Here is a 50,404-nt window from a genome sequence, read left to right as displayed (position 1 = left end):
TCCCGCAGGGCGCCATCATCGTTCCGCCTGGAACGGTAACGTGCGCTCTTGCGATCGGCATCGCCAACACTTGCCCCGCCAGCTCCGCTTCCAGGCATACAGCAAGTGCTGACTGGCGCCGAGCCGCTGTGAGACCTCCGCTACCGGATACCCGCGCTCGGTGATCTGGGCCACCGCATCACGCTTGAACTCATCGCTGAAATTAGGCTTCCCCATCGTCGTCTCCTGTCCTCAAAATTAGGATCGAAGGCGTCCAGAAATCTAGGGGCTATTCATCCCGATGAAACACGCAATCAGCGATAAGAAAATCACACAAATCACGCTTCCGCCAAAGTAGTGTTGGGCTGTGTTGACAGAAGGGACTTCCTGTCGCCTCTACGGCAAACGCCTGCGCAATCATCATCAACGCGCAACAGTGTCCATCGACTAGGACCGGATGCAAAGGACGAAGACAGGTGTGATTCGGCTGCCCCGCCGGTTTAGATATCTCGCCGGGGCCGAATTGTGGGAGCGCTTTGCCCTTCACGGCGTCAAGTCGCTCCTGACGCTTTATCTTGTGCAGCATGTGCTGGCGCAAAACAGCACCGGCGTCTGGGGCCTGGCGGCGTTCCGCTCCTGGCTTGAGGCCGTTTGGGGGCCTTTGAGCCCGAGTGCCTTCGCTTCCCAGACTTACGGCCTCTATGCCGCGCTGACCTATTTCGTGCTGCCATTCGGCGGTGCGATTGGAGACCGGTGTCAGGGGCGCCGCGCGGCGGTAGTTCTTGGGGCCTGTCTCGTTGGCATCGGGGCGGCCTGTCTGGCCAGTGCATGGCTGCTCTTGCCTGCGCTCGCGATCCTTATTCTGGGGACGGGACTGCTCAAGGCGAATCTTGCCGCGCAGGTCGGCGAGCTTTTTCCGGTGCATGACAAGCGCCGCAGCGGCGCCTTTGCGATCTACCTCGCCTTTCTGAACCTCGGCGTGATGCTGGGGCCGCTGGTCTGCGGCTGGCTGGCCCAGTCGCGGGGCTGGGCTTATGCCTTTGGTGCAGCAGGTCTCGCCATGATGCTGGGTCTCATGACGTATCTGCGTGTGCCCGGCATGGCCAGGGCGGAGACACGGAGCGAACGGCCGGAGGCAGCCTCGCCTGCCGCCTTGCCCGGCAGACCATCGCTCGCGATTGTGGCGGCGGTCATTGCGGTTGTTGTCTTGTGCTTCTGTGCTTACGAGCAGGTGACCAATCTGTTCCTGATATGGATTGCCGCCAACGTGCGCCTGGATCTTGGCGGTTTCCATATCCCTCCGGCATGGTTCGCCTCGGCCGACGGTGTGTTCACGATCGCAATGGTGCTGGCGACGACGCGGCTTCGCCTATTCGCGAGGCTGCGCGACGGGGACCGGCTGGCGTTGGGATGTCTGGCGTTGATATGCGGCTACGGAGGCCTTGCCGCTGCGACGCGGCTTGGGCTCACGTCGATCGCGGTGCCTTTGGGCGTGCTGGCCCTGCTGGACCTCGGCATCGCGCTGGTCTGGCCTGCGGGCCTTGCGATCGTGACCGCGGCTGCGCCCAAGGGGTTGGCCGGGGTCATGGCCGGTCTCTTCTACCTTCACGGCTTTTTCGCCAACCTCGTCGTCGGCACGGTGGGGGTATTCTACGACCGCATGGCGGTCCCGGCATTCTGGGGGCTGCACGCAGCAATCGCCGGGCTCGGCCTTGCGCTGGCCCTGCTGGTGCGCGCGCCCGTCAATCGGACCGGGCAGGCAGGATAGCAGCCATCATCCCGGGAAGGGCCAACGTGCGCGCTGCCGTCTTTCTGCCGGTCTTTCTGATGATATTTTGATCACTTGTGGCGGATAATCGAAAATTACCGCCGAAATACCATCAAAACACCTCCATTTTGTCTCAAAACCTTCACAGGCCGTGGGTAGTGGCAGCGCCAACGGACCTGCGAGCCCCATCCTGCTCAGGGCAATCATGAAAGCCATAGCGCCGGAGTCGGGTTCGGGCGTCGATCACCCATGCAACTCACTGATATTATTGTCTTTACAATTCAAAGAGGTGGCAATGAAAACCCTAGGTCGCAAATTCGTCTATCTTTGTTTCAGTGCAAGCCTTCTGGCCGTCGCGGCTGGCAGTGAGGCTCAGGCGGCGAGCACGCCTTCCCAATCCGCTCAGAATACGCAGAACGGCGAGGCGGACAGCCGTGAAGGCGATTCACTCACGTCCGACATCATCGTCAATGGCCACATCGAACGCACGGCGCTGGAGGATGAGCGCAACGCCACCGGAACGGTCGATATCCTTTCCACCGGCGATATCGCGATCAGCTCCAACACCGGCATTGCCGACATCGCACGTTCGCTGCCGGGTATTTCCTCCAGCTACGATCAAGGCGCGAACCAGACAGCAGTGGGCGAAGCGCAGTTCGTAACGATCCGTGGTTTCGACACCAGCTTCAACGCCTACACGCTCGATGGCCTGCGCCTGCCGCAGGTAGCGGGCAGCTCGCGCGCGATTTCCCTCAATCTGTTCTCGCCCTTTGCGATCGGCAATATTTCCGCCGACAAGACGCCCGGTGCGGATCAGGATTCGGACTCGATTGCCGGTACCATCAACCTGCACACGCCCACGGCCTTTGACTTTTCCGGCAATTTCGCGCGTGTTCGCGCTCTGGGACAGCTTGCGAAGCTGGCATCGGACAACCATCAGCCCAGCCTCGGCGGTGCCATAGGCATCGATGCCGCGCGCAAGTTCGGTTCCAACGATCAGTTCGGTCTCTACGTTGCCACGTACTACGAAAAGCGTTCGAACGCCGCTGAATCGGTGGCGGCGCAGAGCGGCTATGTCACGACGCGTCAGGATGCCGGCCGCCCCCGCGACAACTACGATGCGCTCTCGGCCCGGGGGCTGCAGTGGAACTTCTTCAACGACAAGATCGAGCGCTACGGCGCAACGGGCTCGTTCGATTACCATGGCGATGCGGCGCAACTTTATCTGCGGATGAACTACGCCCGGTACAAGAACACCAACACCATGAACCAGACCAGCCTGCGCAGCGAGCTGACCGATAATGCGGACGGTTCGAGCCAGCCCAACCCGAACGAGGCCAGCGGCGGTTCCGGCAATTACAATGCGGATGGCGTTTTCGTGGGTACGGGCGTGAACCCGGCTAGCTACTTCCGCACCGAAGACACTGACCAGAAGCTGTTCTCCGCGCAGCTGGGCGGGGAATTCGAGCTGGGCGGCGGTTTCTCGGCCGCGCTCGAAGGCGCCTATGCCTATGGCGCCTACAACCAGCCCAACCGCATCGAGGCGGCCTGGCGCGGCGTCGGCTATGGCGCATCGGGCATTACCGTAGACCAGAGTGACCCACGCGCGCCGGTCGCCGTGATGGATGCCGGGGCCACGGCCTATGTCTCCTCGCTCGATCTGCCCACGCAATACTATGTGCAGCAGGGCTGGACCTACAATTCGGAAGACAAGAAGACCGTCAAGGGCCACCTCCGGTGGGAAGGCGACGGTGCGCTGCGGTTCATCGAAGCCGGTGGGCTTTACGAGGATTCCAACCGCGACGGGCGCCGCGTCACACCGGACGACACGCGCTATAAATTCTCAAGGCCGTTCGATCAGAAGGACGTGCTCGGCCTGTCTGCAGCAGCGTTCCCCGGCTACACGCTGACGGATTTCATCGGGGCCTATCCCGTGCGTCCGATCCGGGTTCTGTCCCGTTCGGCTGTCGAGGATGAAGTGGCGCAGTACGTCACGTCGCCGGGCGGTACGGCAAGCGGGGTTTCCCAAACCACGTTCGACAGAGGCGTGACGAAAAGCAGCGAATCGCGCACGGCCGTCTATGCCAATGCCAAGCTTCAGTTCGGCGATCTGGAAGCGGTACCGGGCATTCGCTACGAGCGTAACCACTTCGACGCGAGCTACTTTGAAGGCTCCAGCGTCTCGAAGGATGCCCCCGGTGCGTTCGTATCGTCTTCGCGCAGCTACGACCATGTGGACCCCAGCCTGTTGCTGGCCTACCGGCCCAACGACAGGCTTGTGGTCCGCGCCTCCGTGCGGTCAAGCTATTCACGTCCGGGCTTCAGTGATCTGGCCGGGCCGACCAACTATTCATTTAACGGACCGAACGATGAACTCAGCGATGTCGTTCGTCCCAATCCGAATTTGAAGCCGACTTCGGCATGGAATTTCGATCTGGGCTTCGAGTACTATGGCGATGTTGGCCAGTATGTTCAGGTTGCGCTGTACTACAAGGACCTGAAGAACATCATCGTGCCGACCGCTTCGCAGAATCTCAATGAGACGGCGAACGACAGTGTCACCATCTACACGCCGGAAAACGGTCTGGGCGGCAGTGCCAAGGGCGTCGAAATCTCCGGGCGCTACACCTATCACGGCGATGACGGTTCGTTCCTGAACGGTTTCGGCGTTGGCGGCAGCATCACGCTGCAGGATACGAGTGCCAAATACGCCCTGTCGAACGCGGACATCCGCAAGACCAGCCTGCCGCAGGCGCCGAACATCATCTACAATGCGAACCTGTTCTATACGGGGGGCAAGTTCCGCGCGAATGTGAACTATCACTACACGGGCCGCATTCTGGCGACGGTGCAGAGCAACGATCCCGATATCTTCATCCAGCCGGTGGGATCGCTCGATCTCGGTGCGGCTTATGAGCTGACGGACAACCTCGAAATCGGTTTCTCCGCCCGCAATGTGCTCAACGAGCATGCCTACTGGACCACTGTCGGCAAGTCCAAGCAGTACATTTCGAACGACAGAAACGGCGGCTATCTGAAAACCGGCAGCGTCTACCAAGTGAGCGCAACGGTAAAATTCTGATATCGCTTCGAATTGCGGCGCTGAACGGCACAAGGCTGGTTCAGCGCCGCACCATTTTGCCATACCGGGCCGCGATGCGCGGGGCTTTCTCCTCCAGGCACGGAAAGGCTTTGAACAGTTCAGCCAGCGCCACCCGGCATGAGGGTTTCACAAAGATCATGAAAAACTACAGAGCCCTGACGGCATTTCTGGCCTGTGCGATGGCCGCCCTCGGCGGTCCGGCCCTTGCGGACGATCTGCCCGCCGGAGACCGTTCCGGTTTGGCTCCCGGAGACGGGTACCGGGTCGAACGCGTTGTCATCGTCTATCGCCACGGCTTGCGGGCGCCGCTGGATACCGAAATCGGCGCCATGGACTATTCCCGGGACCGCTGGCCGTCATGGGCCACGGCCAATGCCCAGCTGACGCCGCACGGCCGCGAGGCCTTGAGGTTGATGGGCCGGTATGACAAGGCGCTGTTCAGCGGGCTTGGCCTGCTCCAGCCCACCGGCTGCCCCGGGCCGGACAGCCTCGGCATCTATACCGACAGCGACAGCCGCAGCATCGGCAGTGGCGACGAGTTGCGCGAAGGCCTGGCCCCGGGCTGTCAGATTCCGGTGCGGCATAAGGAACCCGGAAAGCCGGACCTGACGTTCACGGCGGGAGCCCCTGGCTCGGCCCCCTTCGATGCCAAGGCCGCGCTGGCCTCGATCGAGAGCTACACAAAGGGCGGGCCGGGCGAGCTTGTCGCGCAAACCCGGCGGCAGACCCGCGTGCTGGAAAAGATCCTCGGCTGCCGTTCCTCCGATGGTTCGCAGGACGCCTGCGACATCGCCGCCGTACCGTCGCGGCTGCGTGCGGACGATCCGGGCATTGGGCTGACAGGCCCGATCATGATCACGTCGGGCACGGCGGAAGTCCTCCTGCTGCAATATGCCGAAGGGATGCCGATGTCTCAGGTCGGCTGGGGGCGGGCCAGTCTTGCCGAACTGACCGAAGTATCGCGGCTCCACGCCTTGCTGTTCGACGTGTTCGACCGTTCCCCTTACATGGCACGGCGCACGGCGGCGGAAATGGCGCCGCGCATCCGCTCGCTGCTCACCAGTGCCGAGGGGCCAAAAGTGATGCTGTTTGTGGGGCATGACAACAATATCGCCGCGCTTACCGCGCTGATGGGCGCCTCTTTCCAGATGCCCACCTATGGCCGCGACGACCCGCCCATTGGCGGCGGTCTGGGCTTCATGCTGCTGACGGATACCAAGACCGGCAAGCAGTTCGTCCGGGTGTTCTATCAGGCGCAGACGCTCGACCAGATGCGTCATCTCACGCGGCTTTCCCCGGCATCGCCGCCCGCCACCCAGATCCTCTCGCCCGAATGCGCGAAGGGCCCGGCACAGCTGTGTGCGCTTGGCGATCTGGCGGGGCTGCTCACATGGCCCGGCCAGGCGCCCGTTCCCGCACCGGTGCAGAGCGCCGAAGCGGGGGAGGCGGCCCGTCCATGACCGTCGATCGCCGCACGTTCCTGGCCAGCGCCTCCGCCGGAGCCGGGCTGGCCGCACTGCCCGCCGCCGCGGCGAGCCCGGCACCTGCAGGCTCCATCCGCGATGTCGAGCATGTGGTGATCCTCATGCAGGAAAACCGCGCGTTCGATCACTACTTCGGCGCCCTGCGCGGCGTGCGCGGCTATGCCGATCCGCGCCCGCTCATGCTGCCCGACGGGCGGCCGGTCTGGGCGCAGCGGCAATTGCCCAAGGACGGCGGCGATACCATCCTGCCCTTTCATCTCGACACGGCAGCCACCGCCGCCGGTTGCCTGCAGGGGCTCGATCACAGCTGGAAGGGCAGCCAGGACCGCTGGAAGCATTGGGACGTCTGGATGCCCGAAAAGGGCCCGTTCAGCATGGGCCACATGACGCGCGCGGACGTGCCCTATTACTACGCGCTCGCCGATCAGTTCACGATCTGCGATGCCTATCACTGCTCGATCTTCGGGCCGACCGGCCCCAACCGGCTCTACCATTTCACCGGGACCAATGGGCTCTCGGTTGGCAGCGAGGGGCCTTACAACGTCTCCAACGACGGCACCGACGACAATCCGGGCGCCGACATGGCCAAGGACGATCCGCACTTTGCCGGGCTGGGCTGGACGCCTTACGCCGCCCGGCTGGAAGAGGCGGGCGTGTCCTGGCGGGTCTATCAGGAATACGACAACTACAGCAACAATACGCTCGGCTACTTCGCGGCGTTCCGCAATCTGGACCGGACCTCCTCGCGCTATCGCCGCGGGCGGGCCTGGGTGCCGGGATCTACGGAAGAGAATGCACACGGCACGCGGGCCGAACATCTGATCGCGGCTTTCGCAGAGGATGTCGCGGCGGACCGGCTGCCGCAGGTCTCGTGGATCGTCCCGCCCTTCAACATGTGCGAGCACCCCGATGCACCGCCTGCCTACGGGCAAGAACTGTGCGGACGGCTGGTCGCCGCGCTGGCGGCCAATCCGGAAGTCTGGGCGAAAACCGTCTTCATCCTCAACTACGATGAGAACGACGGCTTCTTCGATCACATGCCGCCGCCGATTCCCGCCACCCGGCCCGCGCTCGGCGCAAGCACCGCCGATACGCGCGGCGAGGTTTACAAGGGCGAGCCAGTGGGGCTGGGGCCGCGCGTGCCGATGCTGATCGTCTCGCCCTGGACGCGCGGCGGCCATGTCAATTCGCAGGTGTTCGATCACACTTCGGTCCTGCGCTTCCTCGAAACCCGCTTCGGCGTGCGCGAGCCCAATATCTCGCCCTGGCGCCGCGCCGTCTGCGGCGATCTGACCAGTGCGTTCGGCTTCGACGTCACCCCGGCCGCGCGGCGCGATACCGGCTGGCTGGCGCGGATGCCCGATGTCGGCGGCTATCTGGCCGCCAGCGATGCGGCGTGCCAGCTTGCCATGCCCGGCCTTCCCCAGGCGCCGGTGATGGCGAAGCAGGAGCCCGGCTGGCGTCCGGCCCGGGCCCTGCCCTATGATCTCGACGTCGAACCGCACTGGGACGAAGCAGGGCTGACGCTGCGCTTTGTCAACCGGGGGACGGTGGCAGCGGTGTTCCAGGCCTATGGCGCGGCGGATGATGGCAGTGCGCGCTATTACACGGTTGGTGCCGGGCAGACGCTGGAAGACCGCTGGCCTGCAGACGGGCGCTCGCTCGTGGTGTTCGGCCCCAACGGCTTCCATCGTGCGTATCACCGGCTGGACGGCGCCTGCCGGATCGAGGCCATGGCGGTCTTCGTGCCGCAGGAACCCGCCGTACGCCTGCTGCTGCGCAATCGTGGCGATGCATCCGTGGCGTTGACGATCGCCCCTGCGCGCGGGGCGGCGGGAGCCCCGCGAACGCTTCACCTTGCCGCCAAGGATGCGGCCGCATCGTCCCATCCGCTCACGGAAGGGCACCGCTGGTATGACCTGCGCCTGACCGCGCAGGAGCACCCCGGTTTCGAGCAGCGCCTTGCCGGACACTTCGAAAACGGCGAGCCCAGCCGCAGCGAACCGATGGATGAGACCGCCGTTTTCGAGGCAGGCACTGCCTAATGGGCAGCGCGCCGGTTGACGGACCCGAGGGGCAGCGGCAATCCTCCCCTGTCCGGGAGTGGAAGGGAGAGTACGTCATTCAAAAGCGCATGGACCGGCAGCGCGAGATCATGGCGCGGTTGGAGAGCGGCGGCGGCGTCCGCTCGGTTGCCGGGCTCGCAAACGATCTCGGCGTCTCGGACGAGACGATCCGGCGCGAACTGCGCATCCTTGAAAAACAGGGCTCAGTCGTGCGCGAGCACGGCGGCGCCCGGCTGGCAGCACATGTCTTCGAAGGCCCGCTGATGCAGCGGATGGAAGAGAACGCCGCAGCCAAGCAACGGATCGCCGCGGCTGCTGCAAAGTTCGTGCATGATGGCATGATCCTGTTCATCGATGCGGGCACGACATCGTGCATTATCGCCAAGCAACTCACCGCTCGCCGCTCGCTGACCGTGATCACCAACTCGTTGCAGGTGGCCACCGATCTGGGCGGTATCAACGGCAACTGCTTGTTCCTGGCGGGAGGGCAGATGGACTATGACTACCACGCCTTTTCGGACCATACGGCGCAGGAATACGTCGCCGGTTTTACGCCGCATCTTTCGATCCTGTCGGTAGGCGCGATCGAGGCGAAGCGGGGCCTTATGGACTTCCACCCCGGCGAAGCCGCCATGAGCCGCATCGCCTACGCCACCTCGGAACGCGTGCTGCTGGGCGCGGACGCCTCCAAGTTCGGGCGCTACGGCCTGATCCACACCGCCCCGCTCAGTTCTGTCGATATTCTGGTGACCGACGCGCCGCTGGACGATGAATACGCCGGGGCGTTCCAGCACGCCGAGGTCGTGACGGCCTGATCCCGGTTCTGCTGATGTCCAGACCGGGTGAGGCAGTGATCTCATGCTGCCTGGAAGAGCGGATTTGCGACATGAGCCTGGTCCGGCAGGCCATCTGCCGGGTACATGTTTGCAGGTTGCACTTGGTCGAAGGGACCAATTGCGGCCATTGCCTTGGAAACAAGCTTACCAGCCAGCAATGGCGCATCAGGTAACTCGAACTGCAGAAATAGGCATATGAGTACTGATCAACGAGGCTCGATATGAGGCGCATATGCCTAGAGAACAAATCGCCTCCGCGATGGAAAAGAAGCAGATCCGCCACCCACTTCCGGCCGTAACCGCCCGTGCCGGAATATCATCAGCGCCGATCGTGCCACCCGCCCAGGCCGGTCCGCAGGGCCAGGCCGCTGCCCGCATGCTCCGGCACGCCGCAACCGCAGGTTTTCTGCGCATTTAGCTCTTCATGCGAAAGAAACCATGATGCCGGGCAGCGTGATTTGACGAAATACTATCGGGCCCAAAATCACCAAGTATCCGCAAAAGGCACACCAAGTTGCCGGACGCGAATTCGGCGCGTGCATCAAATGGGTGTTGTCAAGAACCCCTGCAATTATCCTTAATGGGCCAGATCTGCTGTTTAAGCAGGTGTTCCCTATCCCGGCGCTGCGAATCTTGCCGCAACAGGGATAATAATCGTGAAAACAAAAACACTTCTTTTGCTTGCCACGGCCTGCCTTCTGCCTTCGCCGGTCCTGGCGGCAGACGGAGAGGCTTCTGCCGAAACCACGCCGCCCAAGGAATCTCGCGTCAATCTTATGACCACGGGCGTCGCCCGTGCCCGCGACCGCCTGGACAGTGCGACTTCCACCAGCACGCTGAGTGAGAAGGAAATCGAAAAGTTCGGCGCCCGCTCGGTCGCCGAAATCTTCCGCAACATTCCGGGCATGCGCTCGGGCAGCACAGGCGGAGAAGGTAACTCCAATATCTCGATCCGCGGCCTGCCGATCGCTCTGGGCGGTGCGAAATTCCTGCAGATTCAGGAAAACGGCCTGCCGACCCTCGAATTCGGCGACATGGGCTTTGCAACCGCCGACCAGTTTCTGCGCGCCGACCTCAATCTCGCCGGGGTTCAGGCGATCCGCGGCGGTTCGGCCTCCACGTTCGCATCGAACTCGTCAGGCGGCATCGTCAATCTCATCGACAAGACCGGGAACGTGGAAGGCGGCTCGGTTCAGATCAGCACTGGCCTCGACTATGACAGCAAGCGCGTCGACGTCGAATACGGCGGACCGATCAACGACACGCTGCGCTTCCACATCGGCGGCTTCTACCGCAAGGGCGAAGGCCCGCGCGACACCGGGTTCGACGGCTACAAGGGCGGCCAGCTCAAGTTCAACATGACGAAGGACTTTGCAGGCGGCGGATACTTCCGCGTCTATGCCAAGCTGCTGGACGACCAGACCGTGCCGACGCCCTATTCGCCGGTTCTCGTCTCGGGTTCGGGAAACAACCCGCACTATTCCAACATACCGGGCTTCAATGTTTCCAAGGACTCGCTGTTCTCGCGTTACATTCCGAACACCCTGGCTCTGGACGGTGACAACAATCCTGTCAGCAACGCCTTCAGCAAAGCCACGCATTCCAAGGTCAAATCCATCGGCTTTGAAACCAAGTTCGACGTCGAAGGCTGGACGATCAACAACAAGTTCCGTTACGCCGACATTTCCGGCCACGTCACGCAGCCGAATACGTTCTCGAACGCGAACGCGCGGCTGCCTTTTCAATCCATCAATTCGGCCGCGGCGGTCATGGGCATGCTGAATGCGACGAGCCTGAGCTATGCGACAGGCCCGAACGCGGGACAGGTGATCGCCGACCCCTCCGCGCTCAACGGCAATGGCCTGCTGGCAGTACTCAGCAATCAGGACGTCGCGCTGAACAGCCTGAACAACATGACCAACGACTTGCGCGCGAGCAAGGTGTGGGATCTGGGTTCGGGCAAGCTGACTTTCACGGCCGGTTTCTACAAGTCGAGCCAGGACATCGACACCGCCTGGGCTTGGTCGACCATGCTCACCGATGTGCTCGGCGGAGGCAACGCGCACCTGATCGATGCCTTCGCAGGCTCCACTCCGATTACCGAAAACGGAGTTCTGGCCTATAACGCGATGTTCATCGGCGGCCGCCGCCACGACCGTTACGACATGACGTACGACGTGAACGCGCCTTACGGCTCGCTCAACTACATGTTCGGCAAGTTCGCGCTCGGCGCGTCCGCCCGCTATGACATGGGCCGCGCCCGCGGCACCATCTACGGCACCAGCCTGACAGACCTCCTGCCTGGCGTTCCTACGCGCACGGTGTACGACCTCAATGGTGACGGCACGATCTCCGCGCCGGAAAACAACGTGGGCTTTGTGGACTACAGCAAGCCCTCGCCGGTGCACTACAACTACCACTACCTGTCGTACTCGATCAGCGCGAACTTCCGCATGGCGGAAGACTTCTCGCTGTTCGGCCGCTACTCCAAGGGCGCCCGGGCCAATGCGGACCGCATCCTGTTCTCGAACTACATCAATCCGCTCACCGGAAAGATGGCGGTTCCTTCGGCGGCCTATGACCCGGTCAAGCAGGCCGAAGGCGGTATCAAGTACCGTACCGGCAACCTGGAAGCCTACGTCACAGCCTTCTGGGCGAAGACTGCCGAGCACAACGTCGGTCTCGACCGCTCCTACCGCGCGTATGGCCTTGAATTCGAGGGCAGCTACCGCCGGGGCATCTTCCTGATCAATGGCGGCGCGACGTGGACCAAGGCCGAAATCACCGCGGATAACATCGACGCTTCCACCGTCGGCAATACGCCGAAGCAGCAGGCGGATCTGATCTTCCAGCTGACGCCGCAGATCGAGACCCAGCGCTTCACCGTCGGGGCAAACTTCTACGGGACGACCAGCGCCTACACGGGTGACAGCAACCAGCTGAAAGTGCCCGGCTACGTCGTTACCAATGCCTTTGTGCAGTACCGCCCCACCGATCGCGTCACGATCATGCTTAACGCCAACAACCTGTTTGACGTTCTGGGTCTTGTCGATGTCGACGGGGAATTCCTCCCGTCGAGTGGTGTTGTGACGGCGCGGACGATCAACCCGCGGACCATCTCCACTTCGCTGCGCTTCAACTTCTGAAGCCAGCCCGGCTGCCGCGCATACGGCGCGGCGGCCGGGTGACGTGGAAAACGAATACCCGATTGGATTGAAAACATGCTCAGCTCGTTGAACATCCCGAAGAAGCTGGCGGTCGCGTTCATCGCGATCAACCTCTCGGCGGCGGTCATGATGTTGGTCTTCGCCATCAACATCGCCATGATCGGCCGGTCGACCGAGCGGACCAATTTCCACCAGGACATCCATTCCAAGGCGCTGGCCCTGGAAACGCAGATCCTGCGCCAGAACAGCCAGGTACGCGGATACCTCGTGACCGGCGATGACGGCTATCTCAAGTCGTACTACGACGGCCGCGACAAATACGATGCGACCTCGGCCGAGCTGGAATCCCTGCTGACCAATCCGGACATGCGCGCCAAGCTGCTTGAATCCCGCCGCGAGACGCTCAAGTGGCGTGCGGACTGGGGCGACAAGTCGGTCGAAATGGTCCAGCAGGGCAACCGCCAGGCAGCCGCCGATCGCGTGCGTGACGCAGGCAAGAAGGCGCTTGTCAGTGCCGCCGTGCTGCCCTTGCGCGACCTTCGCGACTACGAGGAAGAACGGCTGGAAGAAGAATCGGCCGGGCAGTCCAGCGCCATCACCACCACATGGATCGCGCTGGCCGTAGGCGGCCTTGCCCTTATCGGCATCGCCATCGCCCTGCAGCGCATGCTGAGCCGCGACATCGCCGCTCCGATCGGCGATCTGACCGAGACGATGGCTGCCCTCGCCGCCGGACGCAACGACATCTCGGTGCCGGGCACCGCCCGCGTCGACGAACTGGGCAACATGGCACGCGCCGTGCTGGTCTTCCGTGACGAGGCCATCGCCAAGATCGCCGCCGACAAGGACCGCGAGGCGGCCATGGCGGAGATCGGGGAGAAGCTCCACGACCTCTCCCAGTCCGACCTGCGCGCCAGGCTCGACAACCTGCCCGACGCATTCTCGTCGGTCGCGCGGGACTTCAACAACGCGCTGGAGCAGCTCTGCACGGTCATGGGATCGGTCCGCGGCAGCATCGACTCGATCTCCACCGGTTCCTCCGAGATCCGCCAGGCGACCACCGATCTGTCCAACCGTTCGGAGGAACAGGCCGCCCGCCTGCAGTCTTCCGCCGCGGCGATGGACGAAATCACCCGCAAGGTCGGCGAGAGCGCCGGGATCGCCGCTCAGGCCAACAAGGCCATGAGCGAAGCGCGCGGGGAAGCCGAACAGGGCGGCGCAGTGGTGCAGCGCGCGATTGCCGCCATGCAGGGCATCGATCAGGCCACCAAGGAAATCGCCGAGATCATCACCGTGATCGACGGCATTGCCTTCCAGACCAACCTGCTGGCCCTCAACGCTGGCGTCGAAGCCGCGCGTGCAGGCGATGCGGGCAAGGGTTTCGCGGTCGTCGCTTCGGAAGTGCGCGCGCTGGCCCAGCGTGCGGCGGATGCCGCGTCCGACGTCAAGTCGCGCATTCTCTCGGCAACGGATCACGTCACATCGGGCGTCGATCTCGTCAACGACACCGGCGGCTCGCTCAACCGTATCATCGAGCGGGTTTCCAGCGTGAGCGAATCGATCGAGGCCATGGCCGAAACCGCCGAACAGCAATCGACCGGCCTGCTCAAGGTCAACGAGGCCATCAGCGCGATGGATTCAATGACCCAGCAGAACGCCGCAATGGTCGAGGAAACCACCGCTGCCACCGAAATGCTGGCCCGCGAGGCGCAGCAGCTGTTCGAGGCATTCTCCGCCTTCAAGGTCGATGACAGCCTGTCCCGCCACACGGCTCCGGCCAAAGCGCCAGCCGTCGCCGCACCGGTCCGCCCGGCGGCCAGGCCAGTGCAGGCGGCCGCCCCGTCCGCCCCGCGCGTGGCAGGCAACCTCGCAATTCAGGCCGATGAGGACGACTGGTCGGAATTCTGATCCGCCACACTCTCGTCCAGCCCATGGAAAAGGCCGCGCAGACACCCTCTGCGCGGCCTTTTTCTGTCTGGCTTGGCCCTGTGTGTTCAAAGCCTGTTGACGATACGCTTAGGTCTGTCCGCCAGTGGCCGGAAGACCGTTCCATTCGATGGACGCGCCATAGGGATGGCATTGCGCCAATATGACACGCTGGCCATCGCCGGGCCCGCCCGACCAATGAGTCATGCACAGCATGACCGCGCTGCGACCGCGATTCCATTCCAGTCCCATCCGCGCCAGCGGGCGCTCCGGCGTGGCCCGGCGGCCCGCAGCCCAGATCGTTTCACGCGTGGCGGCGAGTTCATCCTCGGGCAGATACTGCAGTACCATCGAGTGCTGCACGACGCGCACCGTGCCCGCCGCCTGCGGCTGCGCAAGGCGCTCCGCAAGCCATGACACGGCATTGGCCCGATCGACCGGCGGAGCGGAATCGCGTGCCAGCAGCATGGCCCGGTGCAGGCATTCGGAACGCACCTCGTCACCCGGCCAGACATAGGACATAAGACGTTCGCGGGTATGCGGATCGTCAAGGCGCATCGGGCGCAGATCAGCGCCGCGTGCCGCCGCAATCCGCACATCGGCCTGCGGCGGCGGCGGGCCCTGCCACTGCGGCGCAAGCTGCAACGGGGACTCCGGCTGACCGAACATCCGCCCGCCCAGATTATGGGCATAGCGGTCAACAAAGAGGTTCAATCCCGCACTGGCCCCGATCTCCAGCAATTCGAAAGGCAGGCCATAGCGGCTGGCCAGTACGGCCAGCGCCGCCATGAACGCGCTCGACCGGCGCACTTCGTTGGTCTGCGTGGGATGCCCCATCCAGACCAGCAGCATGTGCTCGCCCCGTTCAAGCGCCTCACCGATCGCGCGGTCGAAATCCCGGTGCTGGCCCGCATAGAGCCCGGACAAGTCCGGAAAGGTCCCGCGCCGCGCAAGGGCGTGCAGACCGGCATTGAGCCGCAGGGACATAGCGCTGGCCGCCGGATCGCCGGGCCAATCCGCAATCGTGGCTTCCAGCGCCGGAGCGCGGGAAAGCTGGCGCCGTGCCGCCGTCAGCACATCGCCGACGAACGGAGATCCCAGCGAGCGGGCTATCGCGGATTGGCGGAGCAGATAATCGCGTTTGTCGGGCAGCGTGCCGTCCACCGCTACCGGCGGAGGAACCGGGCCGCGTGCCGCTTCTTCAGGAACCGGACTGGTTGCCGGAGAGGCCGTGGACACGCTGGGAACCCTCACAAATACTTGGAGTACCGGAACTTTCCGGAAGACAGCAGCAGGGTAAGGATATCTGGTTGATGCTATCGCGACCGCAAACTACGAAAATTCCCTTATTCCAGTAGGCCGGAGCCGGGATTTTCGCGCTATCCTGGCTTGCGCGGGCAAGATCGCCCTGGCGGTGCCATCGGCAAAGCGGCGGCGAGCCTGAGCCTCACTATAATTGCTGTCCCGTTTACCGTCTTACTTCCTGCTGAAGCTGGTTTTTCAATGAGACACCAGGATCGGTCCCAGCCGTCCGGCAGCCAGACTGAACCAGGACGAGCCGAACAAGTGTGGTTAAATATTTCAGGATGACATGAAATGGCCTTGCACGATCCCGACGAAACCCCCGCTGTGTTCCATCCCGCAGAACGCCGTCACCAGCGCAAGCAGGTGGAAATGATGGCCCGGTTCCGCCGCGATCTCGCCAGCAGCACGGTCATGCTCAAGGACCTCACCCCTTTCGGCGCGCGGATCGAAGGGATCGGCCACCTGCAAGCGGATGAAGCCGTCAGCCTGGCACTGCCGGGGTGCCGCCCCGCCATGGCGTTCGTCGCCTGGGCAAACGACCACTGCGCCGGTCTGGAATTTGCCGAACCGCTGGAAACCGGCGTTTTTGCAGAGCTTGTCGCCCACTACGGTCTCGGCCGCGATTCGGCTGCGGCGGCCTGAGCGCCCTCTGCCCGGGACTACGCCACGGCCGGTTCCAGCATGCGAATGGTTCCGGCATCGGCGTCGATTTCGGCCATGACTCCCACCGGCATGCTCACTTGCGCGGCGATATGGCCAATCAGCGCGCCCTGGAAAGCCGGCACGCCCAACGCTGAGAACCGGCGGTCCAGCACTTCGTAGACTGTGAAGTTGGAATAGCCGCCGTCCGGGTTATGGCAGCGGGTGCACTGGCCGAAGACCACGCCCGCCACCTTGTCCAGAATCCCGGCCAGCGCGAGTTGGGTGAGCATCCGGTCGATCCGGTATTCGGATTCGTTGGTATCTTCCAGAAACAGGATCGCGCCGGCAAAGTCCGGCAAGTAGGGCGTGCCCGCCAGCGCTGACAATACGGTGAGATTGCCGCCAAGCAGCCGCCCGCGCGCCTTGCCGCCCCGGAATGTGCGCAAGGCCGCGCCCCTCCCCGACAGGCTGGGCCCATCGGAAGAAGGCACCGCGTAGACCGGCATCTCCGCGTCGAAAGCCAGCTTGCGAAATGCCTCCCACGCCGCAGGCGGCCAGGATGCCGAAGCGTTGGGTCCATGGATGCTATGCACCCCGGTGCGCGCGGCAAAGGCCAGATGCAGCGCGGTGTTGTCGCTGAATCCGGCGAAAAGCTTGGGCCTGCGCGCGATCGCCGCGAAATCGAGATGAGGCAACAGGCGCGCCGCGCCCCAGCCGCCGCGCACGGCCATGATCGCACGCACCTCATCATCCGCGAACATCGCCATCAGGTCTCCCGCCCGCGCCTTGTCCGAACCGGCCAGATAGCCTTCGCGTTCCAGCATGTGCGGCGCGGGCTTGGGAATCAGGCCCATGGCCCGCACGGTTCGTTCGATTTCCGCAAGGCCGAAGCGGTCCGCAATGAATCCAGCAGGCGCGACCAGCCCCAGCACATCCCCTTCACGCAAGCGCGGCGGGCGGACAGGACGAACCGGCGCCGCGCCCGCCTGCGGTGCTCCCAGCGGCAAACCGGCGAGTGGAAATGCTGCGGCACCCAGTGCCGCGACGGCATGGCGTCGGGTAAACATCGGGAACAAACCTAGAGGGTGTTGAATTCGGTGCAAGCGGGTGCACGGTTATCTGTACTCGACGACACTCGCGGAAACCGCCATGGAAGGCCAATGACAGAAAAAGAAGAAAAGACCCTCTCAGAGCGCCGTTTTTACAAAGCCGAACAGGAAGTTGGCTTCGCCGATCAGCAAGGCGGCACACTGCAGACGGAGCATCCGGCCTATCAGCTTGCTTTCCGCGACACCGATTTTCTGCTGCGCGACGAACTGCGCCCGGTGCGGTTCCAGCTCGAATTGCTGAAAACCGAAATGCTGCTGGAAGAAGCGCAGATCGGATCGACGCTGGTGTTCTACGGCTCCGCGCGCATCCCCTCGCCCGAAAAGTGCGAAAGCGTGCTCGCCGCCGCGAAAACCGACGAAGAAAAAGCCGTTGCCGAACGGCTGGCCGCGAAAGCGAAATACTATGACGAAGCGCGCAGGCTTTCGCACCTCGCCAGCCAGTGCGCGGTGGTGGAAAAGGGTATGCGCCAGTTCGTGGTGTGCTCAGGCGGCGGGCCGGGCATCATGGAAGCAGCCAACCGCGGCGCGTCGGAAGTCGGCGCGGAATCGCTGGGCCTCAACATCGTGCTGCCGCATGAGCAGGCGCCCAACCCCTATGTGACCCCGCGCCTTTCCTTCCAGTTCCACTATTTCGCACTGCGCAAGATGCACTTCCTGCTGCGCGCACGCGGCGTGGCGGTGTTCCCGGGCGGCTTCGGCACGCTCGACGAGTTTCTGGAAATGCTCACCCTGATCCAGACCGGCAAGATGCGGCGCATCCCGATCCTGCTCTATGGCCGGGAGTTCTGGAACCGTATCGTCAATTTCGAGGCGCTGGCCGAGGAAGGCGTGATCAACCGCCGCGATCTGGAGCTGTTCCACTGGTGCGAAACGGCCGAGGACGGCTGGTCCGTGATCCGCGAGTTCTACGATCTCGATTGCGGCTGATGCGTCAGCATCTCCGGGACTTGGTATGAGCCTTCAGCGCGGCAGCGCCCAGGGCGGGAAGCGCCGCGCGAGCCCCGCCTTGTAGAGGCAGACCCGGTTGCCCGCCGGGTCCGTCAGCCAGGCCTCGCGCCAGAGCCAGCGCTGGTCGCGGGCCGGTTCCACCACGATGCCCCGCTCCGCCAGCCGGGCGATTGCTCCTTCCAGATCGAGGCACTCGAAATAGATGCCCGCTCCGGAGTCTCCCGCCAAGTGTCCTGCTGCCACGTCATCGTGTCCGGTGCTTAGCGACAAGGTGGCACCGCCCGGGGCTTCGAAACGGACATAGTCCGATTGCGGGCTGCCCACGATCAGAGTGAGGCCCAGTGCCGAATAGAACGCGACCGACGCGCCCATATCGCGGGCGGGCAGCGTGATCTGGTTGAGGCGCGGCTCCCCGGTAAGGTCGAGCCGGACCGCCTGATGCCCCATCGGCCCATGCCCGGCGCCGAATCCCGGCGCCTCGCGCAAGGCGAGCTGGACGAATGTGCGCGCCGCCTCCACCGCGGATTCGAGCGCCATGCCCTGCCCCAGGAACGTAGCGATGGCGCTCGACAACGTGCAGCCGGTGCCGTGGCTGTGGCGCGTTTCGAAGCGGGGGACGGTCCAGACGACGGGTTCGCGACCCGGCACGGTCAGCCGGTCCGCCACTTCGTCCCCTTCGGCATCTCCCCCCTTGGCTAGGCAGGCGGCCTTGCGCCGCGCCATCGCCGCTTCGCCGCCCAGCGCCGCGAGTTCGGGCACATTGGGCGTGGTCAGCGTGGCGAGCGCCATCAGCCGTTCGAATGCGGCCACGGTCTCCGCGTCCGCCAGCACGGATCCGCTGGTGGAGACCATTACCGGATCGAAAACCACCGGCACGCCGAGCCCTTCCAGCCGGTCCGCCACCGCGTGGGCAATCGCGGCCGAACCCAGCATGCCGATCTTCACCGCATCCACGCCGATATCGCAGGTGCAGGCATCGATCTGCGCTGCCACCATGCCCGGCGAGAGCGCCTCCACACCGGTGACGCCCAGCGTGTTCTGCACCGTAATCGCGCTGATCGCGGTCATGGCATAGCCGCCGAGCATGGTGATCGTCTTGATATCGGCCTGAATGCCGGCGCCGCCCGAACTGTCGGAACCGGCGATGGAAAGGATGCGGGGAGGCGTATTGGCAGTGGACATGCTGCTCCCCTACCCGTTCGTGTCGAGCGAAGTCGAGACACGTTGGTTGCCGGGATCGTACGTTGGCATCATAGCGCCTTCGTTGCCCTCACCCTTTGCTGGCCGTTCGGAATACACGGCCCTTTGGGCAGGCGGGCGCTCCGCTATCTTTCCCGACGTCGTGCTATCAAAGCGGGATCCCCCCGTGCGCAGGAATGACGAAAAATGGAAGAGCGGCTCAAATTCAGGGCCTATCCCTTGTAGTGCCGCACTTTCGAGGGCGGGTGCGCATCGTGGTGCTTCTTCGCGCGCGTCGGCCGGTCGGTGAGTTCGCCGCCGCAGTTGGGGCACAGATCGTCCAGATCCTCCGCACATTCGGCGCAGAACGTGCATTCGAAGCTGCAGATGAAGGCGCCGGGCGCCTCGGCGGGCAAGTCTGTGCCGCAGCGTTCACAATCGGGGCGCATTTCCAGCATGTTTTTCTCCGCTCATCCTGAGCCTGACGAAGGATCAGGCGGTAGCCTCTTCGACGGCCTGACAGATCGAGGCCACAGCAGCCTCCACTTCCCCGGCATCGTCACCCTCGGCCATGACGCGGATGACCGGCTCGGTGCCGGAGGGGCGGATCACCAGCCGCCCCCTGCCGTCGAGCGAAGCCTCGGCGTCGGCAATGGCGGCTTTCACACTCTGCACTTCCAACGGCTTGCCGCCCGCAAAGCGCACGTTGCGCAGCAGTTGCGGCACCGGATCGAACAGATGCAGCAACTCGCTCGCCCGCTTGCCGGACTGGACCAGCGCGGCCAGCACCTGCAGCGCCGCCACGGTGCCGTCCCCGGTGGTGGCATGATCGAGCAGGATCATGTGGCCCGACTGCTCGCCGCCAAGATTGAAGCCGCCCTGCCGCATGCGTTCGAGCACATGGCGGTCCCCCACCTTGGTGCGTTCGAGCGTCAGCCCCTGCCCTTGCAGGAACCGCTCCAGCCCGAGGTTCGACATGACCGTCGCCACCACGCCGCCGCCGCGCAACTGCCCCCGCGCGGCGAGCTGGGTGCCGATCAGTGCCATGATCTGGTCACCATCGACGACCTGGCCCTTCTCGTCGATCACGATCAGCCGGTCGGCATCGCCGTCCAGCGCGATGCCGATGTCGGCGCCGGAAGAAACCACCGTCTCCTGCAGCAGCTCCACATGAGTGGAGCCGCAGCGGTCGTTGATGTTCTTGCCGTTGGGGCTGACGCCGATGGCAATGGTTTCCGCGCCCAGTTCCCAGAAGGCGGACGGCGCCACCTGATAGGCCGCGCCATTGGCGCAATCGACCGCGATCTTGAGCCCATCCAGCCGCACGGTGGACGGCAGCGAGCCCTTTACCGCGTGAATATAGCGCCCGCGCGCGTCCTCGATGCGGCGGGCCCGGCCGATATCGGCGGACGCGGCGAGCGGCAGATCCTGCGCCAGCATCGCCTCGATCGCCAGCTCGTCCTCGTCCGACAATTTGAAACCGTCGGGGCCGAACAGCTTGATGCCGTTGTCCTCATAGGGGTTGTGGCTGGCCGAGATCATCACGCCGACATCGGCACGCAGCTCGCGCGTGAGCAGCGCCACGGCGGGCGTGGGCATCGGCCCGAGCAGGATCACGTCCATGCCGACGCTGGTGAACCCCGCGACCATCGCGTTTTCCAGCATATAGCCCGAAAGCCGCGTGTCCTTGCCGATCACCACGCGGTGGCGGTGGGTGCCGCGCAGGAAGCGGGTGCCGGCCGCCTGGCCCACTTTCATGGCGGTGGCGGCGGTCATCGCCCCCTGGTTTGTGCGGCCGCGAATGCCGTCCGTGCCGAAGAACTGCTTGCTCATGGCTATGCTCTATACCCTCCCACCTTTCTGGAAAATTGCTATGTCGCGGCGGGCTGGTAATGTCACGCGTTTCGGGCCGCGCAGGCACCACAACAAGGGATCGCATGACACAGACCAGCAGCGCCGGGCGCATGCCCGAAATTCGCGTACCGGGCATGCTGACACTGGGCGGGCTGATCGCCGGACTGGTGGCCGGTGTCCTGCTGAAAGGCTCGCCGGTTCTGCCGCCCCTGCTCGACATCGCCGGGCCGCTGGGCACGTTCTGGCTCAAGGCGCTGAAGATGACGATCCTGCCGCTGGTGGCTGGGCTGATGTTCACCGGCATCGTCGAAACCGCTGCCGCCGCCAATGCCGGGGCCATGGCCAAGCGCACGCTGGGGCTGATCGTCGGCGTGCTGGCCGCAAGCGCGATCCTGGGCGGCGTGCTGATGCCGGCGTTCCTGGCGCTGTTTCCGCCCCCGGCCATCGCCATGCCCCATGCCGCCGCTGCGCCGGATGCGCCACTGCCCGGCTTTGGAGACTTTCTCGGTTCGCTGGTGCCTTCCAACGTTTTCACGGCCGCTGCCGACGATGCGATGCTGCCGGTGATCGTGTTCATCGCCCTGTTCGCCACGGCCACCACCCGGCTGGCGGAAGAACCGCGCCGCCATCTGGCGCTGCTGTTCGAAGGGCTGACTGGCGCGATGATCGTGGTGATCGGCTGGGTGCTGAAAGTGGCGCCGCTGGGCGTTTTCGCGCTCGGCCTGTCGCTGGCGGCGAGCAGCGGCCTCGCAGCAATCGGAGCGCTGGTGCACTATATCCTGCTGGTCGCCTCGCTGGGCGCGGTGTTCCTGCTGGGTGCGTATCCGCTGGCCGTGCTGGCAGGCCGAAAGCGGCTGGGCGCTTTCACCCGTGCAGTGCTGCCCGCGCAAGTTGTGGCCATCTCCACCCAAAGCTCGCTCGCCAGCCTGCCCGCAATGCTGGCCTCCTGCCGCAGGCTGGAAGTGCGCAACACCACCAGCGAATTCGTGCTGCCACTCGCCGTCACGCTGTTCCGCTCGACCGGCCCGGCGATGAACATGGGCGTTGCCATCTACGCCGCGCATCTGGCGGGGCACACGCTGACGCCGATGGCCATCGCGGCGGGCGTGCTGGTGGCTTTCGTAACGACTTTCGGCACCGTCTCGCTGCCCGGCACGCTCAGCTTCATCGCCTCTACCGGCCCGATCGCGGCGGCCATGGGCGTGCCGCTCTGGCCGCTGGGGATTCTGGTGGCGGTGGAAATGCTGCCCGACATCATGCGCACCGTCGGCAATGTGACGATGGACGTGGCGGTGTCGAGCGCCGTGGATGCTGGGGTGGACAACGAAGAGTAGACTGCGCGCTCAGCCCTGCTCGGCAGTCTCCGGCCGGAGATAGGCGAACATGTGCGGCACGTAGTCCGCCTTGCCCAGCTCGATCCCCCGGCTGCTCGCCCGCGCCGCGCCCTTCCGCCGCCAGTTCGTCCAGCCGTTCGGGAACCAGCTCGCCGCGCAGCCGGAACGTGGCCTCCTGCGCCTGCAAGCAAATGAAGCGGATCTGGCTGGAAAGCGGATACATGTCCGGCGCCAGCCGCTCCGACAGTAGGGCCTCGGCTTCCGCCCCGGCAAGCTGCTTCTGCGCTTTATCGAGCCAGCCCGAGAGCGCTCGCAACATCTGCCCATAGGTGGGAGCAAGCAGTTGCGTCGGGGTCATGATTCATCGCCTCCGTCAAGCACCAGAAGCCTACGCCTCCAGCTCGATGTCCCAATAGAGCCAGTCGCGCCAGGTTTCGTGCAGGTAGTTCGGCGGAAAAGCCTTGCCGCGTTCCTGCAATTGCCAGCTCGTCGGGCGGATCGGCGGCACCAGCGGGGGCATGTGCGCCTGCTTGGGCGTGCGGCCGCCCTTCTTGAGATTGCACGGCGCGCAGGCGGTGAGGATGTTTTCCCAGCTCGTCTTGCCGCCCAGACGGCGCGGGACGACGTGATCGAACGTCAGGTTATGCGGGCTGCCGCAATACTGGCAGGAAAACCGGTCCCGCAGGAACAAGTTGAAGCGGGTGAAGGCTGGGAATTCGCTGGGCTTCACATATTGCCGCAGCGCGATCACCGACGGGATCTGCATCGTCCAGTTCGGCGAATGGACCGCACGGTCATAGCTGGAAACGATATCCACCCGTTCCAGCACCACCGCCTTGATCACGGTCTGCCAGGGCCAGAGGCTGAGCGGATAATAGGAAAGCGGCGTGTAATCCGCGTTCAACACCAGAGCAGGACAGTCTGAAAGACTTCGGGAGGGATCATCCTCCGCGCTGCGGAACCGGGCCGCGCGCTCTATCAGCTCCGACTTGAGCATGGCCTCCTGTCGCAGGCCGCCATTGCGGTTTGATGGCAATGCATAAGAGTATATCCAGCATTTGCGCGAGACTCCGTCAAGCTGGCAATATGGCAACACGCTGACAATCCACAGACCTGATTCGCCGCAGGGCCTCAGCTTGTGCATCTTGCAGCGCGGCTCCGGCGCGGTAAGCAGAACGGGTCATGACCGTGACCCGCTTCGCTCCCAGCCCCAACGGCCCACTGCATCTGGGCCATGCCTATGCCGCCGTAGTGGCCCACGATCTGGCGCGCGAAGGGGACGGCACGTTCCGCCTGCGGATCGAGGATATCGACGGCGCGCGCAGCCGCCCCGAATTCGTCGAGGAATTCCTGCGCGATCTTGAATGGCTGGGGCTGGGATGGGATGGCGAAGTGGCGTTCCAGTCGCACCGGCTGGCCAGCTATGCGCAGGCGGGCGAGCGGCTCAAGGCCATGGGCCTGCTCTACCCCTGCCGCTGCACCCGCGCCGAAATCGCCGCCGCCGCGACTGCCATGGGGCCGGACGGGCCGGTCTACCCCGGCACTTGCCGCCACCGGGAGGTGGACCCTGAAGGCGCCGCCTGGCGGCTTGACGTCACCCGCGCCATGGAAATCGCCGGACCGCTCGAATGGATGGACGAGCGGGCCGGGCCACAGGCCGCCACGCCGCAGGTCTTCGGCGACGTTGTGCTGCTACGCAAGGATCTGCCCGCCAGCTATCACCTGGCCGCCACGCTGGACGATGCGGCGGACGGGATCACGCTGGTCACGCGCGGGATGGACCTGTTTCCGGCCAGCCATGTCCACCGCCTGCTGCAGGCGCTGCTCGAACTGCCGGTGCCGGTCTGGCATCACCATGGCCTGCTGGTGGAAGCGGACGGCCGGAAGCTGGCCAAGCGGCGCGGTTCACCTTCGCTGGGAGACCGGCGGCGGGCTGGCGAGGATGGCCGTGCCATCGCCGATGCGCTGCGCGCAGGCCGCTTCCCGGCTGGCATTTCGCTGTCACAAGCCCTAGATACGGGGACATGAACTATATTCTTGTCCCCATCATTGTCGTGCTGATGATCATGGTCGTGGTCAGTCTGGTTCGCGGCATCGCCGCTTTCCTCAGCAGCACCAAGGAAGACCTCAACCGCGATCCGAACGCGGTGGGGCCAACGCCGAACCAGGTGTTGCAGAACAAGATGATGTTCAACCGCATCAAGTATCAGGCCGCCGCCGTGCTCGTCTGCGCCATCTTGCTGGCGATGACGCACTAGCAGATGACGCTTTGACGTCTCCGTTCGTGCCGGGCGAAGTCGAGACACCAGTGCGCGACGTGTCTCGACTTCGCTCGACACGAACGGGAACGGCTCCAACAATCACCGAGGTCTGAATCCATGGTCCGGCTGAACAAGATCTACACCCGCACCGGCGACGACGGGACCACCGGCCTTGTCGACGGATCGCGCCAGCCCAAGCACGCCGCACGCATGGAAGCCATCGGCGCGGTGGACGAGGCGAACAGCGCTATCGGGCTGGCCGTCTGCGCCCTTTCCGGCTCGCCCCACGCCGCCACGCTGACGCGCATCCAGAACGACCTGTTCGATCTCGGCGCCGATCTCGCCACACCGGGCGAGGATTTCACGCCGGGCGAAATGACGCTGCGGATGGTGAGCGCGCAGGCCGAATGGCTCGAAAGTGCGATCGATGCGATCAACGCAGACCTCCAGCCGCTCAGAAGCTTCATCCTGCCCGGCGGCAGCGAAGCCGCCGCACGCGTCCACATCGCCCGCGCCGCCACCCGCAGCGCCGAACGCAAGGCCGCCGCGCTGGCCGCCTCGGAACCGGTGAACCCGGCTGCGCTCGCCTATATCAACCGGCTGAGCGACTATCTCTTCGTCCTCGCCCGGGCGGTTAATGCCAATGGGGCCGACGACGTGCTTTGGGTGCCCGGACAGAACCGCTAGAGTCCCGCGCCGGACGCGAGGCCCGCAGGCCTTGCGCGAATCCGGACAGCAGCGAGAGGGAGTTTAGCGTGCAGACAGTCGGCATCATCGGCGCGGGCATCATGGGATCGGGCATTGCCCAGACCGTGGCGGGCAAAGGCATGGACGTGGTCCTGACCGACGTGAGCCTAGAAGTCGCCGAAAAGGGCAAGGCCGGGATCGCCAAGAGCCTCTCGCGCCTCGTCGCCAAGGAAAAGATGACTGAGGCCGATGCCGATGCGCTGCTCGCGCGCATCACCCCGGTGGGCGACTATTCCGGCCTTTCCGGCTGCGACCTCATTATCGAGGCCGCGACCGAGCGCGAGGATATCAAGGCCAAGATCTTCGAAGCGGCGGGCCAAGTGCTGAAAGACGGCGCGATCATGGCCTCCAACACCAGCTCGATCCCGATCACCCGCATGGCCGCGCAGTCGCCCGATCCGGCGCGTTTCTGCGGAATGCACTTCTTCAATCCGGTGCCGGTCATGGGCCTCGTCGAAGTGATTCCCGGCCTTGCCACCTCGCAGGACACCACGGACCGGATGAAGGCCTTCGGCGAGAAGCTGGGCAAGACGGTGGTGCTCGCGGGCGATGCGCCGGGCTTCGTGGTCAACCGCATCCTGTGCCCGCTGCTCAACGAGGCGATCTTCGTGCTGGGCGAAGGCCTCGCCTCGGTGGAGGATATCGACGCGGGCATGCAGCTCGGCGCCAATCACCCGATGGGGCCGCTGACGCTGGCCGACTTCGTGGGTCTCGATACGCTCTACGAGATCATGAAAGTGTTCCAGGCCACCACCGGCGATCCCAAGTACCGCCCCGCGCCGCTGCTGCAGAAATACGTCGAGGCCGGATGGTACGGCCGCAAGACCGGCAAGGGCTTCTACGACTATTCGGGCGAAACGCCGGTGCCGAGCCGGTAACAGGCGAATACCAGATTAAATATCTGTAAGATTAAACCAAGCGTTATCCAGACACTCTCTATTGCTCCTCCTTGTCAAACAGGGAGGAGCATCGTGCCATTACCTGCGGATAATCGCGGCAAAATCGGTCAGGGCGGCTACTGGCGCCGGTTCGCGGTCTACATGATCGGCGTGCCTGTGCTGCTGGTTCTGGGCTTGGTTGGTATTGCCACCCGGGAATACGCGATGGGTATCGCGCTGATGCTGGCCATTTTGCCGCTCAGCATCTGGTTCCGCTTCGTAATGATGGGGCGCTGCCGGGATATCGGCTGGCCCGTATGGCTGCCATGGACCGCGCAAGGTCTACAGATCCTCATGCTTATCATGGTTTTATCAAGCGGAGCCCTGACCAAAGGGCCTGCTGCCCTGCACACCCTATCCTCAGGCTCGCTGCTGATCGGCCTTCTCGATTTCGCGCTTACCATCGCACTCGGCTGCGTCGGCAGCAAAGAAGCCTTCGACTATGACGAAATCTTCGGCGGCGACTCGCTGCAGCGCGCGGCAAAGGCACGATCCGCCATAAACTATCGCACGGGCAATGTGCCGAGAGAGTTCGAAGCCGGCGCACAACGCGAAGACCGTGAAAATGCCGCTATCGCCAGAGCGCTGGACACCTATCGCAGCGGCCAGACCGCAGCAGCATCGCAGGAAACGTCCGCCCCGCCCCCGGCCGGCCGCCGTGCCACCGGATTCGGACGGAAGGGTCTCTGAGGCTGTTTGACCCGGAAAGTCAGCCCTGCGGCTTCTTGGCCCAGGGATTGACGTGCTTCTCCGGCTTTGACGGCGAGCCCTTGATCGCACTGACCACCGCTGCGGCGGCATCGGCCTGTCCCTTGCCGCCATCCGCCGCCTTGTCCTGCTGCGCCGAAGGCACCGAGCAGTAGGCGGTCAGCAGGACACCCGCGCTCCACCACACCGCTTTCCAGCGGCTGCCGAACACGGTGTTCATGCGGGGGCCGAGCGTGCTGATCATGACGATCGGCACGATGCCATGGCCGGGGTTAAGATTCGGTACCGGCCTCGCGCTTGAGATCGTAGAGGATCTCCAGCGCATCGCGCGGGGCCAGCGCATCGACATCCATCTCGCGCAGCTTGTCGCGCAGGGTATCGCACTGTTCCTCGCGCGCGTCTTCGGCGGCGGCGAACAGCGGCAGGTCGCCCAGCCCCGCCGCCAGACCGCCGGTTTCGGCACGGCCCTTTTCCAGCTTTTCCAGCACCGATTTCGCCCGGCTGATCACTTTGGGCGGAACGCCCGCCAGCCGCGCGACGGCGAGGCCGTAGCTGCGATCGGCCGGACCTTCGGCCAGTTCGTGCAGCAGGACGAGATCGCCTTTCCACTCGCGCGCGCGGACATGGTGGAGCGACAGCGCCTCGCAGGTCTCCGCCAGCCGGGCCAGTTCGTGATAGTGCGTGGCGAAAAGGCAGCGGCAGCGGTTGCTCTCGTGCACGGCCTCGGCCACGGCCCAGGCCAGCGCAAGGCCGTCATAGGTGGACGTGCCGCGCCCCACTTCGTCGAGGATGACGAAGCTGCTTTCGGTGGCCTGTGCGAGAATCGCGGCGGTTTCCACCATCTCGACCATGAAAGTCGAGCGGCCGCGCGCGAGATTGTCCGATGCGCCCACGCGGCTGAACAGGCGGTCCACCATGCCGATCCGCGCGGCCTTGGCGGGCACGAAGCCGCCCGCCTGCGCGAGCAGCACGATCAGCGCGTTCTGGCGCAGGAACGTCGATTTACCGCCCATGTTCGGGCCGCCGATCAGCCAGAGCCGGTCATGCGTGCCCAGCCGGCAATCGTTGGCGACGAAGCGCTCGCTCTGCGCCATGAGCGCGGCCTCGACCACGGGATGCCGCCCGCCCTCGATATCCAGCGAGAGCCCTTCGACCACATGCGGGCGCGTCCAGCCGCCTTCGGCCGCGCGCTCAGCCTGCCCTGCGGCCACGTCGATGCGGGCAAGAGCCGCCGCCGTGCGGGCGATCTCGCGCCGGGCCGCCACGGCCTCGGCGACCAGACTCTCGAAATGCGCTTCCTCGGCAGCCAGCGCATGGGCACCCGCTTCGGTGATGCGGCTGGCTTCCTCGTGCAGCGCCAGCGCATTGAAGCGCATCGCGCCTGCCATCGTCTGGCGGTGCGAGAAGCCGCTGTCCGGCTCCATCAGCTTGTCGGCATGGCGCGAGGGGACTTCGATGAAGTAGCCCAGCACATTGTTATGCTTGATCTTGAGCGCGGCGACGCCCGTTTCCTCGCGGTATTTCGTCTCCAGCGCAGCGATGGCGCGGCGGGCATTGCCGGACATGACGCGCAGTTCGTCCAGCGCGGAGTCATACCCTTCGGCGATGTAGCCGCCCTGCCCACGCTCGGTCGGCGGCGCGGGCACCAGCGCTCGTTCGAAATGATCGACGAGCGCGCCGTGCCCGCTCAGCCCCGGCAGCAGCGTTTCGAACAACACCGGCAGATCGTCGCGCCGGGCGAGCCTGTCCGCCACTACCCGCGCGCCCGAAAGGCCGTCGCGCAACTGCCCGAGATCGCGCGGGCTGCCGCGGCCCGCAACGATACGGCCCAGCGCACGGCCGACATCGGGCAGCGCGCGCAAGGCCGCGCGCAGATCCTCGCGCAGCAGGGCATCGTCGTGGAGCCATTCGACCAGCTCCAGCCGCTCGGCGATCGCAGTGCGGTCGGTCAGCGGGGCGGACAAGTCCTCGGCCAGCTGGCGCGCGCCCGCGCCGGTCACGCAGCGGTCGATCGCATCGATCAGGCTGCCCCGGCGCCCGCCCTGCGCGGATTCGAGGATTTCGAGACTGGCGCGCGTCGCCTCGTCCATCGCCAGCGTCGCCTCGCCCGCGCGGGCCTGCGGCGGCAGCAGCAGCGGCAGGCTGCCGCGTCCGACATGATCGAGATAGGCGATCAGCCCGCCCGCCGCCGCCAGCATCGGCCGGGTGAAGCTGCCGAACCCGTCGAGCGTGGCAACGCCGTGGATCAGCTTCAGCCGCTCCTCGCCCCCTTCGGACGAGAATTCATGGCCCGAACGCGCAATCGCATTCTCTGGCGCCAGTTCCCAGCCATCGGGCACCACCAGCTCGCTCGCCCCCAGCCGCGCCAGCGTGGCGCCGAGGCGGTCCGGCGCGCATTCCTCCAGCTCCATCTGGCCGGTGGAGATATCGCAGGCGGCAATTCCCACCAGACCGCGCATGGCGCAGGCCGCTGCCAGCACATTGGCCCGGCGCGGCTCCAGCAGGGCTTCCTCGGTCAGCGTGCCCGCGGTGACGAAGCGCACGATATCGCGCGCCACCAGCGCCTTGGAAGCCCGGCCTTCCTTTCTGGCGCGCTCCTTGGCTTCGGCGGGCGTTTCGGTCTGTTCGGCAATGGCGACGCGGCACCCGCCCTTGATCAGGCGCGCGAGATAGCTTTCCGCCGAATGCACCGGCACGCCGCACATCGGGATCGGCGCCCCGTTGTGCTCGCCGCGCGTGGTGAGCGCGATATCGAGGATCGCGGCGGCCTTCTTCGCATCGTCGAAAAACAGCTCGAAGAAGTCGCCCATGCGGTAGAACAAAAGGCAATCGCCCGCCTCCTCGCGCAGGGCGAGGTACTGGGCCATCATCGGGGTTGCGCTCTGCTTGCTGGAAACACCGCTCATGCCCGGCAGCGTTAGCGCCGGTGATCGGTTCTTGTGAAGCACGCGATCTGTCCTTTCCCCTATCGTGTCGCGCGAACATCCGTTAGGGGCTCCGGCGAATGCAGGAGATTTAGCTTGTCCGAGAAAAGCAAGGTCCAGTTCACCGAGCGCGAAGCGCTGTTCTATCACGAGACGATCCGCCCCGGTAAGATCGAGATCGTCGCCAGCAAGCCGATGGCGACCCAGCGCGATCTTTCGCTGGCCTATTCGCCCGGCGTCGCCGTTCCGGTGCAGGCCATCGCCGACAATCCGGCCACCGCTTACGACTACACCGCCAAGGGCAACCTCGTCGCCGTGATCTCCAACGGCACCGCGATCCTGGGCATGGGCAATCTCGGTGCCCTCGCCTCCAAGCCGGTGATGGAAGGCAAGGCGGTGCTGTTCAAGCGCTTCGCCGATGTCGATTCCATCGATATCGAGCTGGCCACCGAGGATACCGACGCGATCATCGAAGCGGTCGCGCTGATGGAGCCGAGCTTCGGCGGCATCAATCTGGAGGACATCAAGGCCCCCGCGTGCTTCATCATCGAGCAGGCGCTGCGCGAGCGGATGAACATCCCGGTGATGCACGACGACCAGCACGGCACCGCGATCATCGCCGCCGCCGGTCTGATCAATGCCTGCCACCTGACCGGGCGCAAGCTGGAAGAGATCAAGGTCGTGGTGAACGGCGCGGGCGCCTCGGCGCTGGCCTGCACCTCGCTGATCAAGTCGCTGGGCGTGCGGCACGAGAACGTGCTGGTCTGCGACACGCGCGGGGTGATCTATCCCGGCCGCGAGAATGTCGACCAGTTCAAGTCCGCCCATGCCGTCATGACCGACAAGCGCACGCTGACCGAAGCGCTGCAGGGCGCCGACGTGTGCCTCGGCCTTTCGGCCAAGGGCGCCGTCACGCAGGAGATGGTCCAGGGCATGGCGCCCGAGCCGATCATCTTCGCGATGGCCAACCCGGACCCCGAAATCACTCCGCCCGAAGTCAAGGAAGTGCGCCCGGACGCGATCGTCGCCACCGGCCGTTCGGACTATCCGAACCAGGTCAACAACGTGCTGGGCTTCCCCTTCATCTTCCGCGGCGCGCTGGACGTGCATGCGACCGCGATCAACGAAGAAATGAAGATCGCTGCCGCCCACGCCATCGCCGAGCTGGCCCGCCAGCAGGTGCCCGAGGAAGTCGCCGCGGCTTACGGCGAAACCCAGCAGTTCGGCCGCGAATACATCATCCCGGCGCCGTTCGACCCGCGCCTGATGGAAGTGGTGCCGTCCGCCGTCGCCAAGGCGGCCATGGATTCGGGCGTCGCGCAAAAACCGATCGAGGATTTCGAGGCCTACCGCCACGAGCTGAAGGCCCGCCTCAACCCGACCACGTCGGTGCTCAGCAAGGTCTATGCCCAGGTCAAGGCGAACCCGAAGCGGGTGATCTTCGCCGAAGCGGACAATGAAGTGGTGCTGCGCGCCGCCATCCAGTACCGCGATTTCGGCTATGGCGAGCCGGTTCTGGTCGGCCGCACGCAGAACATCCTCGACCTGATGGGCGAGCTGGGCGTGGCCGATCCGGAAAGCTACCAGATCGAAAACGCGATGGTCTCCGAACATGTCGCACCGATGGTGGAGATGCTCTACGAGCGCCTCAAGCGCCGCGGCTTCCTGCAGCGCGACGTGCTGCGCATGTGCAATACGGACCGCAACGTCTTCGCCTCGGGCCTGCTCAAGCTGGGCGTGGGCGATGCCATGATCACCGGCATGACCCGCCCCTTCGCGCATTCGATGAAGGACGTGCGCCGCGTGCTCGATCCGGCCGAGGGCAAGCTGCCTTTCGGCATCCATATGCTGGTCGGCAAGAACCACACGGTGTTCATGGCCGATACCACCATCAACGAGCGCCCGAACGCCGAGGAACTGGCGGTGATCGCCACCGAGACCGCCGCCGTCGCCCGCAAGCTGGGCCACGAACCGCGCGTCGCGTTCCTCAGCTATTCGACCTTCGGCAACCCTTCGGGCAAGTGGCTCGACACCATCCGCGATGCCGTCCACATCCTCGACGCCCAGAATCCCGGCTTCGAGTACGATGGCGACATGGCGCCCGATGCCGCGCTCAACCCGAAGATCATGGCGCTCTACCCGTTCTGCCGCCTTTCGGCGCCGGCCAACGTGCTGATCATGCCCGGGCTGCAATCGGCCAATATCTCGGCCAAGCTGCTGCGCGAGATCGGCGGGGCGACCAACATCGGCCCGATGCTGCTGGGCATGGAAAAGCCGGTGCAGATCGTGCCGATGACCTCGATCGCGCCCGACGTGCTGACCAGCGCGGTGCTGGCGGCCGCGGGCATCATGGACTGAACCCGAAGCCTTCTTTCCCTTCCTCATTGCGAGCCGCGGGCGAAGCGATCCAGGGCGGTTTGACCGGCCCTGGATTGCTTCGCCGGCTTCGCCTCCTCGCCATGACGAAGAAGGGCTATGAACTTTGAGGTGGAATCGCCCGGCTGCCGTTCAGGACGCTGCGGGTTCGCCCGCCTCCTGCGGCGGCAAAACCGGGGCATGCGCCGCAACGGCCGGTTCCTCCGGCAGGTTCCCGGACAACGCGGCCTTGAGCTTCGCATGATCGAGCTGGCCTTCCCAGCGCGACACCACGACCGAGGCCACGGCATTGCCGATGAAATTGGTCAGCGCGCGGCATTCGCTCATGAAGCGGTCCACGCCCAGAATCAGCGTCATCCCCGCCACCGGCACCGACGGCACGATGGATAGCGTCGCGGCCAGCGTCACGAACCCGGCCCCCGTCACTCCCGCCGCGCCCTTGGACGAGAGCATGGCCACGCCCAGCAGCAGAAATTGCTCACCGATCGAGAGGTGCACGTTGCAAGCCTGCGCGATGAACAGCGCGGCCAGCGTCATGTAGATATTGGTCCCGTCGAGATTGAACGAATAGCCGGTGGGGATCACCAGCCCGGCCACCGGCCGCGAACATCCGGCACGCTCCATCTTCTCGATCAGCAGCGGCAGCGCACTTTCCGAAGACGATGTGCCCAGTACCAGCAGCAACTCGGCCTTGAGGTAGGCGATCAGCCGGAAAATCGAAAATCCGGCCCACAGCGACACCATGCCGAGCACGACCACTACGAACAGGATCGAGGTGAAATAGAACGTGCCCACCAGGAACACGAGATTCGCCAGCGATTCGACGCCGTGCTTGCCAATCGTATAGGCCATGGCCCCGAACGCGCCGAGCGGCGCTGCCTTCATGACGATGGCGACGATGCGGAAGACCACCAGCGAAAGATCCTCCAGCGCACCGATGATCCGCTCTCCGCGCGGCCCCACCAGCGGCAGTGCCACGCCGAACAGGATCGCCACCAGCAGCGTCTGCAGGATATTGCCGTCGGTCAGCGACGACAGCAGGCTTTCGGGAATCACGCCCAGCAGGAAGCCGACGATGGTATTCTCATGCGCCCTGGCCGCATAACCTGCCACTTTCGAGGCATCGAGCGAGGCCGGATCGATATTGAGCCCGGCGCCCGGATGCACCACGTTGGCCACGATCAGCCCGACGAACAGGGCCACTGTCGAAAAGGCGAAGAAATAGGCAAAGGCCTTGGCGGCCACGCGCCCCACCGATCCCAGATCGCGCATCCCGGCAATGCCGGTAACGATCGAGAGGAAAATGACCGGCGCGATGATCATCTTGACGAGATGCACGAACCCGTCGCCCAGCGGCTTGAACGCCTCGCCCGCCGCCGGGAAGAAATACCCGAGCGCAGCCCCCGCCACGATGGCGATCAGCACTTGCGTATACGTGTGCGCGTACCACGGCAGGGCACGTTCGGCCTGCGGATCTTCCGCCGCGTGGAGCAGTTCGGGATGCATGGCCCAAAAGCTAACGATACCGCGGTCTTTCGGCAATCGTTCATCCGGCGCACCCTCGACAATCGCGCGGCGATGCGCAAGAGAACCGGGCCATGGACGCATTCTCAATTCCGGGCTTCGATCTCGCCGCCTTCGTCGATGCAACCCTAGCCGAAGACCTCGGCACCGGCCTTCCCGGTGGCGGTCATGACGTCACATCGGAAAGCGTGATCGACGCGGAGGCGCGGTTTTCCGGCGTCATGGACTCGCGCGATGCCGTCACCGTGGCAGGCCTGCCCATCGCGGCGGCCTTTTTCCGCACGCTCGATCCGGCCATGGAAATCGAGATCCTCGTGGCCGAAGGCGCCCGGGTGGAGCCTCGCACCCACCTCATGCGCCTGACCGGCAACGCCCGGGCGATGCTGACCGCCGAACGCTCGGCGCTCAACACCGTCCAGCATTTGTCCGGCATTGCGACGATGACCCGCGAATACGTCGAGGCGATGAACGGCCACGCCACGCTGCTGGACACGCGCAAGACGATCCCGGGCCTGCGCCACCTCGAAAAGTACGCCACCCGCATGGGCGGCGCGCAGAACCACCGCATGGGCCTGTGGGATGCGGCGATGATCAAGGACAACCATGTGCTGGTCGCGGGCGGCGTCGGCCCGGCGGTCGCGCGCGCGAAAGCGGCAGGCGTGGCGCAGATCGTCTGCGAGGTCGATCATCTCGAACAGATCGAACCGGCCATCGCCGCCGGCGCGCACCACCTGCTGCTCGACAACATGGGCCCGGACATGCTGCGCGAAGCCGTGGCCCTCACCGCCGGGCGCGTACCCACCGAAGCCTCGGGCGGCGTGAACCTCTCCACCATCGGCCCCATCGCCGCCACCGGCGTCACCTACGTCTCGGTGGGCCGCCTCACGCAAAGCGCACCTGCCGCCGATATCGGGCTGGACTTCACCCCGCTGTGAGAACACCCCGTCCAAAATCGATCAGGATGTTTGAATGGCTGATCTTGCTTGCCGCAATGATTGGCGCTCTTGCGATACTGATTTCATTTGAAGACATAAGACAGCACGCTGTTCAGAGCGGGCAGACTGCCGCATCGCCCCTTATCGGCATCATCTGGGTTGCAGCCTACAATCTGATCTTCTGGTTCACCATCGCACGCCGTGCAAGCAATGTTGCCAAGTGGTTGCTCGTCGGGTTGACTGCCGTAGGTCTGGTAAATCAGGTATGGCACTATGAAAATTATATCGCACTCGGCCCTTTTTATGTCGTGGCATCAATAATCGCCTCCACTATCTACCTGTTGTCCGTCGCCACACTGTTCCAACGCGATTCCACGGAATGGCTGCGAAGCAGGGGACGGAAAGGCCAAATTGATCCAGAGATTTTCAGCTAATATGCGCCTATTCGTTCTGGCCGCCATCCTGCTCGGCCTTCTGCCTGCCCCCGCGATGGCGCAGGCCTATCAGTGCGCTCTCCCGCGAACCTTAGCCCCCATCCGCCCGGTCAGGCCGGACGGGCCCGTGCGCAAGCTCCCGGTGGCGGGCTATACGCTCGCGGCAAGCTGGTCGCCCGACTACTGCAAGACGAGCGGCGACACGCGTTCCATGCAGTGTTCGCACCGCAACGGGCGCTTCGGATTCATCCTCCACGGTCTCTGGCCCGAAGCGAAGAGCGGACCGGCACCGCAATGGTGCGCGGGCACGCCGCTGCCCTCGCCGGAAGTTGTGCGGCGCAACTTGTGCATGACGCCCTCCCCCGGCCTGCTGGTGCACGAATGGGCCAAGCACGGCTCGTGCATGACGAAGACGCCGCAGCTCTATTTCAAGGTCAGCGCGATTCTGTGGCGCTCGGTCCGCTGGCCCGATGCCGACCGGCTCTCGCGCCAGAAGGGCCTGACAGTGGGCGATCTGCGCAAGGCGTTCGTCGCGCACAATCCGGCCTGGAAAGCCGAATACGTCGGCGTGAACCTCAGCCGCACCGGCTGGCTGCGCGAAGTGCGGCTCTGCTATGGCAAGGACTTCATGCCGAAGCGTTGCAGCAAGCGGCAGTTCGGCCCGTCCGATTCGGCCAGCCTGAAGATCTGGCGGGGGCTTTAGCGCCGCTCGCGAAAGAAGCCCCGCAACAAGTCCGCCGATTCGGCCTCGCCGATGCCCGGATAGACTTCGGGGCGGTGCAGGCATTGTTCGTGCTCGAACACCCGCGCGCCGTGCTCCACCGCCCCGCCCTTGGGATCGGAAGCGCCGTAGTAGAGCCGGGCGATTCGCGCATGGGCAATGGCGCCCGCGCACATCGCGCAGGGCTCCAGCGTCACCCACAGCTCGCAGCCTTCCAGCCGTTCGTTGCCCAGCGCGCGCGCGGCAGCGCGAATCGCTTCGATCTCCGCGTGGCTGGTGGGATCGTGGCTTTCGCGCGGGCCATTGCGCCCGGCGGCGATCACACGGCCGTCCTTCACCACCACCGCGCCGATGGGAACTTCGCCCGAATCGGCGGCCTCACGGGCTTGCGCGAGTGCCATCTGCATGTATTCGGGAAGCGGCCAGCGAGTCATGGGAACGCGCTAGCGCGCTGAATTCCGCCATGCAACTTGACCTTGTGCGGGGGAATCGGTAAGGGCGCGCCTTCCCGTACAAACGGCAACAGATTTTTTTCGAGCGAGAGTAGACATGTCCCGCATCTGCGAACTGACCGGCAAGGGCCGTCAGGTTGGCTGCAACGTCAGCCACGCCAACAACAAGACCAAGCGCGTCTTCCTGCCCAACCTGCAGAACGTCACGCTGATGTCGGAAGCTCTGGAGCGCAGCTTCAAGTTCCGCGTTTCGACCCACGGCCTGCGCTCGGTCGAGCACAACGGCGGCCTCGACAACTGGCTGCTCAAGGCTTCGGATACGAAGCTTTCGCCGCGCGCCCTCAAGGTGAAGCGCGAGCTCAAGAAGAAGCAGGCCGCCTGATTTTCCGCCGCTCTCCGCAAGGAGAGCCGGACAGGTAAGCCAACGAAGGGCGTGCGGTTCTCCGCGCGCCTTTTCGCGTGCACGCTGTCAGGGATTCTGATGTCCCGGCCAAGGCAGACGGCGCGTATCCACGGAGAGTTTCCAGAGCAGCGTGCGCTGCAATTGCCGCATTTTGTTATCGTCCGACATCAGCCAGACAGTCACCTTGCCGCCGGGCCGGGATACGACGCCTATCGCCTCGAAATTGTCCACGGGAAGCACCGACGCGAGCGAGGCCAGCGGCACCGAGTGCCAGACCTTGCCAGGCCGGATCTGCGCGGTATCGGCGATCACGATTCGTCCGGCAAAGCGCATCGGCAAAGGCCAGAGCAACCGCCGCATGAGAATCAGCGCCCGGCCATCGGGCAGCAGGGCCATATCGACAGCAGAAAAATTGTCCGGCCCGTCGAACAGGAATCTGTGGCCATCGGGATGTTCGGCCGGATCGCCATCGAACAGCACCGCTTCATGCAGGCGCGAATCGAACAGCGAACGCGTGGTCTCCCGGATCACGACGAAACGCCCGTCACGCAGCCGGGCCATGGCCTCCGCCCCGGTGTTGATGCCCCATTCCTGCATAGTGCGGGGCGCCACCCGCTTTTCCTCGGCCAAATGCGCATCCAGACGGACGATCTGGTTATTCCCTTCGAGCCCCAGCCAGTAACGGCGTGTAGCGGGATCATAGGCAACCGACTCCACGTCCCGGTACAGTTTCCCGCCTCTGTCTTCGTTGAAGACGATCTCGCCGGCACGCGGCGGAGAAGGCGCGTGCCCCGGGGGTGAAAAGGCAAGGTATCCCCCCGCATCGTTCAAGGCCAGGATACGGCCGTCCGGTTGCGGAACCATCGACGAATAGCCGTAGAACTGCGAATTGCGGGACTGGAGCTGCCACCCGCCTTCGAACCGGAATGGCCCCAGATACCGCGCAAGAATACGCTGCGGCGGCATCGCCAGCGGCGTCACGCGGATGCGAAGGCCGTTATGCTCTGCAGGCAGCGGCGAACGCCCCCATGTCAGCGCCAGCATCGCCACAAGCGGCAGGAAAATAATGATGGCGCGGCGCACGAACGCTTATCTAGACCGTTCCGGTCCTGCTGCAAGCGCCGCGCGCCATCACTTCATCGGGCCAGTGAACAGCAACGGATCGAGCCGCGCATTCTCCCACTTGATAGACCAGTGCAGATGCGGGCCGGTGGCGCGGCCGGTCATGCCGATCTTGCCAATGACCTGTCCCTGCTTCACGTGATCGCCGACCTTCACCAGGATCTGCGAGCAGTGCAGGAACGCACTGTTGAGCCCCATCCCGTGGTCGATCATCAGCAGGTTGCCTTCCAGCGTGAAGGGCTTCTTCGCCGCCAGAATCACCACCCCGTCCGCAGGCGCGACGAAGGGCGTGCCGCTGTGCCCGGTAGTGATGTCGATTCCCGAATGATAGCTGCCCGGCTCTCCACGATAGATGCGCTGCGAACCGAACCGTCCGGAGATGCGGCCTTTCACCGGCCAGATGAAATGTTCGCGCCAGCCTTGCGCGCCGGTCCGCATCGCCCGTGCCGCATGGATTTGCGCAAGTTCGGGGCGCCGCAGCTTCATGAACGCCGCACTGGGGCCACCAGGCTTGCGGGGAATATTGATGTGCTCGATGTGCCAGGCGCGCGGGGCAATCGTGAGCGTCTGGCGCGTGACACCGCCATTGGCCGCCGTCACGGCCAGCGCGGCCTTCGGCCCGGCATCGCGGTCAAACGCGGCGAACCAGGCGCCATCGGACGCAACCGGCACTGGCTGGCCATCCAGGGTGAGCGCCTTGGTGCCTGCAGGCACCGTGCCGTGAATCCAGCCGCCCTGCGTCAGTTCACCCGAATAGGTGAGCGCCGCCTTGGTGGCTGGCGTGGCGGCACCGGCGGTGCTGCCCGCGTGGAAAGACCCGCCGGTGAAGGCCAGCACGCCGCCAATCGCTGCCATCGCAAGAGCGGGCAGCGAGGCGATGGCAAAGGTACGCCGCCTCATGCCTGTTCAAGCAGGCGCTTGGTGGCGATCTCCGCGCTGGCGTAAGCCTCCTGCCGGTCCGCGCTCCAGTACCGCAAGGCTTCGAGCGGAACCTGCTCCCCGGTTACGGCACAAGTCACGTAGTGGCCGGGGCTGATCACGCGGAACCCGTTGGGGCCATAGCTGAGCTTTGCGGGGCGGTCGGCGGAGGACATAAGCATGGACATTTCCTAACAAAGCCTGCCGGTCAGAACAAATCGCCCTGCCGGGGCTCCGGGGCTTTCGGGCGCGCCGCTTTGCGGGGAGGCGCCGGTGGAGGGGAAACGGGACTTTGCGCCGGTGCGGCTGAACCGGCCGTGACCGGCAGCTTGCCATCGCGGAATTCGAGCACCAGCGCGGCCTCCTGCGCGGCGCGCTCGCGGCTGGTGAGCGCCTGCCCGTCCACGCTGGTGACAAGCGCGTAGCCGCGCTGGAGCGGCAGGCGCGGATCGAGCTGCGGCAACACGCGTGCCACCGGCGCCAGCGCATCGCGCGCCTGCGTCCAGCGGCGGCTTAGCAGGCGCGGCGTCATCCCTGCCCGCTCCAGCCGCTCATTGCTGGCCGCCACGCGCTGGCGCAGCAGCGGCAGCGAGAGCTTGGCGGCGGTCTGGCCGAGCCGCTCGCGCTTGGCGCGCTCCCGATCCTGCAGGCCGCGCCGCAACCGGTCGGCAAGTTCGTCCAGCTTCTGCGCCTTGGCCGCCAGGATCGCGTCGGGCCTGGGCAGGCGCTGCACGCGGGCCTCCAGCCGTTCGCGGCCCAGCACGACCGGGCGCATCGCGCAGCGGCGCTTGCGCAGCGCCAGTTCGTCGAGCTGCGCCATCAGCTCAGCCCGCACCGGCACCGCGATTTCGGCGGCGGCCGTAGGCGTGGGCGCGCGGCGATCGGCCGCATGATCGCACAAGGTCGTGTCGGTCTCGTGCCCGACGGCCGAGATCACCGGAATCGCCGATTCGGCGACGGCGCGCACCACCGCTTCCTCGTTGAAGCTCCACAAGTCCTCGATCGAGCCGCCGCCGCGCGCGACGATCACCACATCGGGGCGTGGCACCGGCCCGCCGGGCGCGATCGCCGAGAAACCACGCACGGCATTGGCCACCTGTTGCGCTGCACCTTCCCCCTGCACCAGCACCGGCCAGACCAGCACCCGGCTCGGAAAACGGTCCGCCAGACGGTGGAGGATATCGCGGATCACCGCGCCGGTGGGTGACGTCACGACGCCGATCACGCGCGGCAGGAACGGCAGGGCCCGCTTGCGCTCGGGCGCGAAGAGGCCTTCGGCCGCCAGCCGCGCGCGCAGCTTTTCCAGCAGCGCCAGCAGCGCGCCTTCGCCCGCGATCTCCATCGATTCGATGACGATCTGATACTTCGAACGTCCCGGATAGGTTGTCAGCTTGCCGGTGGCGATCACCTCGATCCCATCTTCGGGGCGGAAGGCCAGACGCTGCGCGCCGCCGCGCCACATCACCCCGTCGATCACCGCCTTGTCGTCCTTGAGCGCACAATAGAGGTGGCCCGAGGCCGCCCGCTTCACCCCCGAAAGCTCGCCGCGCAGGCGCACGAAGCCGAAGCGGTCCTCCACCGTGCGCTTCAGCAGCGCGGATATCTCGCTCACCGAAAGCGGGGCGGCGTTGTCCCCGGCGCCTTGCTTCGCTACCAGCCCCCCCGAACGACCATCATCGTACTCGTCATTGTAGAAAGGCACGGGTAATGAACATCCTTCTTCTGGGCTCCGGCGGCCGCGAACATGCGCTGGCCTGGAAGCTGGCGCAATCCCCGCTCTGCGAAACGCTCTGGGCCGCGCTCGGAAATCCGGGGATTGCCGAACATGCCACCTGCGTGGCGCTCGATGCCACCGATCATGGCTCCGTGATCGCCTTTTGCGAAGAGAAGGTGATCGGCCTTGTCGTCATCGGTCCGGAAGCCCCGCTGGTGGACGGCCTTGCCGATTCCCTGCGCGATCAGGGCTTTGCCGTGTTCGGCCCCAGCAAGGCGGCAGCCCAGCTCGAAGGCTCCAAGGGCTTCACCAAGGACTTGTGCGCCCGCGCGAACATCCCCACCGGCGGTTACGAGCGCGTCTCGAACGAAGCGGATGCCATGGCCGCGCTGGCGAAGTTCGGCTCGCCGGTGGTGATCAAGGCCGATGGCCTTGCCGCCGGCAAGGGCGTGACCGTCGCCATGACCATGCCCGAAGCCGAAGAGGCCGTGCGCGACATTTTCGCCGGACGCTTCGGCGAGGCGGGCGCGGAAGCGGTGATCGAGGAATTCCTCGAAGGCGAGGAAGCGAGCTTCTTCGCGCTGACCGACGGCTCCACCATCGTCCCCTTCGCCTCGGCGCAGGACCACAAGCGCGTGGGCGACGGCGACACCGGCCCCAACACCGGCGGCATGGGCGCCTACAGCCCCGCCCCGGTGCTGACGGCGGAGCTGGCAGGCGAGGCGATGACCCGCATCATCGCCCCCACCGTGAGGACTCTGGCGGACGAAGGCATGCCCTATTCGGGCGTGCTGTTCCTGGGCCTGATGCTGACGCGCGAAGGGCCCAAACTCATCGAATACAACTGCCGTTTCGGCGATCCGGAATGCCAGGTCATGCTGTTGCGGCTCGAATCGGATCTGGCCGAGCTGCTCCACGCCTGCGCCGAGAACCGCCTCGGCGCGATCGAGCCGCCGCGCTTTTCGGACGATACCGCGCTAACCGTGGTCATGGCGGCCAAGGGCTATCCCGGCACGCCGGAAAAGGGCGGCGCGATCAACGGGATTGCGGCCGCCGAAGCCGATGGCGCCAAAGTCTTCCATGCCGGAACGGCGCTGAAGGACGGCCAGCTTACCGCCAGTGGCGGGCGCGTGCTCAATGTGACGGCGCGCGGCGCATCGGTGACTGAAGCCCAATCGAAAGCCTATGCGGCGGTCGATGCGATCGATTTTGCCAGCGGTTTCTGCCGCCGCGACATCGGCTGGCGCGAAGTAGCACGCGAAAAGCACCATGCTTAAGCACGCCGATGCCATCCTGAAGCTGTCACTGGCCGCGGGCGCCCTGCTCGCGGGCAGCGGTGCGGGGTTCTATTACGGCATCTATCTGCCTTCGCAGGATGTCCGCCGTCAGGCGATGGCCATGACCGCCCGGAAAGTAACCTCGGACCGGCAGACCAAGGCCCTCGCCGAACGCGCCAAGCGCGCGCAGGCCGCGCAAATCGCCTACGACGACTGCGTCAATTTCGCCGACCTGTCCTATAAGCACCGCTGGACGCGCAGTTGCCAGAGCCTGCACGATGCGGATGTGGCTGCTTACGAGGACTGCGCGGACGACTGGTTTACCACCGAATCAAGCTGCCACGCCAAGCACCCCGTCCGCCCGACGAAAGATTGTGCTCTGCCCGGCCGGGTCGCGCAGGACATCGCCGGGGACCGTGAACAGCGCAAGGCGCAATGCCTGGCCACGCTGCAGGCCGCTACCGAAGACAAGCAGGATAGCTGACCGGCAAGCGGCAAGCATCAGGTGCTCACCCCCTGCGGCGGCTCGTCGAACAGCAGCTTTACCGTCAGCGCGAGCCGCTTGGCATCCTCACGCGCGAGGTGTTCCTTGGGCAGGCGCCGTTTGGCCTCTTCCAGCGCGGCAACGACCTGCGGGCGGGTGTAGCCGCGCTTCTGCATCAGTTCGCCCAGATAGCGCACCGGAAACGGCAGCTTCGCCCCTGCCGCCTGGCACAGTACTTCGAGCCAGTACTGATCGAGATCGGCATCGGCATAGACGCGGCAATCGCACACGAACGCGGCCATTTCCGCCACGACCTGCGCGGGCGGCAGGCCTTCGCGTTCGACAAGTTCACGGCTGATCCCGTGGAGACTCTCGGCCTCTTGCGACCAATCCCAGTACTGCCAGGCCGCGGCGGGCCTGATCAACCAGGCATGGTTCCTGCCGTCCATCCGGGCGATGGCGACTTCGATGGGAAACGACCGGCCGTATTCGGGCAGGCAGCTCGCTTCGAAGTCGATCAACGCCGGACAGATCAATAGGCTTCCCCTTCGGGTTCAGCTTCCAGGTTTACCCCATGCGGGTGCCGACAAGGTCCTTGAGGCTCGCCTCGGCACGGGCGCCGTAGTGCGAGATGATCTCGCTGGCGCAAATCGCGCCCATGCGCAGGCAGTCTTCCACCGGCTTGCCGCGAACATGGCCGAACAGGAACCCGGCAGCGAACAGGTCGCCCGCGCCGGTGGTGTCGACAACCTTGTCGATCGGTTCGGCGGCGACTTGCGAGCGCACGCCATTGGCCACAGCCACCGCGCCATCGGCGCTGCGGGTGACGACCAGCACCGGAATCCTGGGCGCCAGCGCGGCAATGCCTGCCTCAAAATCCGCCTCTCCGGTAAGCGCGGCCATTTCATGCTCGTTGCAGAACAGCACGTCGATCTGCCCGGCGTCGATCAGGTCGAGGAAATCGGCGCGATGGCGGTCGATCACGAACGTCTCGGACGGGGTGAAGGCCACCTTGCGCCCGGCGGCGCGGGCAGCGGCGATGGCCTTACGCATCGCGGCGCGCGGCTCTTCCGGATCCCACAGATAACCTTCGAGATAGAGCACTGCCGCATCGGCGATCAGCGCTTCGTCAAGCGCTTCGGCCGGCAGATAGTGCGACGCGCCGAGGAACGTGTTCATCGTGCGCTGGCCGTCGGGCGTGACGAAGATCAGGCAGCGGGCCGTCGGCGGATTGCCCTCACGCGCGGGAACGTCGAAGTGAATGCCGCCCGCGCGGATGTCATGTGTGAAGACGTCGCCGAGCTGGTCCTGCGCGACCTGGCCGATGAAGCCGCACTTGGCGCCGAGCTGGGCAAGGCCCGCCAGCGTATTGGCAGCCGAACCGCCCGAGATCTCGCGCGCGGGGCCCATGGCCTCATAAAGGCTGCTGGCCTGCTCATCGTCGATGAGCATCATGCCGCCGCGGGCCAGACCCAGTTCCTCGATCAGGCTGTCTTCGCAATTGGCGATGACGTCGATGATGGCGTTGCCGATGGCGATGACATCCAGGCTCGGTTGGGTCATGAAGCAGGTCTATCCTTGAATAGCTGAGGCGCGAACGCGAAAAAGCAATGGACCGCGAGTAGCGCGCGGTCTGCCGCTCCGCAAGCGCTGGCCCGGAATCGGCCCGTTGACAGCCCGGCCGCGCCGCGCAATGCGATGGTCCAACTATGCAAGAACGGTATCGGGGCGGGGCCCCCAAACGCTTTCACGCGGCACTGGCCGCCTGTTCACTGGCCCTGCTGCTGGCAGGCTGCGGCGTAGGCGGCGTTGCCAGCACGCCCCGGCCGCCCAAGGGCACGTCCGCCGTGCCTCCGGTGCGCCAGCCCAGCCGCACGGCGCCGCGCGATCCGCAGTTCCAGTCGATCCCCGGGCTGGAAGGCGTGATCGGGGCAACGCAGAAGCAGCTTGTCCGCGAATTCGGCCAGCCCCGGCTCGACGTCTGGGAAGGCGATGCCCGCAAGCTGCAGTTCACCGGCACGCCCTGCGTGCTGGACATCTACCTCTATCCCACCTCGCGCTCGCGCGAGCCGCTGGCCACGTATGTCGATGCCCGCCGCGCCTCGGACGGGCGTGACGTGGACCGCGCAGCCTGCGCGGCAGCACTCAAGCAGAATTAAACGGAAGTCCGCACCACCTCCGCTCGTCCTGAGCCTGTCGAAGGACGCAGGCGCGGCGCCGGGTTCAACACCCTTCGACAGGCTCAGGGTGAGCGGGCCCAGATTCAGATTTCCTGCATTTTGCGCCAAGCAAAACCCCGCTCCCGGAAGGTCCGGGGCGGGGTTAGCTGTATCCTATCGGATTTGACCGGCAGGGCTGCTACCAGTCAAACGGAAGCTCTATTATTCGCCGTTCTGCTCGGCGGCTTCGGCAGCGCGCTTGGCTTCGAGCCAGGCGGCGGCTTCGGCTTCCTGCGCGGCTTCGCTGGCGGCCTTGGCGGCGGCCTCACGCTCGGCGCGCAGTTCCTCGATCAGCGCTTCGCGGTCATCGACCAGACGCTCATCGCCCGGAACCTCGTCCTCGATACCAGCCTTCTTGGCGGCCTTGGCGACGATGGCGTCCAGCTCGCGCTGCGAGCAGAGGCCCAGCGTGACCGGGTCCTTCGGCGTGATGTTGGCGATGTTCCAGTGCGAACGGTCGCGGATCGCGGCGATGGTGTTGCGGGTGGTGCCGATCAGCTTGCCGATCTGCGCGTCCGACACTTCAGGGTGATTGCGCAGAATCCAGGCAATGCCGTCCGGCTTGTCCTGACGCTTCGAGACCGGCGTATAGCGCGGGCCCTTGGTGCGGCTGACCGTGACCGGAACCTTGTGCATCCTGAGCTTGTACTCAGGATCCTTCTGGCCCTTCTCGATCTCTTCCATGGTCAGCTCGCCCGCGCGCACGGGATCGCGCCCGGTGTACTTGCTGGACGCGAGATCGTCGGCCATGGCCTGAACCTCAAGCATGTGCAGGCCGCAGAATTCGGCGATCTGCTCAAAGGTCAGCGCGGTATTGTCGACCAGCCACGAGGCGGTCGCGTGCGGCATCAGCGGAGTGGGCTGGCTCATTCTCTATCTCCGGCGGAAACAATAAGGGCCGCCCCTTCGCGGAGCGGCCGTACCGGTCTGCATGTAGGCAAAGTTTGCGGATTCGGCAAGCAAAAGCCGCGCATTTCCAAGCGCGGCCGCGATAGCCGTCCGATTCAAGACCCGATCGGCTCCCAATCAATCCATCGGCACATAGCCCGGCAAGGCAGAGACCCGCTCCAGCCAGCGGCACACCGCCGGATAGTCCCCGAGCCGGAAACCGCCCGCCTCACACACATGGGTATAGGCATAGAGCGCGATATCGGCGAGCGTCACGCTGCCCCCCACGAACCAGCCGTGCCCGGCCAGATGCTCTTCCATCAGCGCCAGCGCCGCTTCCCCGCCTGCGCGCTTGCCTGCGATCTGCTCCTTCTGGGCCGCGGTGAGATGGGCCTCTCCCACGATCGACAGCCAGAATCGCAGCGTCGCGACATTGGGCTCGTGATTGTACTGCTCGAAGAACATCCAGCGCAGCATGTCCGCCCGGCCGAACGCATCGCCCGGAATCAGCGCGGAACCTTCGGCGAGATACCAGCAGGCCGCATTGCTTTCGGGCAGGAACCTGTCTCCTGCCTGCAGCACCGGGATACGCCCATTGGCATTAACGTTTTGGAGGAACGCCGGTGTGCGGGTTTCCCCCTTCAGGATATCATAGGCAATGCGCGTGAGCGGCTTGCCCAGCAGGGCCGCCGTCAGGCGGATCTTGTAGCAATTGCCGCTGCACGGGTCTTCATGAAGAGTAAGAGTTTTCATGGGCGCGACAATTACAAGAGCGCCCTCAAACCTCCAGCACGATCTTGCCGATGTGATCGCCCGCTTCCATGCGCGCATGGGCCGCAGCCGCTTCTACGAGAGGGAAACGCGCATCCATGACCGGGCGCAGATGGCCGCTTTCGACGATCGGCCAGGCATTGGCCGCGATTTCCTGCACCAGCAGCGTCTTGAACTCGTCGGACCGCGACCGCAGCGTCGAGCCGGTGAGCGTGTAGCGGCGGGTCATCACGACAGCCATATTGATCTCGGCCTTGGCGCCGCCCTGCACGGCAATCGTGACATGGCGCCCGTCCATCGCCAGGCATTTCAGGTTGCGCGGGACATAGCTGCCCGCGACCATGTCCAGCACGAGGTCCACGCCCTTGCCGCCGGTGATTTTCGCCACTTCTTCGACGAAGTCGGCCGCCTTGTAGTCGATCGCGTGGGCCGCGCCGATCTCCAGCGCCTGCGCGCACTTTTCGGGCGAACCGCACGTCACGATCACTTTCAGGCCGAAATGCCTGCCCAGCATGATCGCCATGGTGCCGATGCCGCTGGTGCCGCCGTGGACCAGGATTGTTTCGCCTTCGCGCGCATAGCCGCGCTCAAACACGTTGTGCCACACGGTGAACAGAGTCTCGGGCAGCGCGGCGGCTTCCGCGAGCGGCAGGCCTTCAGGCACAGGCAGGCAATGCCCGGCCTTGGCCAGGCAATATTGCGCATAGCCCCCGCCCGAAACCAGCGCGCAGACCGCCTGGCCCGGCACCAGCCCCGCGACCCCGTCGCCCAGCGCCGCAACCGTGCCGGAAATTTCCAGGCCGGGAATCGGAGAGGCGCCCGGCGGCGGCGGATACTGCCCCAAGCGCTGCAGAACGTCCGGGCGGTTAACCCCGGCAAAGGCAACCTTGACCAGCACTTCGCCCGGCCCCGGCGCGGGAACCGGCAAAGTAACGGGGTGCAAGACATCTGACGCGCCAGGTTCATCGAACCCGATGGCGGTCATTGTGGAAGTTAAGTTAGTTAACATGATGTGCCTGTTGCCACACTGTACCACTTGAGGGGAACTCTTTTCAGCCCATTGACAGCAGAGAATATCAGTCCGATGCTGCATCGCAATGGACGATGACGACCGGCCGAGGCGGCGGTCGCCCGAGGATAGCCTCGGTGCCGCCAGCCTTCTCGCCAGCGAAAGCCTGGAGCGCTATTCGCTGGACGAACTCGATGCACGCGTCCGCCTTCTCGAAGACGAAATCGCCCGCATCAAGGCCCATCGCCAGAAATCCGCCGCGCATATGCTCGCCGCGGACGCTTTGTTCAGGCCAAAGACAACGTGATTTCAACAAGGTGCGCCTTGCAGCCCCTGGGGCTGGCCACACGGGCACCTCGCAAGCGTCCTGAACGTTCCTATATAGTTTCTAAACCCGCCTCGCCCACACTCCCGCAAGGAGAGTCCTTCCTTTCAATGAAAGTGTCGTAGATGCCCAGTTTCGCCCAAAGCCTAGAAAAGACCCTGCACTCGGCTCTGTCTCATGCGTCTGAACGGAGCCACGAGTACGCGACGCTAGAGCACTTGCTGCTCGCGCTGATCGACGATCCGGACGCGGCGCAGGTCATGCAGGCATGCGGCGTGGACCTGGGCGATCTGGGCGACGTGGTGCGCCAGTATCTCGATCAGGAATACCAGTCGCTCAAGACCGAGGAAAAGGGCGATCCCGCCCCGACCGCCGGATTCCAGCGCGTGATCCAGCGCGCCATCCTGCACGTGCAGTCTTCCGGCAAGGACACGGTGACGGGCGCCAACGTGCTGGTCGCCCTGTTCTCCGAGCGTGATTCCTATGCGGTCTATTTCCTGCAGCAGCAGGACATGAGCCGCCTCGATGCGGTCAGCTACATCAGCCACGGCATCGGCAAGGGCGGCAAGCGGATCGAGGACCGCAACCCCAAGGGCAGCGACGAAGGCGCCGCGCCGCAGGAAGACAAGGCCGAAGCCAAGAGCACCGGCAGCAAGAAGGATTCCGCGCTCGATCAGTTCTGCGTCAACCTCAATGAAAAGGCGCTGTCGGGCAAAGTCGATCCGCTGATCGGCCGCGGCCCCGAAGTGGACCGCACGGTCCAGATCCTGTGCCGCCGTTCCAAGAACAACCCGCTCTATGTGGGCGATCCCGGCGTCGGCAAGACCGCCATCGCCGAAGGCCTCGCCCGCAAGATCGTGGAAGGCGAAGTGCCCGAAGTGCTCTCCGAAGCGGTGATCTACTCGCTCGACATGGGCAGCCTGCTGGCGGGCACCCGCTATCGCGGCGATTTCGAGGAGCGGCTCAAGCAGGTCGTCTCCGAACTGGAAAAGATGCCGCACGCGATCCTCTTCATCGACGAGATCCACACCGTGATCGGCGCCGGGGCCACCAGCGGCGGGGCCATGGATGCTTCCAACCTGCTCAAGCCCGCGCTGTCGGGCGGCACGATCCGCTGCATCGGTTCGACCACGTACAAGGAATTCCGCAACCACTTCGAAAAGGACCGCGCCCTGCTGCGCCGGTTCCAGAAGATCGACGTGAACGAGCCCACCGTGGAAGATACCATCAAGATCCTGCGCGGGCTGCGTTCGGTCTTCGAGGAGCACCACAAGGTCAAGTACACGCCCGATGCGATCAAGACCGCGGTTGAGCTGTCGGCCCGCTACATCAATGACCGCAAGCTGCCGGACAAGGCGATCGACGTGATCGACGAAGTGGGCGCAATGCAGATGCTGGTGGCTCCCAGCCGCCGCAAGAAGACGATCACCGCCAAGGAAATCGAGACCGTGATCGCGACGATGGCGCGCATTCCTCCCAAGTCGGTCAGCTCCGATGACAAGAAGGCGCTTGAAAACCTCGAACGCGATCTGAAGCGCGTGGTCTTCGGCCAGGACAATGCGATCGAGGTACTCTCGACCGCCATGAAGCTGAGCCGCGCCGGGCTTCGCGATCCGGACAAGCCGATCGGCTCGTTCCTGTTCTCCGGCCCGACCGGTGTCGGCAAGACCGAAGTCGCCAAGCAGCTTGCCTCGATCATGGGCATTCCGATGCAGCGCTTCGATATGTCCGAATACATGGAGCGCCACTCGGTCAGCCGCCTGATCGGCGCGCCTCCGGGCTATGTCGGCTTCGACCAGGGCGGTCTGCTCACCGATGCCATCGACCAGCAGCCGCACTGCGTGCTGCTGCTCGACGAAATCGAAAAGGCTCACCCGGACCTGTTCAACATCCTGCTGCAGGTGATGGACAACGGCAAGCTGACCGATCACCACGGCAAAACGGTCGATTTCCGCAACGTGGTCCTCATCATGACCACCAATGCGGGCGCATCGGACATGGCCAAGACCGGCATCGGCTTTGGCGACGTGTCCAAGGCCGACGCGGGCGACGAAGCGGTGAAGCAGCTCTTCACTCCCGAGTTCCGCAACCGCCTCGATGCGATCGTGCCGTTCAGCTACCTCGGCAAGGAAACGATCAGCCGGGTGGTGGACAAGTTCATCCTCCAGCTCGAACTGCAGCTGGCCGACCAGAACGTCCACATCCAGTTCGATTCCGACGCACGCGACTGGCTGGGCCATCGCGGTTACGACCGTCTCTATGGCGCCCGTCCGATGGCCCGCGTCATCCAGGAACGCGTCAAACAGCCGCTGGCCGAGGAACTGCTGTTCGGCAAGCTGGCCCACGGCGGCGAAGTTCACGTTTCCGTGAAGGAAGACGCGCTGAGCTTCGAACTGACGCCCTCGGCGCCGAAGGTCAGCAAGGCCAAGAAGCGCAAGGCCCCGGCAAAGAAGCCTGCGGCCCGGAAGAACGGGGCCCAGCCGGAAGAAAACACCGACGACTGAGTCGGCAGGTTTCAGCAAAAGGGGGCGGTACCTTGCGTGGGTACCGCCCC

At 64.9% G+C, this 50,404-nt stretch carries 45 protein-coding genes and 1 pseudogene; 25 read left to right on the top strand and 21 right to left on the bottom strand.

Annotation, left to right across the window (positions count from 1 at the left end):
* Window positions 1–81 precede the first annotated feature (81 nt).
* Window positions 82–216: pseudogene (locus MTR66_RS12275) on the bottom strand (transposase); the annotation flags it as partial.
* Between the two features lie 241 nt (window positions 217–457).
* Here MTR66_RS12275 and MTR66_RS12270 point away from each other — a divergent pair.
* The 7 genes from MTR66_RS12270 to MTR66_RS12240 all read left to right on the top strand — a co-directional run bounded on the left by MTR66_RS12270 (window position 458) and on the right by MTR66_RS12240 (window position 14,311).
* Window positions 458–1,747 carry a POT-type proton-dependent oligopeptide transporter gene (locus MTR66_RS12270; protein ID WP_243921398.1) on the top strand — a complete coding sequence of 430 codons (1,290 nt, stop codon included), beginning with the start codon at window positions 458–460 and terminating at the stop codon, window positions 1,745–1,747.
* Between the two features lie 295 nt (window positions 1,748–2,042).
* The gene (locus tag MTR66_RS12265) at window positions 2,043–4,829 is read left to right on the top strand and encodes a TonB-dependent receptor (protein WP_243921396.1); all 2,787 of its coding nucleotides are present in this window, start codon (window positions 2,043–2,045) and stop codon (window positions 4,827–4,829) included.
* A gap of 158 nt (window positions 4,830–4,987) precedes the next feature.
* Window positions 4,988–6,310, top strand: a complete 1,323-nt coding sequence (locus tag MTR66_RS12260) for a histidine-type phosphatase (protein ID WP_243921394.1) — start codon at window positions 4,988–4,990, stop codon at window positions 6,308–6,310.
* On the top strand, window positions 6,307–8,379 hold the full coding sequence (locus MTR66_RS12255) for a phosphocholine-specific phospholipase C (RefSeq protein WP_243921392.1): 2,073 nt from the start codon (window positions 6,307–6,309) through the stop codon (window positions 8,377–8,379). Before MTR66_RS12260 ends, MTR66_RS12255 begins: the two co-directional genes overlap by 4 nt.
* Before the next feature lie 89 nt (window positions 8,380–8,468).
* Window positions 8,469–9,215 carry a DeoR/GlpR family DNA-binding transcription regulator gene (locus MTR66_RS12250; protein ID WP_243921390.1) on the top strand — a complete coding sequence of 249 codons (747 nt, stop codon included), beginning with the start codon at window positions 8,469–8,471 and terminating at the stop codon, window positions 9,213–9,215.
* A gap of 677 nt (window positions 9,216–9,892) precedes the next feature.
* Window positions 9,893–12,382: a TonB-dependent receptor gene (locus tag MTR66_RS12245; RefSeq protein WP_243921388.1), complete on the top strand. Its 2,490-nt coding sequence runs from the start codon at window positions 9,893–9,895 to the stop codon at window positions 12,380–12,382.
* A 75-nt stretch (window positions 12,383–12,457) separates the two neighbouring features.
* On the top strand, window positions 12,458–14,311 hold the full coding sequence (locus MTR66_RS12240) for a methyl-accepting chemotaxis protein (protein WP_243921386.1): 1,854 nt from the start codon (window positions 12,458–12,460) through the stop codon (window positions 14,309–14,311).
* Window positions 14,312–14,419: 108 nt separating this feature from the next.
* Here MTR66_RS12240 and MTR66_RS12235 read toward each other — a convergent pair whose 3' ends face one another.
* Entirely contained in the window at window positions 14,420–15,568 is a 1,149-nt protein-coding gene (locus MTR66_RS12235) for a DUF2332 domain-containing protein (RefSeq protein WP_243921385.1), read from the bottom strand.
* Between the two features lie 357 nt (window positions 15,569–15,925).
* Here MTR66_RS12235 and MTR66_RS12230 point away from each other — a divergent pair, with 357 nt between their 5' ends.
* The gene (locus MTR66_RS12230; RefSeq protein WP_243921384.1) at window positions 15,926–16,276 is read left to right on the top strand and encodes a hypothetical protein; all 351 of its coding nucleotides are present in this window, start codon (window positions 15,926–15,928) and stop codon (window positions 16,274–16,276) included.
* A gap of 17 nt (window positions 16,277–16,293) precedes the next feature.
* Here MTR66_RS12230 and MTR66_RS12225 read toward each other — a convergent pair whose 3' ends face one another.
* The gene (locus MTR66_RS12225; RefSeq protein WP_243921382.1) at window positions 16,294–17,343 is read right to left on the bottom strand and encodes a S66 peptidase family protein; all 1,050 of its coding nucleotides are present in this window, start codon (window positions 17,341–17,343) and stop codon (window positions 16,294–16,296) included.
* A gap of 93 nt (window positions 17,344–17,436) precedes the next feature.
* Between MTR66_RS12225 and MTR66_RS12220 the strand changes: the two genes are divergently transcribed.
* Window positions 17,437–18,312, top strand: a complete 876-nt coding sequence (locus MTR66_RS12220; RefSeq protein WP_243921380.1) for an LOG family protein — start codon at window positions 17,437–17,439, stop codon at window positions 18,310–18,312.
* 33 nt (window positions 18,313–18,345) lie between these two features.
* Here the strand turns inward: MTR66_RS12220 and thiD are convergent, their stop codons facing one another.
* The 3 genes from thiD to glmM form a co-directional block, all read right to left on the bottom strand.
* Window positions 18,346–19,515, bottom strand: a complete 1,170-nt coding sequence (gene thiD, locus MTR66_RS12215; protein WP_243921378.1) for a bifunctional hydroxymethylpyrimidine kinase/phosphomethylpyrimidine kinase — start codon at window positions 19,513–19,515, stop codon at window positions 18,346–18,348.
* Window positions 19,516–19,745: 230 nt separating this feature from the next.
* Window positions 19,746–19,970 (bottom strand): DUF1272 domain-containing protein, encoded by a 225-nt coding sequence (locus MTR66_RS12210; protein WP_243921376.1) that lies wholly within the window; start codon window positions 19,968–19,970, stop codon window positions 19,746–19,748.
* Window positions 19,971–20,004: 34 nt separating this feature from the next.
* Entirely contained in the window at window positions 20,005–21,345 is a 1,341-nt protein-coding gene (gene glmM / locus MTR66_RS12205) for a phosphoglucosamine mutase (protein ID WP_243921374.1), read from the bottom strand.
* Window positions 21,346–21,449: 104 nt separating this feature from the next.
* Here glmM and MTR66_RS12200 point away from each other — a divergent pair, with 104 nt between their 5' ends.
* The gene (locus tag MTR66_RS12200; protein WP_243921372.1) at window positions 21,450–22,700 is read left to right on the top strand and encodes a dicarboxylate/amino acid:cation symporter; all 1,251 of its coding nucleotides are present in this window, start codon (window positions 21,450–21,452) and stop codon (window positions 22,698–22,700) included.
* On the opposite strand, the gene MTR66_RS12195 is transcribed toward MTR66_RS12200, so the two are convergent.
* Together MTR66_RS12195 and MTR66_RS12190 are read right to left on the bottom strand one after the other, a co-directional pair.
* Window positions 22,621–23,058, bottom strand: a complete 438-nt coding sequence (locus MTR66_RS12195) for a DUF1993 family protein (RefSeq protein ID WP_407673046.1) — start codon at window positions 23,056–23,058, stop codon at window positions 22,621–22,623. The genes MTR66_RS12200 and MTR66_RS12195 overlap by 80 nt on opposite strands.
* Before the next feature lie 30 nt (window positions 23,059–23,088).
* Window positions 23,089–23,697, bottom strand: coding sequence for an HNH endonuclease (locus tag MTR66_RS12190; RefSeq protein WP_243921370.1), 609 nt, complete (start codon window positions 23,695–23,697; stop codon window positions 23,089–23,091).
* A gap of 185 nt (window positions 23,698–23,882) precedes the next feature.
* Between MTR66_RS12190 and gluQRS the strand changes: the two genes are divergently transcribed.
* From gluQRS to MTR66_RS12165, 5 genes are all read left to right on the top strand, one after another.
* The gene (gene gluQRS, locus MTR66_RS12185) at window positions 23,883–24,728 is read left to right on the top strand and encodes a tRNA glutamyl-Q(34) synthetase GluQRS (RefSeq protein WP_243921368.1); all 846 of its coding nucleotides are present in this window, start codon (window positions 23,883–23,885) and stop codon (window positions 24,726–24,728) included.
* Window positions 24,725–24,958 carry a hypothetical protein gene (locus MTR66_RS12180; protein WP_243921366.1) on the top strand — a complete coding sequence of 78 codons (234 nt, stop codon included), beginning with the start codon at window positions 24,725–24,727 and terminating at the stop codon, window positions 24,956–24,958. The genes gluQRS and MTR66_RS12180 overlap by 4 nt, the downstream gene beginning before the upstream one ends.
* Before the next feature lie 120 nt (window positions 24,959–25,078).
* On the top strand, window positions 25,079–25,648 hold the full coding sequence (locus MTR66_RS12175; RefSeq protein ID WP_243921364.1) for a cob(I)yrinic acid a,c-diamide adenosyltransferase: 570 nt from the start codon (window positions 25,079–25,081) through the stop codon (window positions 25,646–25,648).
* Window positions 25,649–25,716: 68 nt separating this feature from the next.
* Window positions 25,717–26,586 (top strand): 3-hydroxyacyl-CoA dehydrogenase family protein, encoded by an 870-nt coding sequence (locus tag MTR66_RS12170; RefSeq protein WP_243921362.1) that lies wholly within the window; start codon window positions 25,717–25,719, stop codon window positions 26,584–26,586.
* A gap of 93 nt (window positions 26,587–26,679) precedes the next feature.
* The gene (locus tag MTR66_RS12165) at window positions 26,680–27,336 is read left to right on the top strand and encodes a hypothetical protein (RefSeq protein ID WP_243921360.1); all 657 of its coding nucleotides are present in this window, start codon (window positions 26,680–26,682) and stop codon (window positions 27,334–27,336) included.
* 19 nt (window positions 27,337–27,355) lie between these two features.
* Here MTR66_RS12165 and MTR66_RS12160 read toward each other — a convergent pair whose 3' ends face one another.
* Window positions 27,356–27,610, bottom strand: a complete 255-nt coding sequence (locus MTR66_RS12160) for a hypothetical protein (protein ID WP_243921358.1) — start codon at window positions 27,608–27,610, stop codon at window positions 27,356–27,358.
* Window positions 27,611–27,626: 16 nt separating this feature from the next.
* Window positions 27,627–30,224, bottom strand: coding sequence for a DNA mismatch repair protein MutS (mutS, locus tag MTR66_RS12155; protein WP_243921410.1), 2,598 nt, complete (start codon window positions 30,222–30,224; stop codon window positions 27,627–27,629).
* A 150-nt stretch (window positions 30,225–30,374) separates the two neighbouring features.
* On the opposite strand from mutS, the gene MTR66_RS12150 reads away from it, so the two are divergent.
* Window positions 30,375–32,636, top strand: a complete 2,262-nt coding sequence (locus MTR66_RS12150) for an NADP-dependent malic enzyme (RefSeq protein ID WP_243921356.1) — start codon at window positions 30,375–30,377, stop codon at window positions 32,634–32,636.
* Between the two features lie 150 nt (window positions 32,637–32,786).
* Here the strand turns inward: MTR66_RS12150 and MTR66_RS12145 are convergent, their stop codons facing one another.
* Window positions 32,787–34,160 (bottom strand): dicarboxylate/amino acid:cation symporter, encoded by a 1,374-nt coding sequence (locus MTR66_RS12145; RefSeq protein ID WP_243921354.1) that lies wholly within the window; start codon window positions 34,158–34,160, stop codon window positions 32,787–32,789.
* 92 nt (window positions 34,161–34,252) lie between these two features.
* Between MTR66_RS12145 and nadC the strand changes: the two genes are divergently transcribed.
* From nadC to MTR66_RS12130, 3 genes are read left to right on the top strand one after another with little or no spacing between them, the layout of a single operon-like run.
* Window positions 34,253–35,113 (top strand): carboxylating nicotinate-nucleotide diphosphorylase, encoded by an 861-nt coding sequence (gene nadC / locus MTR66_RS12140; RefSeq protein WP_243921352.1) that lies wholly within the window; start codon window positions 34,253–34,255, stop codon window positions 35,111–35,113.
* 26 nt (window positions 35,114–35,139) lie between these two features.
* Entirely contained in the window at window positions 35,140–35,547 is a 408-nt protein-coding gene (locus MTR66_RS12135; protein ID WP_243921350.1) for a hypothetical protein, read from the top strand.
* Window position 35,548: 1 nt separating this feature from the next.
* Window positions 35,549–36,250 (top strand): ribonuclease T2 family protein, encoded by a 702-nt coding sequence (locus MTR66_RS12130; protein WP_243921348.1) that lies wholly within the window; start codon window positions 35,549–35,551, stop codon window positions 36,248–36,250.
* Here MTR66_RS12130 and MTR66_RS12125 read toward each other — a convergent pair.
* Complete coding sequence (locus MTR66_RS12125; RefSeq protein ID WP_243921346.1) at window positions 36,247–36,702, bottom strand: nucleoside deaminase; 456 nt, start codon at window positions 36,700–36,702, stop codon at window positions 36,247–36,249. The two genes, MTR66_RS12130 and MTR66_RS12125, sit on opposite strands and share 4 nt — an antisense overlap.
* Before the next feature lie 115 nt (window positions 36,703–36,817).
* Here MTR66_RS12125 and rpmB point away from each other — a divergent pair, with 115 nt between their 5' ends.
* The gene (gene rpmB, locus MTR66_RS12120; protein ID WP_243921344.1) at window positions 36,818–37,102 is read left to right on the top strand and encodes a 50S ribosomal protein L28; all 285 of its coding nucleotides are present in this window, start codon (window positions 36,818–36,820) and stop codon (window positions 37,100–37,102) included.
* Window positions 37,103–37,189: 87 nt separating this feature from the next.
* Here the strand turns inward: rpmB and MTR66_RS12115 are convergent, their stop codons facing one another.
* The 4 genes from MTR66_RS12115 to xseA are packed head-to-tail and all read right to left on the bottom strand — an operon-like array spanning window position 37,190 to window position 40,865.
* Window positions 37,190–38,206 carry an esterase-like activity of phytase family protein gene (locus MTR66_RS12115; protein ID WP_243921341.1) on the bottom strand — a complete coding sequence of 339 codons (1,017 nt, stop codon included), beginning with the start codon at window positions 38,204–38,206 and terminating at the stop codon, window positions 37,190–37,192.
* 48 nt (window positions 38,207–38,254) lie between these two features.
* A complete protein-coding gene (locus MTR66_RS12110; RefSeq protein WP_243921339.1) occupies window positions 38,255–39,145 on the bottom strand; it encodes a M23 family metallopeptidase in 891 nt (296 codons plus the stop codon).
* The gene (locus tag MTR66_RS12105) at window positions 39,142–39,345 is read right to left on the bottom strand and encodes a DUF2093 domain-containing protein (RefSeq protein WP_243921336.1); all 204 of its coding nucleotides are present in this window, start codon (window positions 39,343–39,345) and stop codon (window positions 39,142–39,144) included. Before MTR66_RS12105 ends, MTR66_RS12110 begins: the two co-directional genes overlap by 4 nt.
* A 26-nt stretch (window positions 39,346–39,371) precedes the next feature.
* A complete protein-coding gene (xseA, locus tag MTR66_RS12100) occupies window positions 39,372–40,865 on the bottom strand; it encodes an exodeoxyribonuclease VII large subunit (RefSeq protein WP_243921333.1) in 1,494 nt (497 codons plus the stop codon).
* Window positions 40,866–40,870: 5 nt separating this feature from the next.
* Here xseA and purD point away from each other — a divergent pair, with 5 nt between their 5' ends.
* Together purD and MTR66_RS12090 are read left to right on the top strand one after the other, a co-directional pair.
* Window positions 40,871–42,154 carry a phosphoribosylamine--glycine ligase gene (gene purD / locus MTR66_RS12095; protein WP_243921331.1) on the top strand — a complete coding sequence of 428 codons (1,284 nt, stop codon included), beginning with the start codon at window positions 40,871–40,873 and terminating at the stop codon, window positions 42,152–42,154.
* Complete coding sequence (locus MTR66_RS12090; RefSeq protein WP_243921329.1) at window positions 42,147–42,638, top strand: hypothetical protein; 492 nt, start codon at window positions 42,147–42,149, stop codon at window positions 42,636–42,638. The genes purD and MTR66_RS12090 overlap by 8 nt, the downstream gene beginning before the upstream one ends.
* A 17-nt stretch (window positions 42,639–42,655) precedes the next feature.
* Here MTR66_RS12090 and MTR66_RS12085 read toward each other — a convergent pair whose 3' ends face one another.
* Together MTR66_RS12085 and MTR66_RS12080 are read right to left on the bottom strand one after the other, a co-directional pair.
* Window positions 42,656–43,159 (bottom strand): 3'-5' exonuclease family protein, encoded by a 504-nt coding sequence (locus MTR66_RS12085; protein ID WP_407673045.1) that lies wholly within the window; start codon window positions 43,157–43,159, stop codon window positions 42,656–42,658.
* A 46-nt stretch (window positions 43,160–43,205) separates the two neighbouring features.
* Complete coding sequence (locus MTR66_RS12080; RefSeq protein WP_243921324.1) at window positions 43,206–44,201, bottom strand: adenosine kinase; 996 nt, start codon at window positions 44,199–44,201, stop codon at window positions 43,206–43,208.
* Between the two features lie 146 nt (window positions 44,202–44,347).
* Here MTR66_RS12080 and MTR66_RS12075 point away from each other — a divergent pair, with 146 nt between their 5' ends.
* Window positions 44,348–44,797 (top strand): hypothetical protein, encoded by a 450-nt coding sequence (locus MTR66_RS12075; protein WP_243921322.1) that lies wholly within the window; start codon window positions 44,348–44,350, stop codon window positions 44,795–44,797.
* A gap of 222 nt (window positions 44,798–45,019) precedes the next feature.
* Here the strand turns inward: MTR66_RS12075 and MTR66_RS12070 are convergent, their stop codons facing one another.
* From MTR66_RS12070 to MTR66_RS12060, 3 genes are all read right to left on the bottom strand, one after another.
* Entirely contained in the window at window positions 45,020–45,727 is a 708-nt protein-coding gene (locus MTR66_RS12070) for a DUF1013 domain-containing protein (RefSeq protein ID WP_243921320.1), read from the bottom strand.
* A 156-nt stretch (window positions 45,728–45,883) separates the two neighbouring features.
* Window positions 45,884–46,498, bottom strand: a complete 615-nt coding sequence (locus tag MTR66_RS12065) for a glutathione S-transferase family protein (protein ID WP_243921318.1) — start codon at window positions 46,496–46,498, stop codon at window positions 45,884–45,886.
* Window positions 46,499–46,523: 25 nt separating this feature from the next.
* Window positions 46,524–47,501, bottom strand: a complete 978-nt coding sequence (locus tag MTR66_RS12060) for an NAD(P)H-quinone oxidoreductase (protein WP_243921316.1) — start codon at window positions 47,499–47,501, stop codon at window positions 46,524–46,526.
* Between the two features lie 112 nt (window positions 47,502–47,613).
* Between MTR66_RS12060 and MTR66_RS12055 the strand changes: the two genes are divergently transcribed.
* Window positions 47,614–47,832, top strand: a complete 219-nt coding sequence (locus MTR66_RS12055) for a DUF1192 domain-containing protein (RefSeq protein WP_243921314.1) — start codon at window positions 47,614–47,616, stop codon at window positions 47,830–47,832.
* A gap of 143 nt (window positions 47,833–47,975) precedes the next feature.
* A complete protein-coding gene (clpA, locus tag MTR66_RS12050) occupies window positions 47,976–50,354 on the top strand; it encodes an ATP-dependent Clp protease ATP-binding subunit ClpA (RefSeq protein WP_243921312.1) in 2,379 nt (792 codons plus the stop codon).
* The last annotated feature ends 50 nt before the right edge of the window (window positions 50,355–50,404 follow it).

Source organism: Novosphingobium beihaiense, assembly GCF_022832375.1.
GTDB lineage: Bacteria > Pseudomonadota > Alphaproteobacteria > Sphingomonadales > Sphingomonadaceae > Novosphingobium > Novosphingobium beihaiensis.
The sequence above is the reverse complement of the archived record's forward strand: the minus strand, read 5'-3'. Positions and strand labels throughout refer to the sequence as shown.

Excerpts from the sequence above, each read along its gene's own strand:
- MTR66_RS12265 (WP_243921396.1), top strand. The coding sequence starts at position 2,043 with ATGAAAACCCTAGGTCGCAAATTCGTCTATCTTTGTTTCAGTGCAAGC.
- MTR66_RS12260 (WP_243921394.1), top strand. The coding sequence starts at position 4,988 with ATGAAAAACTACAGAGCCCTGACGGCATTTCTGGCCTGTGCGATGGCC.
- MTR66_RS12255 (WP_243921392.1), top strand. The coding sequence starts at position 6,307 with ATGACCGTCGATCGCCGCACGTTCCTGGCCAGCGCCTCCGCCGGAGCC.
- MTR66_RS12250 (WP_243921390.1), top strand. The coding sequence starts at position 8,469 with ATGGACCGGCAGCGCGAGATCATGGCGCGGTTGGAGAGCGGCGGCGGC.
- MTR66_RS12240 (WP_243921386.1), top strand. The coding sequence starts at position 12,458 with ATGCTCAGCTCGTTGAACATCCCGAAGAAGCTGGCGGTCGCGTTCATC.
- MTR66_RS12230 (WP_243921384.1), top strand. The coding sequence starts at position 15,926 with ATGGCCTTGCACGATCCCGACGAAACCCCCGCTGTGTTCCATCCCGCA.
- MTR66_RS12225 (WP_243921382.1), bottom strand. The coding sequence starts at position 17,343 with ATGTTTACCCGACGCCATGCCGTCGCGGCACTGGGTGCCGCAGCATTT.
- MTR66_RS12220 (WP_243921380.1), top strand. The coding sequence starts at position 17,437 with ATGACAGAAAAAGAAGAAAAGACCCTCTCAGAGCGCCGTTTTTACAAA.
- thiD (WP_243921378.1), bottom strand. The coding sequence starts at position 19,515 with ATGTCCACTGCCAATACGCCTCCCCGCATCCTTTCCATCGCCGGTTCC.
- MTR66_RS12210 (WP_243921376.1), bottom strand. The coding sequence starts at position 19,970 with ATGCTGGAAATGCGCCCCGATTGTGAACGCTGCGGCACAGACTTGCCC.
- glmM (WP_243921374.1), bottom strand. The coding sequence starts at position 21,345 with ATGAGCAAGCAGTTCTTCGGCACGGACGGCATTCGCGGCCGCACAAAC.
- MTR66_RS12200 (WP_243921372.1), top strand. The coding sequence starts at position 21,450 with ATGACACAGACCAGCAGCGCCGGGCGCATGCCCGAAATTCGCGTACCG.
- MTR66_RS12195 (WP_407673046.1), bottom strand. The coding sequence starts at position 23,058 with ATGACCCCGACGCAACTGCTTGCTCCCACCTATGGGCAGATGTTGCGA.
- MTR66_RS12190 (WP_243921370.1), bottom strand. The coding sequence starts at position 23,697 with ATGCTCAAGTCGGAGCTGATAGAGCGCGCGGCCCGGTTCCGCAGCGCG.
- gluQRS (WP_243921368.1), top strand. The coding sequence starts at position 23,883 with ATGACCGTGACCCGCTTCGCTCCCAGCCCCAACGGCCCACTGCATCTG.
- MTR66_RS12180 (WP_243921366.1), top strand. The coding sequence starts at position 24,725 with ATGAACTATATTCTTGTCCCCATCATTGTCGTGCTGATGATCATGGTC.
- MTR66_RS12175 (WP_243921364.1), top strand. The coding sequence starts at position 25,079 with ATGGTCCGGCTGAACAAGATCTACACCCGCACCGGCGACGACGGGACC.
- mutS (WP_243921410.1), bottom strand. The coding sequence starts at position 30,224 with ATGATGGCCCAGTACCTCGCCCTGCGCGAGGAGGCGGGCGATTGCCTT.
- MTR66_RS12145 (WP_243921354.1), bottom strand. The coding sequence starts at position 34,160 with ATGCATCCCGAACTGCTCCACGCGGCGGAAGATCCGCAGGCCGAACGT.
- nadC (WP_243921352.1), top strand. The coding sequence starts at position 34,253 with ATGGACGCATTCTCAATTCCGGGCTTCGATCTCGCCGCCTTCGTCGAT.
- MTR66_RS12135 (WP_243921350.1), top strand. The coding sequence starts at position 35,140 with ATGTTTGAATGGCTGATCTTGCTTGCCGCAATGATTGGCGCTCTTGCG.
- MTR66_RS12130 (WP_243921348.1), top strand. The coding sequence starts at position 35,549 with ATGCGCCTATTCGTTCTGGCCGCCATCCTGCTCGGCCTTCTGCCTGCC.
- MTR66_RS12125 (WP_243921346.1), bottom strand. The coding sequence starts at position 36,702 with ATGACTCGCTGGCCGCTTCCCGAATACATGCAGATGGCACTCGCGCAA.
- rpmB (WP_243921344.1), top strand. The coding sequence starts at position 36,818 with ATGTCCCGCATCTGCGAACTGACCGGCAAGGGCCGTCAGGTTGGCTGC.
- MTR66_RS12110 (WP_243921339.1), bottom strand. The coding sequence starts at position 39,145 with ATGAGGCGGCGTACCTTTGCCATCGCCTCGCTGCCCGCTCTTGCGATG.
- MTR66_RS12105 (WP_243921336.1), bottom strand. The coding sequence starts at position 39,345 with ATGCTTATGTCCTCCGCCGACCGCCCCGCAAAGCTCAGCTATGGCCCC.
- purD (WP_243921331.1), top strand. The coding sequence starts at position 40,871 with ATGAACATCCTTCTTCTGGGCTCCGGCGGCCGCGAACATGCGCTGGCC.
- MTR66_RS12090 (WP_243921329.1), top strand. The coding sequence starts at position 42,147 with ATGCTTAAGCACGCCGATGCCATCCTGAAGCTGTCACTGGCCGCGGGC.
- MTR66_RS12080 (WP_243921324.1), bottom strand. The coding sequence starts at position 44,201 with ATGACCCAACCGAGCCTGGATGTCATCGCCATCGGCAACGCCATCATC.
- MTR66_RS12075 (WP_243921322.1), top strand. The coding sequence starts at position 44,348 with ATGCAAGAACGGTATCGGGGCGGGGCCCCCAAACGCTTTCACGCGGCA.
- MTR66_RS12070 (WP_243921320.1), bottom strand. The coding sequence starts at position 45,727 with ATGAGCCAGCCCACTCCGCTGATGCCGCACGCGACCGCCTCGTGGCTG.
- MTR66_RS12065 (WP_243921318.1), bottom strand. The coding sequence starts at position 46,498 with ATGAAAACTCTTACTCTTCATGAAGACCCGTGCAGCGGCAATTGCTAC.
- MTR66_RS12060 (WP_243921316.1), bottom strand. The coding sequence starts at position 47,501 with ATGACCGCCATCGGGTTCGATGAACCTGGCGCGTCAGATGTCTTGCAC.
- MTR66_RS12055 (WP_243921314.1), top strand. The coding sequence starts at position 47,614 with ATGGACGATGACGACCGGCCGAGGCGGCGGTCGCCCGAGGATAGCCTC.
- clpA (WP_243921312.1), top strand. The coding sequence starts at position 47,976 with ATGCCCAGTTTCGCCCAAAGCCTAGAAAAGACCCTGCACTCGGCTCTG.